We start from the raw sequence: 57,671 nt of genomic DNA on the forward strand, positions 1-57,671 counted from the left end.
ATCAGGAGGACGGTTGTGACGTTGTCCAGGAAGGCCGAGCAGAATGCCGTCAGCACCGACAGGAAAACCAGCAGCAGAATGGGATTGCCCCGTGCCTTTTTGGCCGACCATACCGCCATGTAGCTGAAAACTCCCGTTTGCATGGTAATCGTCACCAGGATCATCATTCCGATCAAGAGACCTAACGTATTGAAATCAATATAGGAGATGGCCTGCTCCTGTGTGAGAATCCCCGTCAGAATCATGAGGACGGCGCCGAAAAGAGCGACGATGGTCCGGTGGATTTTCTCGGAGACGATCAGTGTGTAAGAGGCGACAAAGATAAAGGCGGCGAGGCAGGCGGCTACACTCATAAACAAATTTCTTGGGAAATAGTAATGTACGGATGATCGCGCAGACTGGATTTACGTGATTCGCGGAATTGTGCGTCTGCCTATTTCGAAAGGCAAGACAAAGGTCAGTACTCTCGTCTCGAAAAAAAACGGCAGGACGGAGGCATAATACCTCCATCCTGCCGTTCGGGATAAACGAATAACTAATTTTTTCCTTTTATTTGCCGGCGGGTACGAGCCGGGCGATACCGCCGCCCTTGACGCGCATGGTGAAGTCAAGTTTGTCCTGGCTGGAGACATCTTTGGTTTCCACGTTCCATCCGTCGTTCTTGTCGGAGAGATCGCGGAGGATGGTGGCCTTGTAGGGAATGTCCTTCTTGAGGAAGTCAAGGGGGATAGAAACGGTGCGTTCTCCGGCATCGCCATTCATGAGAGCAATGTACCACTGGTCGCCGCTTCGGCGAGCAAAGGCGGCGCATTCTCCGATTTTGGAGGGAGAAAGGACGATAGTCTCATCCCATGTGGAAGGAATATTGCGGATGAGATCGCGTTCCGGCGAGCCTTTCGGAAATGCGGCTTCCATATCCTTGGGATTGGAAATCCAGTGCAGCAGCGGGGACGTGTAGATGATGTTGGTGGCCATTTGCAGGGGCCAGGAGGAGCCGCGCAGCTTGACTCCGTGGCCGAAGTAGCCGCCGGTGAAATCCGCGTGTCCGGAGACGAGGCGTGTGAAGGGGAGGGCGCAGTAGTGCTGGCCGCTGATGGTACCCCAGATGTTTTGCTCGCCTCCGTAGATGCCTTCACGGGTCATTTCATGAGGCCAGGCGCGTTCTTCACCCGTAGGGGTATTGGCACCGTGGAAGTTGACCATGATCTTGTTTTTAGCCAGGTTTTTGGCAACGGCATCGTAGAAAGCAAGTCGTTCCTTGGAGGCGGAGTCCATGAAATCGATCTTGATTCCTTTAATCCCCGTTTTTGCGATTTTCTCGAAGAAGGTACGCATGCTTTCCCAGTCATTGGCCGGGTTGTTGACGTCCGACCAGCGCAGCCAGATCCAGATGCCTACGTTTTTATCGGCGGCGTATTGGACGAGCTTGGCAACTTTGTCGATGCTTTCATCAAGGGATTTGCCCCATTTTTTCCAGCCTTCGTCGACGAGATGGTATTCCCAGCCGAAGTCGGAAGCCATGTCTACGAAGGAGTACTGGTCGTCTTCCCTGACATTGCCGCGGTCCCACCAGGTCCATGTGGAACGGCCGGGCTTGATCCAGGATGAACGGGAACCATCCGGAAGGATCGTTTTATCGGGTTCCGGAGCCAACGATGTGACGATATCGTTGTGGAGCAGGGCATTCAAATTGTCGGCGACGAGGATGACTCTCCAGGGCATGGAAATCGAAGACGGAACTGAGAATCCCTGAGGGTCCTGGAAATGAAGAGCCTTGCAGGACCCTTCGTCGAGGGCGAATTTGATGCCGCCCCATTGTTTATCGAAATTGCTTGCCTCCTGGATGAACGCGAAGCCTCCATCCGGGAGTTCCACCGTAATGGGCATGCTTCTGACATAGCTGCGGGGATTCTTCTTGTCCTTCTTGAAGTCGGCTATTTTGGAAGGGCTCCAGACACCTTCGCAGGGACCGAGAGCAGAATTGGCATCCTGAGTCCAGAGTGTGGCGTCGCCGGGGAATGTGAAGGACGTGTTTTCGCTGCCGATAGCCAAGGTCGGAGCCGATTTCATCTCATCCGTCCATTCGTAACGGAAAGCGACGCCGTCATTGAAGACGCGTGCACGAATGCAGATGTCCGCGTTGTCTCCCGAGGCCAGATATTCGTTGAATTCGACGGATCCGGAAGGATATTTCCCCCGGGTTTCAAAAGTTTCCTTCGTGTTTTCGGCTACTTTTTGCAAGTTCCATCCTTTGATTCCGTCGGCAATGTCCTTGTCATTGATTTTGATGCCGAGTTGGGATGGTTCCAGAATGGTTTTGTCTTTTTTCTGCAGAGATTGCGTGGCTTTGCCGTCGTGGGAGTCGAGTTTCCAGACGAGTTGACCGTCCGGAGAGGTCATGGTGACGGACTGATCGGCGGCCAGAATAGTCCCGGCAAGAGTCAAACCGGCAATACTGCTGAGGATGATAGGATATTTCATAAAATCGGTCTTATCCCATATACGTTCCCTTTCTGGCGATTATTACACGGAAAATAGAATAACCGTGAAAAAATACCCCTCCGAATGCTGAAAGGCATCCGGAGGGATGAGGAAAAGGCAGAAATGGTGTAAGCCGATATCCGTCAGGCGTTATGGTATTCTTGCAATGATTTTGGAATACTGGTTTTCGTCTGAGCGGCACGGATTGCGGCTACAGTCGCCTTGGCTGCAGCGATGGTTGTCATGTACGGGATCTTGTGACGGATGGCAAGCATGCGGATGTAGGAATCATCAATTTTGCTGTCACGCCCGGCCGGAGTGTTGATGATCAGATTGATTTGCTTGTTTTTGATCATGTCCGCAAGATTCGGGCGGCCTTCGTGCAGCTTAAGGGCGGCTTCCGTGGAGATGCCTTCCCGGCTGAGACAGTCTGCCGTACCTTCCGTTGCAACGAGGGTGAAACCGAGATCTGCCAGATCGCGGGCAAGCGGAGCGATATCTTTCTTGGCCCGGTCGGAAACGGTCAGTAAAACCTTGCCGGAGGTCGGCAGGGTACAGCCCGCGGCTTCCTGGGATTTGTAGTAGGCCATGCCGAAGTCTTCGGCTACGCCCAGTACTTCGCCGGTAGCACGCATTTCGGGGCCGAGAACGGGGTCCACTTCCGGGAACATGTTGAAGGGGAATACTGCCTCCTTGACTCCGATGAAACGAGTGGGCCGAGGCTTGACACCGAGGCTCTTGAGCGTCTCTCCCAGCATGATTTGAGTGGCATAGCGGGCCATTTGTACGCCTGTTACCTTCGAGACGATGGGAACGGTACGGGAGGCGCGCGGATTGGCTTCGATGATGTATACCTCATCGTCGCAGATGGCGAACTGGACGTTCAAGATGCCATGGACTTTGAAGTCGCGGGCAATTTTGGCGGCGTGGTCTTCGATCGTGCGAATATGCTTTTCCGGGATACTCGTCGGAGGGATGGAACAGGCAGAGTCTCCGGAGTGAATACCCGCAAGCTCGATGTGCTCCATGACGGTGGCGACGAAGGTATCTTCGCCGTCGGCCAAGGCATCGACTTCGGCTTCCGTGGCGTTGTCGAGGAAGCGGTCGATGAGCATCGGATATTCCGGGCTGACCTGGATCGCTTCGACGGCATACCTCTTGAGAGTTTCTTCGTCGTAGATGACTTCCATGCCGCGGCCGCCGAGCACGAAGGACGGCCGGACCATGACGGGATAGCCGATCTTGCGTCCGAGTTCGATGGCTTCTTCCAGGGAACGGGCTGTGCCGCTCTCCGGCTGGAGTATATCCAGAGCGATCATACGTTCGCGGAAGTATTCGCGGTCTTCGGCAAGGCGGATACCTTCCGGCTGGGTACCGAGGATTTTGACGCCGGCATCCTTGAGCGCCTGGGCAATGTTCAGCGGGGTTTGGCCTCCGAATTGGACGATGACTCCTTCGGGTTTTTCCTTGTCGTAGATGGTCAGGACGTCTTCTACCGTGATAGGTTCGAAGTAGAGTTTGTTGGCTGTATCGAAGTCCGTGGAGACGGTTTCCGGGTTACAGTTGATCATGATGGACTCGTAACCTGCGTCGCGCAGGGCAAAAGCGGCATGGACACAGGTGTAGTCGAATTCGATCCCCTGGCCGATGCGGTTGGGACCGCCGCCGATGATAAGGATTTTCTTGTGGTCGGATGTCGGTACTTCGTCGGCAGAGCCATTGTAGGAGGAATAGTAGTATTCCGCATTTTCCACGCCGCTGACGGGCACCGTGTGGTAGGTAGCGATGATGCCGGCTTCGATGCGGCGCTGGCGCACCAGTTTTTCTTCGATACCGAAAGCGTGGGCAAGATATTTGTCGGAGAACCCTTCCTTCTTGGCTTGCTTGAGTACTTCGATGGGCAGAGTGTCCCAGGTGTACTGGTTGAGGGCGACATCGAAGTCGGCCAGTTCCTTCATTTGTTCGATGAAGAAGGGAGTGATGCTGGTGAGTTTGACAATTTCGCTGACGGGCGTACCGCGGTAGAGGAGTTCGTACACCTGGAAGAAGCGCTGGCTGTTGCCGTAGGTGATGCGTGATTTCAGTTCCGTGTCGCTGAGTGCGGCGATTTTTTTGACGCGACCCAGGCCGCTGCGGCCGATTTCGAGGGAACGGATCGCCTTCTGGAAGGCTTCCTTGAAGTTTTTGCCGATACTCATGACTTCACCGACAGCCTTCATCTGGGTACCGAGCTTGTCGGCGGCTTTCGGGAATTTTTCAAAGGCCCAGCGGGCAAATTTGACGACGACGTAATCGCCGTACGGTTCGTATTTTTCGAGAGATCCCTTTCTCCAATAGGGGAGCTCGTCCAGCGTGATGCCGGTGGCGAGCTGGGTGGAAACCGACGCAATAGGGAATCCGGTGGCTTTGGATGCCAGGGCGGATGAACGGGACGTACGAGGATTGATTTCGATGACGATGATGCGCCCGTCTTCTCGGTTGTGGGCAAACTGGACATTGGTACCGCCGGTGACACCGATGGCGTCGAGGATGCGGTAGGAGTAGTCCTGGAGTTTGTTCTGGACTTCCTGGGGAACGGTCAGCATGGGGGCGACACAGAAGCTGTCTCCCGTGTGGACACCCATGGGGTCGACGTTTTCGATGAAGCAGACGGTGATTTTCTGTCCCTTTTGGTCACGGACGACTTCAAGTTCCAGTTCTTCCCAGCCGAGGGCGCATTCTTCAACGAGCACCTGGTTGATGAGAGAGGCGGCGAGGCCGCGGGCAACGACATCCCGTAATTCCTCGACATTGTAGACGATGCCGCCACCGGTACCGCCCATGGTGTAGGCAGGGCGGAGGACGACGGGATAACCGAGCTTTTCGGCAACTTTCTCGGCTTCTTCGACGGTATAGATTGGTTCGGACGCAGCTACGGGTACGCCGATTTTACCCATGGTTTCCTTGAAAATGATCCGGTCTTCTCCACGGGCGATGGCTTCCAGGTCCACGCCGATGACCTCCACATTGAACTTGGAGAGGATGCCTTCTTCATGGAGTTTGGATGCAAGGTTGAGGGCCGTTTGACCACCGAGGTTGGGAAGCAGGGCATCCGGACGTTCCTTATCGATGACGGCGGTGATGCGGTCAATGGTCAGGGGCTCAATGTAGGTATGGTCGGCCATGGCCGGATCCGTCATGATCGTGGCCGGATTGGAATTCACCAGAACGACTTCGTAGCCTGCATTGCGAAGAGCCTTGCAAGCCTGCGTGCCCGAATAGTCGAATTCACAGGCCTGGCCGATGATGATGGGGCCGGAGCCGATGATGAGGATTTTGTGGATATCAGTACGTTGAGCCATGTTTGTTCCTTTTTGTTGTCCTGTTGTGAAGAGGAGCGGGAGAAAACGACCGGATTTGTCATGCAAACCGTAGGTTTTCGGGAGAGTATTTCCACCTCTTGGTCAAGTCAAGCTAGCTGTCGGGGTGAATGGATTTTTCGAGTGAATTTAAGGCGATTAATTTTGGATTCTCCTGCGGAATAATCCGAAGACGTATGAAATATTTACAATAGGGAATAGTTGTTGTTTGACAACAAAATGAAGATGAGTTACTAACGCGATGTGGATATACCCCCTCCTCCAGGTAACCAGATATTCTTCCGGATACACCGTGTTCTGGATAAATTGCACGAAAATTTTTTATCGACGCGTAGTAAAGAGGATGTCGATTGGCTCTTGAATTTGACGGCCCGTCAAAAGCATGCCTTGGTTGCCGTCAGCCATATGACGTTGCGTACGCCGGAGGGTATTCCTCTGAAGGAACTGGCGGAGGTTTTGGGGATGGCTCTGCCGTCGGCTTCCGTTTTTGTAGAAGGCATGGTAAGGAAAGGGTTGTTTGTACGGACTCAGAATCCCCACGACAGGAGGTCAATTTGCATTACGTTGTCTGAAAAAGGGAAGATGAATTTCAAAATGCTCTGTTCCTACATGGATGAAGAAACCCGTAAGTTGATGGATTCGGTGCCTCCGGAAGAGCGGGCTATTTTTGTCAAGATTGTGGATCAGTTCTACAATCAGTTGACAAATCAGCCTTCCGATTGATTCGGAAAAGGTTGGTGGGAGAAAGCCGGAATGGATAAATTGCATTGAAATCGGGAAAAAGAGAAAGTTCCCGAGGGTGTTTTGCGTATTAGTATGATGTACGAATGACGGTGCCGGAGTGTATGCCGGTTCCGTAATCTTCTTTTTCCTTTTCTATGAAACCGTATTCCATTGCTCTATTGTTAAGTTGTTTTCCTGTAGCGCTGCCGCTTTGCGCACGGGCTGCGGGAGAAGAGCCTCCGCAGCCGCCTCAAGAGGCTGGGGCTCCTCGTCCAGGGAATGTTCAAGCCGTATTGAACGGCGATTTGCAGGCCTGCCTGGATTTTGCCAAATCGCCGGATTCGTCCAAAATCATTTACCGCTGGCTGATAGAATCAACCATTCCGAAAGAGACATTGGAACAACTCGGGAAGAATGGCTTCTTGTCCCGCTTTGCCGGTGATCAGGAATGGATGGAAGGATTTTTCAATTCCGGTCCGGTTCCAAATATCGGATTGGCGTTGGAGAAATTAGCTGCCTTGTATCGGCGAGATCCCAAAATAGCATCCCATCCTCTTTATCGTAAATTGGCGACGGCTACTGCTCTGGAATACGCGCGCCAGTCCGACAAGGAAATGAATAATCCGAAAAAGAAGAAGGATTTTCATCCATCATGGACGGATGAGCGCATGTTCCAAACCTACGATTATTACAGGACAAGCCATGCCAAAGGATTGTTGAATCCCGTATTCGATACCCTGGATTACTGGGATATGCGTATTCTGACCGGGCGCGGCCCGGGAGATTGGACCTCTCCCGAGTCCTTGACATGGCTCCGGGATAATGTCCGCCTGCCCGCCCAGCAGTATGTGGGGGCCTGCTGGCAGGCTCCCTACCGTTTGCACAACGAATTTGGTGAGAGTATCCATAGCGGAGCCAGCTATTATGCTCCGTTTGACGGCATGTTCAAAGGGGGGCGGGCCGAGATGACTCGCGAGGTCGGTGCCGTGTGCGGCGGCCTTTCCACCTATGGGGCGACGGCGGCTATAGCCAATGGAGTGCCTGCGCTGACAATGGGGGAACCGGGGCACTGCGCTTATACGGTGAGACCGGACAAGGAGTGGGTTCCGGCTTATTCCCTCTCATGGAAACGCGGATGTCACTGGAATTTCTATGGAGAGAAATGGTCCCTCTTGATTGCGACTCAGAATACGTTTAGCGATAAAGCCGCCCGCGACTTGTCCGGCAAGCTTGTCGTGCTCGGAGATGCTGCCCGCAAGGCTGGTCATAAAGATCGTGCCGGAGAACTTTACCGGGCGGCTCTGGAAGTGCAACCGATCAATTTTGCCCATTGGCAGCAGTATCTGGACTGGTGCAGTCGGGAAGGCGGTTTGGGACGGAACCAATGGCAGGAGGTTTCCCGTCAAATCGTGAATGCTTATGGAAAGGATTATCCCGAGATTGCCTGGATGCTTCTGTCCGGGAAGGTTTACCCTGTGCTGATCCCCCTGCTGGAGACGCCGCAAGAAAAGGAAGCTGAAATCCGGAACTTCCATCAGAGCCTCGACCGCATGAAACCCGCCAACTGGGATTTTCCCGGAGCTCTTGCCAAACAGATGGACTACCTCGGCGGCGATGAGGCTGCGGCCGGTACGATGATGAAAGTCTTGATGGATGAACACATGAAATCCCAGGATTACGTAGCTCCTTCCCTGGTCTGGTGTTCGGAGTTAACGGCGGCTTATCCGTCCCTCAAGGATCAGTTTTACAAGTCGGTGGCCTCCGCAGGCAGTGATATCGGAGACAAGGTTCTGGAACAACTGGCTTCTTCCATCATCATGCAGGCCGAAAAAACGGGCGACATTCAATCCTTCCAGGCGGCAGGTTCGTTGCTCAAGGATCGTTTCCACCCCAAGTTGCCGCGGTTTGATCCCTTCCCGGGGGAATTGCTTTCATCCGGCGGCATGCTCATTCCCAATTCCGTTCATGAACGTTACGGTCCACCCTGGCAGCACTGGGGCGTTCTGGAAGCCTGCGGCGGTTTTTTCCATACAAATAACAAAGAAGATGCGACCGAGGTCAAAGTCATTCTTCCCCGCATGGGTGAACTTTCCGGGATTGTAGTTGTTTCCCGCAAGTCGCATGTGGAACGCGGAGATGGCACGGTTGTTGAAGTTTCCGAAGACGGTTCCGATTGGAAAGAAGTCGGAACCATCGAAAAAATGCAGCAGGTTCAGAGGATTGATCTGGGCGGCAAGAATGTCCGCGCCAAGTATGTTCGCCTGAAGTGCAACAGGAAGGATTATTTCCACCTGGATGGCATTCTCGTTTACGGAAGGAGGCTCGCATGAAAAAACTAATTGCTACATGTTGTTTATTTGCTGCAGGAGCTTTGCTCCTTCAGGCATCTGTCCGAATGGATGATTCTCCCGTTGAAGCCCGTCAGAAGGCTACTCGGGACCATGTTGATTGCCTGGTGCTGGTTTACGGCAAGGACTGGGACAGGATAGGTGCCGTATTTCGTCAAAAGGTCTGGAACCAGGACTCTGTCCAGCAAGCGATGGGGAACAAGACTGTCAGCTCCGTACTGGAAGTACCCCAGAATCTTTCGAAGGAAGAGAACGACATTTTTGAAAAGGACGTGAGGAAGAAGGTAGGGGCGAATGTTCGTTCCATGCCCGGCATTGCTTTTTTTGATGCCAAGGGGTTTTGCTATGCTTCGCTTTCAGGCAGCGATTTGCCCAGGGAGTCGATGCGGCTTGCGGAGAAGATCCGTCAGACGATGGAACTCCGGGCCAAACGGGATGCCTTGCTGGCGGAAGCCTCCCGCAAGGAAGGCCAGGAGAAAGCCCGGCTCCTCTGCATGGCTGGAGAAATCCGCGGGATTAACCGCGATCCGGAGATCCTCAAAGAGTTGAAGAAATGCGATCCCGAGGACAAGTCCGGCTATGTGGGGCGTTACACTTTCAATGTGTTCGACCTGCAACCCAAGCTGAAGGGCGTTTCCAAGGAAGAAGGGTTGAAGATTCTCGATGAAGCATTGAGAATTCCCCGTTTGACAGCGGAGCAGAAACAGAAGATCTATGGTCTCCGCGGGTCGTTCCTGCGTTGGCAGAAGGCGTCTGCTGCCGAGCAGAAGGAAAATTACAAGAGGATGCGCGACCTGGATCCGAATTCCTTCTACGGCAAGGCTGCTGTCAATGCCTCGAAGGCTTTTGCCCAGTAAAAAACTGAGCGGGCATTTCCGGTCCGCAGGAAAAATAAAACGTCCTCCGGCACGCAACACAAGTGCCGAAGGACGTTGCCATTGGTAGAGGTTATTTGAACGAGACTTCGGATTCGGGCGTTTGCTGCAGGTCGCAATCGCCGATGTTCCAGGAACGGGTCGGTGTCACTTGATTGCCGATGATGCGGATGTCCGCGCAGCGGCGGAAGATGAAGGGCTTTTTGCCCCAGCCTTTGAAGTCGTTGTTGTAGGTGATTTTGTTGTTCTTGAAGAGCAGGTTTTGCGTGGAAATGGCGAACAGGAGAGGTACATCGAAAGTATGGAATACATTGTTTTCGATACGTACGTTCCGATGGTAGTATTCTTTTTGGTTCTGGAGTTGCCGTACCTCGGGATAGATAGCGATGACAGCTTCCGTAAACTGGTAGCGGGATGTGAGATTATTGGTGAATGTGTTGTTGCGGATGAGGACGTCTTCGCAGGCTCCGCTTTCGTACCAACCCTGGGCATCTCCGGCCAGAAGGATGGCGGAGCCGGATGAATGGTCGAAGTTGTTGTTTTCGACGATGACCCTTTTCGGCGTCGTGAACAGGGAACCCCGGGCACGGTTGTTGCGGACGGTGTTGTTGCGGAAGGTGACGGCCGGGTAGTAGTCTCCGTTTTCGACGGCATCGCCTACCCGGACGTTGGACGGAATAGGGGTGGTCAGGGTAATCAACACTTCCTCCGTACTAAGTTTGCGGACATGCGCAACTTTGGCTTTCTCTCCGGGCTCCAGCGTCGGTCCGGCGATAAAGCGAAGCGTTTCTCCGGGCAGGAATACTTCAAAGCCGACGGATTGTCCGTGCATGTATTTGCAGCGGAGCGTTTTGTCGTTGATAATTTCCTGAATGCCGAGGCAGGTTGAATGGACGTTGATCGCATCGTCCATCATGCCTTCATAGAGGCCGTTTTCAGACAAAATCAAGCCTTTGCAGTTGGAATAATGGGTTGCGTCCGCACCGGAGGTGGAGACATTGTCGGTTCCCTTGCGGATGAAGACGCCACCTCCGTTGAGGTGGATGTTTTCCGAACGTTGGGCCAACAGAGCCATACCGAAACTGTGATGGATGGCGACGTTATTGAGAGTCGTGTTTTTAGCGCGGTAGATGACACTGGCCGGATGGGGACGTCCCCAGGTACGGAGTGTCAGAGTATCTCCGGGAAGGAGGCCTTTGCTTTTCAGATCCCAGCCCTTGAAGAGGATATTGCCTTTTCCAAGATCTTCCACCGAACCTGAATAACCGATGTCGGAGGTACCTTCGACAATATGGTTGGTGCCTTTCCGAAAGGCTATGGCGCTGGTAATGCCTCCAGTCCAGCCTTCTCCGATGAATTGGATTTTCCCGTCGGAAACTTGGTAAGGAAAAGCTTTTGGATCAATGGTGGCTTTGAAACCATCGTTCGTGAAGTCATTGATTTTGGCTTCGGAATAGATGGGACGTTCAAAGTCGATGGCGAGATTATTGACCGTTACGTTGGAACTGTCCATGACCAGCAAGGGCAGCATGGAGCCGTGGAAGACGAAGAGGGAGCCGTTGCCTTCAATCGTGACGTTACCCAAATCGGCAAGTGGAACGCCTACCGGGTGGATGACCGGTTGGTCGTGGTTGGAAATATGGAAACTCATGCGTAATGCCTTGTCGGCATAGAAATGGTATTCTCCTTTCGGGATGACGAGGGTACGTTTTATCCAGGGTCCTTCCCGCATGGCGGACAAGGCGGCTCTCAATTGTTCTGTCTGATCTTCGCGAATGCCGGGTTTGAGGCCGAATGCCGATGCATCCACCCTTTCAGGGATAGCGCGGCGTTCTGCCTTGATCCGGCTGAGTTTCCATCGGAGGTTGACCCAGTCGGCATGGTCGTTATCGTTGCCGTCCACATCATCGGCCATCAGATAGAGTTTTTTTGCATCAACAGGAACGGTGACTTCAAATGGGGCTGCCGGCATTCCCTTCTTCATCAAGGGGGATTCCCAAAGGACATTTGTACCGGACATGATGCGGAATCGGACACTGCCGCCTGCTGCTTCATCATCAATGCCGCAGGAGCCGCACAGAATATCCTTGTATCCCCCCGGGGTGTTAATGGGGATCATGGAGGCGGCGTGGGTTCCGATACCTTCCTTGTAAGTTTGCCCGGCAATAGTCAGCGGTTTACCTTCAATGGATAGGTTGCGCCGGGTTTCTCCGTAGGCCTGGCGCGTCATGACCAGGTCGGTATCGGATACGACGGGAGGGGTGGCGGCCGTTGCCATGCCCATGCAAGTGAGAAGCAATATGGTGGATGCGAATTTCATAAAAGAAGCGAGGGAAAAATGTGAAGTTATTGCAGTGTTGCGGCGGGAATGGCATTGATCACTCTCCTGTCTCCCGTTTGCTCCAATTCTTTTTTGATTTTTTCGGCAGTTTGCCCTTCTTCGGAAGCCGGGTCGACAGCAATGATGGCATCGAGGTCTTTTTTATAAAGTTCGGTGGCTTCCTTCTGGCGTGCCCGGAAGGAACCAATGGCCATGGGGATCATGATTTGTTGACGGATGCAGGGCTCCAGATCTTCCCGCTTCAGCATGGTTTTCAGAGCTTCTTCGATTTTGACGAGATCCGTTTTATTGTCTTTGTAGATGGTCATGATTTCCTTGCGCTGGGAGATAATACGTTCCTTGCGGGCGGTATCGGCTTTGAACTGACAGGTATCTTCAGGATCGGACTTTTCGATTTCAGCGATGACTTCGCCGTAGAATGGAGCCCAGAGGCTGGAGTCCATCGTTTTTAATCCATCATAAAGAGCGGCGGCTTTTTCTTTTCCGGAAAGGGATCGGGCACGGGCGAATGCTTCGTCGCGTTTGATTTTACCTTGATCCCAGGATTCTGCCGCCTTGATGAACTCGGCCGGTTTCAGGGGGGCTCCTACGCTCTTGGCGTAGGGCAGTCCGTCCTTGTCGGTCATGACGATGGAAGGGTATCCGGTGATACCCATTTTTTGAGCTAGCTCCCTGTTGACCTCTTGCTGGTTTTCAGGAAGAGGTTTCTTGCGGGGGAAGTCCAGCTCGAGGAAGATATACTTGTCTGCCAGGGCTTGTTCGAATTCCGGCGAGCTGAGGACATCCTTGTGGAGGATTTTGCAGAAACCGCACCAATCGGAACCTGTAAATTCAATCATGACGGGTTTGCCCGTCTCTGCAGCTTTTGCATAGGCTTCATCCGGGGTGGTGAGCCAGGTAATTTCAGCGGCGGCAGGCAGGACGGCTGCTGCAACGGCTAGAATGGCGCTTCTGATGGCGATGGATTTCATGATAGAAATATGGGAAGGACTTTGAAGTGATTGGGCGGCCGGTGGAAAATTAGTCTTTGGACGGGCAACCGTAGATCATGCCTTTTTTGAGAGCTGCGACTTCTTCGGTTTTGCCGAAGTATTCCCCCAGGGCGTAGCCGAATGCCATGGCGGAACCAGGACCGTTGGCCGTGAGAATTTTGCCGTCGATGGTGACGCGGTCCGGCATGATCGTGGCACCGGCAGCCCGGATTTCGTCATGAACGGCTTGATCGGGATAGGCGGAAACTTTTTTTCCGGACAGAATACCGGCTTTAGCCAAGGCGATTGGGGCGGCACAGATAGCGGCAACCGTTTTGCCGGAGGAGTATGCCTGGCTGATCAGGGCAGTAACGGCGAGCATGTCGCGCATGAACCAGGAACCGGGGCCCCCCGGCAGGATGAGAGCTTCCATGTCATCCAAAGAGATTTTGGAAAGAGTGGTATCGGTCAGTACCGTTATGTTGTGGGCGCCCTTGACTTCCCGGCTTTCGATGCCGGTTGTGACAACGTCAAATCCAAGGCGGCGCAGAATATCGACGGGTGCGGAAAATTCGATTTCTTCAAATCCGGGAGCAACAAGAACGACGAGTTTTTTCATATACCGTAGACTAGGGTAGAATCCTCTCTATTCCAAGAGAGAATCAAGCGAAGGTTAGACATGCAGGCCGAATGATGTTTCCGGCATGAAAAGAGAATCCCCTCTTCCTTTGCTGTCAAGGAAGAGGGGATCTGCGAATGGATATGTGAATGCTCCTTACGGACGGATGCCTTCTTTGGCGCAGGCAATCATATACTCGCGGTTGAGGCGGGCAATGTTATCGACGCTGATGCCCTTCGGGCAGGCGGCTTCACATTCGTAGAGGTTGGTGCAGTTGCCGAAGCCTTCGGCTTCAAACTGCTTCATCATGTTCAGCACGCGGCGCGTACGTTCCGGATGACCTTGCGGAAGCAGGGCAAGCTGGGACACTTTTGCCGAGGTGAAGAGCATGGCGGAGGAGTTCTTGCAGGAGGCAACGCAAGCGCCGCAACCAATGCAGGCGGCGGAGTCGAATGCTTCGTCGGAGAGGTGTTTCTCGATCGGAATGTTGTTGGCATTCGGAGCGGAGCCCGTACGGACGTCGATGTAACCGCCGGCGGCAATAATACGGTCCAGGGCGCTACGGTCGACGACGAGGTCGCGGAGGATCGGGAATGCCTTCGCGCGGAAGGGTTCAATCCAGATGGTATCGCCGTCCTTGAATTTGCGCATGTGGAGCTGGCAGGTCGTAACCTTGCGTTCGGGGCCGTGAGGCACACCGTTGATTGTCAGGGAGCACATGCCGCAGATACCTTCCCGACAGTCATGGTCGAAATGGATCGGCTCTCCGCCATCGTTGACGATACCTTCGTTAACGATGTCGAGCATTTCCAGGAAGGAGCAATCTTCGGGAATGTCCTTGGCTGCGTAGGTCTCAATGCGGCCTTTTGCCTGGGCGTTTTCCTGGCGCCAGACTTTGAGCGTGAGATTAAGGGTTTTAGCCATGGTAAATCTTTTCTCTGTAAATGGTTCTCGTGTTGCTTACTTGTAGCTGCGGACGGCCAGGTGGACGTTATCGAACGTGAGCATTTCCTTGTGCAGGATAGGCAGTTGATCGACTCCGTTGAATTCCCAGGCGGCGACGTAGGCGTAGTCCTTGTCGTTACGAAGGGCTTCACCGTCTTCAGTCTGGTATTCGGAACGGAAGTGACCGCCGCAGGACTCGTTGCGGTGCAGGGCATCATAGCACATCAGCTGGGCGAATTCGAGGAAGTCGGCCAAGCGGTCGGCTTTTTCGAGTTCGGCGTTGATGCCGGTAGCGCTGCCGGGGATACGGACATTCTTCCAGAAGGCTTCGCGGATCTTGGGGATCTCTTCGATAGCCTTCATGAGGGATTCCTTGGTACGGGCCATACCGCAGTTTTCCCAAAGGATGAGGCCGAGTTCGCGGTGGAAGGAATCCACGGTGCGGTTGCCCTTGACGGACATGAGTTTTTCGATGCGATCCTTGACTTCTTTTTCCACAACGGCGAATTCCGGGGAGGCCGTGGTAACGGCTCCGGGCTTGGTATTGGCCAGATAGGCGGGAAGTGTGGTCGGGATTACGAAGTAACCGTCGGCCAGACCCTGCATGAGGGCGGAAGCACCGAGGCGGTTGGCCCCGTGATCGGAGAAGTTGGCTTCACCGAGGACATGCAGGCCGGGGATGTTGGACATCAGGTTGTAGTCAACCCAGAGACCGCCCATCGTGTAGTGCACGGCGGGATAGATCATCATCGGGGTTTCGTACGGGTTTTCGTCCGTGATCTCGTGGTACATGTCAAACAGGTTGCCGTACTGGTCGGCGATCTTCTCCTTGCCGACGCGGTTGATGGCATCCTTGAAGTCGAGGTACACGCCGAGACCGGTTACGGCAACGCCGCGACCGTCGTCGCATTGTTCCTTGGCGGCACGGGAGGATATGTCACGCGGGGCCAGGTTGCCGAAGGAGGGATATTTGCGTTCCAGATAATAGTCGCGTTCGCTGTCCGGCACATCGATAGGCTTGATTTCCTTGCGGCGCAGCTTTTCGGCGGTTTCGCGGGATTTGGGTACCCAAACGCGACCGTCGTTGCGGAGCGATTCCGACATGAGGGTCAGTTTGGACTGGTAGTCGCCCTTGACCGGGATGCAGGTCGGGTGGATCTGAGTGTAACAGGGGTTGGCAAAGAAGGCTCCGCGTCGGTAGGCCTTGTAAGCGGCGGTGACGTTGCAGCCCATAGCGTTGGTGGACAGGAAGAAAACGTTTCCATAGCCGCCGGTGGCGAGCAGAACGCAGTCGCCGGCGTAGGATTCGATTTCGCCCGTGACGAGGTTGCGGCAGACGATGCCTTTGGCTTCGCCGTCAACGAGGACGAGATCCTGCATTTCGCGACGGGGGTACATCGTGACGGATCCCTTGGCTACTTCTTTTTCCAGGGCCTGGTAGGCGCCGAGAAGGAGCTGCTGACCGGTCTGACCGCGGGAGTAGAAGGTTCTCTTCAACTGAGCGCCGCCGAAAGAACGGTTGTCCAGAAGACCGCCGTATTCACGACCGAAGGGAACGCCTTGGGCGACGCATTGGTCAATGATGTTGGAGGAAACTTCGGCGAGGCGATACACGTTGGCTTCACGGGCGCGGAAGTCGCCTCCCTTGACGGTATCGTAGAACAGACGATATACGGAGTCGCCGTCGTTCTGGTAATTCTTGGCTGCGTTGATCCCGCCCTGGGCCGCAATGGAGTGGGCTCGGCGGGGGCTGTCCTGATAGCAGAAACACTTGACGTTGTACCCGAGTTCTCCAAGCGTCGCTGCGGCGGAGCCGCCGGCAAGTCCGGATCCGACGATCAGGATGGTGTATTTACGCTTGTTGTTGGGGTTGATGAGCTTGGTTTCAAGCTTGCATTTGGTCCACTTGTCCTGAATCGGGCCGGCGGGAATTTTTGCATCCGGCATCCAGTCGCTTGTAGGAAAATCAATCATGGCTGTGTCGTGAGTTGAAAATTACTTGATAAGGCCGAGGAGGATGGCAACCGGGATGGAGGCAAACCCTGCGCAGATGACGAATGCGTAACAGATGGCGATGAAGTTGTAGAAAGGACGGATCTTTCTGGAGTTCAGCCCCAGTGTCTGGAAGATGGACTGCACGCCGTGGCGCAGGTGGGAGAAGAGCATGACGACGGCCAGAATATAGAATCCGGAGATCCATACGTTGCTGAAGCCTTCCACGATCATCTTATGGACATCCCAGGTTTCCGTTCCTGCCAGTGAACCTGTCTGGAACACATATTGGAAGTCGGCGGGATTCAGATTGACGCGCACCGTGTACTGCAACAGGTGGTATACGACGAATACGAGGATCGTTAAACCTGTATACACCATGTAGCGGGAGGAAATCGTTGCCGCGATCGTGTTCTTGAACTGGTAGGGATCGTTGCCGCGCGCCGCCCTGTTTTCCAATTTCAACTGGAGTGTCAGGCAGATGTGGATCAGGAAGATTACCAACAGTCCGAGACGAATGCCCCACAGTGCCGCTTCCGGCATGGAGTGCAAGCCATAGGCATACATGTTGATGGCGTCTGGTGCCCCGTAGATTAATAAGTTTCCGACCAGGTGTCCGGCAAGGAATAGTACTAACGACAATCCCGTCAAAGCCACAATAATTTTGCGGCCGATAGAGGATGTCACAAATGTGCAGGCTGTCTTTACTAGTGCATTCATAGGCGCTTTAGCAAGTGCGTATCGAAGGACATACCCTCATGGAGGACGCATGGCAAGCGCCGAGTTGCCTGGAGGAAACTTTTATGCTCTAGATAAAAATGATTCTAAATTATTTGCTCGAAATGACCGAATTGGTGCGGTGAATTTCTGAAAAACTCTTTAGAAACGGCTGCGGAAATGAGAACGGCGGTGCGGGGTGACCCTCTTGATGAGTACGGGAACGAGTGCCAGGGAGACGCACCAGCCGATGACCATGGAGATGCCGTGCGGAAAACCGAGGCAGATTTTATCCGTCAGAAGATATGTGATGCAGACTGCCGTCAGGAATACTCCGGGAATCGTGGCGTACCAGTGGACTCTGCCGCTTCGTCGGAGGAATACGGCAATACTCCACAGGGTGAAGCATGCAATACATTGGTTGAACCAGCCGAAGTAGCGCCAGATGGTGTCGAAACTGAGCTGGGTCATGACGAGGCAGATGGCCAGCAGCGGGATGGCGATGGCCAGGCGGGGAGCTATGCTCTTCTGGGAGACATGCAGGGCATCCGCAATCATGAGCCGGGCGCTGCGCAGGGCTGTGTCGCCCGAGGTTATGGGAAGAACGACGACGCCTAGAATGGCGAGGATGCTGCCCGTATGACCGAGCATGGAATTGGAAGAATCAAAGACGACTTTGCTGGCACTTCCCGCTTTGATCGCCTCATTCATGGCCTCTGGCGATTGGTAGAAGGTAAGCCCCACGGCGCACCAGATCAGGGCGATGATGCCTTCGGTAATCATGGGGCCGTAGAAAACGGCACGGCCCTGGCGTTCCGATTTGATGCAGCGCGCCATCATCGGGGACTGGGTGGCGTGGAATCCGCTGATGGCTCCACAGGCAATGGTGATGAAAAGCATGGGCCAGACGGGAAGGCCGGCCGGGTGCGTTCCGAAGGAGATGGTGCACTCCGGGATGATCTCGGAGCCGCAGAAGAAAAGAGCTCCGAACATGGATCCCGCCATCAGGATCAGGCAGATGGCGAAAAGCGGGTAGATGCGCCCGATGAGGGCATCGATCGGCAGGATGGTGGCGGCAAAGTAGTAAAAGAAGATAAGTCCGGCCCATACGGGCATGCTCATGCCGGTCATGTTGGACAGGAGCTGGGCCGGGCCGGTGGCAAAGACGACGCCGACCAGGATGATGAGGATGATGCAGAGGTAGCGGATGATTTGCCTGGAGGAGTTGCCCAGGTACTTGCCGATCAGTTCCGGAAGGCTCATGCCTCCGTGCCGCAGGGACATCATACCGGAAAAATAGTCGTGGACGGCTCCGCCCAGGATACAACCGAAGGTGATCCAGAGCATGGCGACAGGACCGTACAGGGCGCCCAGGATGGCTCCGTACACAGGGCCGAGCCCCGCAATGTTCAGAAGCTGGATCAAGAAAATCTTCCACGCGGGCAACACCATGAAGTCGACCCCGTCGGGCGAGGCCACGGCAGGCGTCAGTCTTTTGTCGCTGGGGCGGAAGACCCGCTCCATCAACTTTCCGTATGTGAAATACCCGGTGATGAGCAGGGCAAAGCAGAGTAGAAAATAGAAGGTGCCGTTGATGTGCATGGAGTGAGCCGGGTTGCTGGGAACCGGAGAATCCGGGGCAGGTTAGTAGCCGTATTTCCGCATTGCAAGCAAAAATGTCCGGACAATGTTATCCTAACATGCTGAAATAAAACGGGCATTGATTCCGGCCCGCCATGGGGGACTATGGAATGGCTGTCGGAAGACTAGGTTCCGGATGTGACAAGGTTGGCGAGAGGCTTTCCTTGAATAAAATCACTGATATTCTGGAGAGTAATGTCGGCGATGTTGTGAAGGGCTTCCTGCGTCAGGAAACCCTGGTGGGAGGTTACGATGACATTGTTGAAGGAAAGCAAGCGGGCAAGAGTGTCGTCGTCAATGATTTTATCGGACTTGTCTTCGTAGAAATAGTCTCCTTCTTCTTCGTAGACGTCGAGACCGGCAGAACCGATTTTTCCGGATTTCAATCCGTCGATCAAGATATCGGTATGGATGAGTTTTCCTCGTCCGGTATTGATGATCATCACTCCGTCTTTCATGTTGGAAATGGCGCTGCTATCGATCAGGTAACGTGTCTGGTCGGTCAGCGGACAGTGCAGGGAGATGATGTCTGCTCCGGCATATAATTCATCCAGGCTCGTGTAACGGAAACCTTCCGCCCGGGCGTAGGATTCGTCGGGAAAGGGGTCGTAGGCGAGGATGTTCATGCCAAATCCTTTCAGGATACGGATGACGATGCGGGCGATCTTGCCGGTACCGATGATTCCTGCCGTTTTAGCGTTCATGTCGAACCCCATGAGGCCATGAAGCGAAAAGTTTCCGTCGCGAGTCCGCCAATAGGCCCGATGTATTTTGCGGTTGAGGGATAACATGAGCGCTACGGCATGTTCGGCAACGGCATAAGGAGAATATTGAGGTACTCGCACAACGGGTAATCCGTTGTCGGCGGCGGCGTGGAGATCCACGTTATTGAAGCCGGCGCAACGCAGAGCCAGCAACCGGACTCCGTTGTTTCGCAGGGCGGCGATGATTTCTGCATCGGCAATATCGTTGACAAAGATGCAGACGGCATCCATGCCCTGGGTCAGGGCAATGGTGTTCATGTTCAAAGTTCCTTTGAAATAACGGAGATCGAAGCCGAACTGTTTGTTGGATATATCGAAAAACCGTATATCGTAAGGCTTGGCGCTGAAGAAAGCTGTTTTGACCGGATTCATGGTGCGTGCGGCAGGGGGGGCTCAGGTACGTTGTTTGGCCTGATTGGCGACGGCTTCCATGAGTTGGCGGATTTCTTCCGGGTCTCCCAGGAAGTAATCGTTGACCGGGTTCAGATTATAGTCGAATTCGAAGACGTAGGGGATGCCTGTGGGGAGGTTGAGGTGGACGATTTCCTCATCGGAGATGTGTTTCAGGTGTTTGATGATGCCCCGGAGGCTGTTGCCGTGGGCGACGACGAGGATTTGATTGTGATTTTTCAGCGAGGGGAGAATGGTCGCGCTCCAATAGGGAAGAATGCGGGCAATGGTATCTTTTAGGGATTCCGTGGCGGGGAGTTGCATCGGCGCTACTCCGCTATAGCGGATGTCATGCATCGGATGGCGAGGATCGGCCTCTGTCAGAGCCGGGGGGGCGATGTCGTAACTTCGACGCCAGATGAGGACTTGTTCGTCTCCGTACTGTTGTGCGGTTTCGCTTTTGTTGAGTCCCTGGAGGGATCCGTAGTGTTTTTCGTTGAGGCGCCAGTCTTTTTCGACGGGTATCCAGTCCTGGTCGAGTTTGTCCAATACGCCGTTAAGGGTTTTGACGGCTCTCTTCAAATAAGAGGTGAAAGCTTTGCCGAACAGGAACCCCTCTTTCTTCAGGAGTTCCCCCGCTCTCAAGGCTTCCCGGACTCCCTTTTCCGTGAGATCGACATCCGTCCACCCCGTAAAACGGTTTTCCCGGTTCCATACGCTTTCTCCGTGGCGCAGCAAAACGACTTTTTTCATGACAATATAGCTTTTTAAGTAAGAGCTCTTTTAGGAGAAAATCGTTCAAGTAAAAGGGTATCACAGAGGCGAAAAAGCAAACTGTGCCGGATTCATCGATACAAATCGGGAAAAGCCTCAAGTGAAATGCTTGAGTATCTGGCCCGATTGATTGACGGAAGGCGTTTTAATGGATTCCGTGCAGTTGCCGGAGCAGGGATATGGGCTTTAGATATCCCATTCGTGCATGGGTTGAGGACCGGAGAGGGCACAAATACGGTCAATAAGTTGATCCCAGGCTTCTTTACCTTCGAGGATATCTACTTCAATGCGGAGGAAGAAGATGGGAACGTCCAGAGGGGTATCGGGCTTCTTCAGGCGGACGGCGTCTTTTTCCGTGGTGATGATCATCTGCATGTCGCGATCGGCGCAACGTTCGTAGAATTTATCCAGATCATCCTGGTCGAACCAGTGATGGTCGGGGAATTGTTGCGTGAATTCTACTTTGGCACCCAAGGCATGAATTAAACTTTCGAAGCTTTCCGGACGAGCGATACCGCTGAAACAGGCAACCCATGTGTCGCGGAGGGCAGAGAGGGGGAGGCGTTCTCCGGTGAAGACGTTTTCGATGTATTTGGGGGCGTGGTTACTGATGATGATGTCGGCGTCCTTGTTGTATTTCCGGATTTCACGGACGAGGTCATCCTGGGGTTTGCCGTTGCTTTTGGTAAGGATGATATAGTCGGCGCGTTTCAAACTGCTTTTGGGTTCCCTCATGGTTCCTCGTGGCAGCATGGCTCCGGTGCCGAACGGTGCTCCGCAGTCGACAAGGACGATATCGATCTCGTGACCGAGATTCAGATACTGCATACCGTCGTCGAGAATGAGGGTGTCGCTGCCAAGATGTTCGATGGCGAACAGGCCGGATTTGACGCGGTTGCGGTCGACGAGGACAGCAACGTCGTCCAGGTTTTTGGCGAGCATAAAGGGTTCGTCCCCGGAGTAGAGAGGGGAGAGGTAGCGCGTTGTGCCGTCGCTGCAGATTTTGGGGATGTTTTCGACTTGCTTTCCTTGTTCGTCGAGCCATTTTTGCTTTTCGGTGAGGTCGGCGCTTTTATAGCCTCGGGTGAGGATGGCAATGCGTCGGCCACGGTCGCGCAGGGTACGGGCGAGTAATTCGACGACGGGAGTTTTGCCGGTTCCTCCTACGGTGATATTGCCGACGCTGATGACAAGTGTGCCGAGTATGCTTTGTTTGACGATGCGTGAAGCAAAGAGTTTCAATCGCAAAATAATGACTGCACGGAATACCCAGGAGGCGATGCGGAGAATGACCCTCATAGCCCCTGCACGGAAGCCTTTTGCCCGGCCGAAAATGACTTCGGTTCCCCATTGTTCGAATTCTTCCGAGCGAGTTTGCATGGTCGTTGGCGTTACGTTGGCGGGCGATGTCCGTTAAGGGACATACTACCATGATAGAGCTTGTTTTGCAAGCTGAGGTACAACTTATACCACCTCCTTCCGGGGGGGGAGCTGGCAGAAGGTGGTTTTTGGGGAGGATGGAATCAGTAAAGGATGCGTCCGCAGTTTTCGCAGTGGGCGACTTCTTTGCCGGACTGGACTTTGAGATGGGTGCCCCGGGTGAGTTCCATGTGGCATCCGCTGCAACGTCCCCGGTCGTCCATGGAGACGATGACGGGCAGGCCTTTGCTTAAACTCATGCGTTCGTAGGTTGAGACGATGTCGGGATTGATGGAGGAGGCGATTTTGTTGCGTTCGTCAATGAGTTCCTGAAGGGCGGTCTGGGTTTTCTCTGCGGTGCGTTCGAGACGGGCGAGCTCTTCTTCGACGCTGGTGCGGACTTCTTTGTAGCGGGCGATGGTCTGGGTGGCTTTTTGCCTGGCGTTTTCGAGGGAGTCCATTAATTCGAGAGCACGGGTTTCCAGTGTATCGATGATGGATTCCGCTTTGGCAATTTCGGTGTTGAAACGTCGGTATTCGTCGTTTTTCCGGGTTTCGCCCTGCTGGATTTTCATCTTGCCGATGAGCTGGCGCTTGGTTTCGATCTCGTGTTCTGTATCGTGAATGGCCTGTTCGGTGTCGAGGACGAGTTGCTTGGCTTCTTTGGCCTTGCGTTTGAATTGTTCCAGCCGGTGGGTAATCAACTCTCTTTGTTCCGGGAGAGAAATGAGTTCCCTTTTCATACGGGTGATTTGGGTATCTTTTTCCTGAACAATGAGAAGGATTTGAAGTTCATCAGGTGTCATGGTGTGTGAGTTGGGACTTGAGTTTTTATGGGCGGGCTGGAGGAAGAATGCTGTCCCGAAGCCGGTGATGGGTTATTTTTTCCCGGTTTTCCCATAGACTTTCATGGGAAGGCCTTTTTCGACGACTTCTCCATTCTGGTCGAGAAGGAATCCGGTGGGGATGGCAGGCGGAGAGATTTTCTGCAGAGCCGGGATTTTGTTCCAGTCTTTTTTCGCGATAATGGGGAAGGGCATGTTTTCTTGTCCGCTCCATTTCTTGGCGGCTTCTTCATCATTGTCGCAACTGACCAGGATGAGTTCCACCTTGGGATCCTTGGCGATTTTTTCGTTATAGAGCTGGACGACTTTAGGAGCTTCGGCCCGGCAGGGAGGACACCAGCTGGCAGAAAAGAGGATGATGAAGGATTGAGCGGTTGGCTTGATTTTGCCCTGAAGGAGGGTGGATGCAGTGAGTTCCTTGCCGAGAGGTGTTGTGTTGGTCGCCTGAAGTTTGGCGATTTCCGAGGGGAATTTGCCGATGAAGTCGGCATTTTCTTCCAGCCATGTACGGTCTTCTTCACTCAATTTGTCGACGGGGAGGACGATGGCGGTTTTGCCTTTGGGTGTAATGGTGGCTGTTTTGCCGTCATAGCGGGAGACTTTTCCGGAGAAGGATTTGGAAGGATCTTCCGAGCTGGTCCAGTTGCGAACGGGATTGAAACCGGGTGCCTGGTCTTTTCCTTGGTCTTCGGCCGAGACATGGAAGGCAAAGAGGCAGGCGAGGGCGGAGATAAAGATCTTTTTCATAAGGGCACTCTGGGTTCGTAATTTACTTATAAGGGATTAAGTGGCTCTTGTCAGTGAATTTCAATGTCCGGTGACGAGTTTTTCTATTTCGGAGGCGTTCATGTGGATCAAGAGTTTCTCAAGTCCTTCGCCGAAGAGGGAGTCTGCCATGCCTTGCTTGGCACGCAGGAGGTCGTCGATGCGTTCTTCGATGGTACCCCGGCAAATCAGTTTGTGGACAAGGACATTGCGATGCTGGCCGATGCGGTAGGCTCGGTCGGTGGCCTGGTTTTCGACGGCGGGGTTCCACCAGCGGTCGAAGTGGATGACGTGGGAAGCCTGGGTGAGGGTGAGGCCGGTGCCTGCGGCTTTAAGAGAGAGGACGAGGAAGGGCGGGCCTGCGTCTTGCTGGAATTGCCGGACGATTCCCTGCCGGGCGGGGATGGGAGTGCCGCCGTGGAGCAGGAGACCGTCGCGATGGAAAATGCCGGACAGAAAATCGTGCAGCGGGTCGATCATGCTGCGGAACTGGGTAAAGAGGATGAGTTTTTCCTGCCGGGTGGCAATTTGTTCGGCTAGCTGGCGCAGGCGTGTGAATTTGCCGGATTCCTCTCCGGAGAATGTTCCTGTGCCGAGGTATTGGTCGGGATGGTTGCAGATTTGTTTGAACCGGGAGAGGAAGGGAAGGATGAGTGCAAGGCGCTGGGCGGGATCGGGTTCCTCAAGGACGGCATGGAGGGCCTGGACTTCCGCATGGTAGAGGGCGGCCTGGCGGGGGGTGAGGGTGCAGTAGGCGTTGAGCTCTGTTTTGTCCGGGAGGTCGGGAACGAGGTTTTTGTCCGTTTTCATGCGGCGGAGGATGAAAGGGCGGACGAGCTTTTTGAGCGGAGTGTAATCGCCGTTGAGGCGTTGCGTAAAGGTGTCGAAGTGTTTCCTGCCGCCGAGGAGGCCGGGATTGAGGAATTCCATGAGGCTGTGGAGCTCTGCCAGGTTGTTTTCGACGGGTGTGCCGGAGAGGGCGACCCGCATGGGACTGTGGAGTTCACGGATGGCGCGGGTACGCTGCGAGTCGCCGTTTTTGATGGCTTGGGCTTCATCAAGGACGATGGCGGGGAAGTCCAGATCGCGGAGCCATCCTGTGCGTGTGGCCATGCCGTAGCTGGTAATGGCAAGATCGGTACCGGAGAAGAAACGGGCAGGGTTGGCCGGGGCTTGCTCCGGGAGGGATGTGGAGGAGGGGTGGAGGAGGGTCGCACGGATACCGGGCGCAAAACGGGAGATTTCGTCCTGCCAGTTTCCGAGGAGGGATGCCGGAGCGATGATCAGTGGCGGGATACCGGATGTGTTCTCATGGACGATGTGAAGAAGCCATGCGATGGCTTGGAGGGTTTTTCCGAGGCCCATGTCGTCGGCAAGGCAGGCGCCGAACCCTCGTGAGGTGATTTGGCGCAGGAAGCGGACTCCTTCTCGCTGGTAGGGGCGCAGGATAGCTCTCAGATGGCCGGGAATATCGTCGCAGTCGTCATTCTGGCCGGAGGCCGGGGACGTGAGGGCGCGGAGGGCCTCCCGGAGCCCGTGGCCGGGTTGCAAGGCACAGTCGTCGTCGGGTGGGGGAAGAGGGGGGAGGGTGTCGTTGGGGCCGTTGATGAGCAGGCGGAGTCCCCGGATGAGGGGGATGCCGAGGTTATTCATGAGACGGGTGGCCTGGCTCCATCGGTCGAGCAGGAGACGGATTTTTTCGGGGTCGGCGGCAACCCATTCTCCATGGAAACGGACGAGGCCTTCGCCCTGGGCGAGGAGTTCTTCAAGTTCTTCCTTGGAGATGGCGCGGCCACCCAGCGTGGCGGCCACGGAGAAACGGAGAAGGGAATGGACGGAAAAGGTGCGGACGGGGGATTCTTCTTCACTGCCGGCGGTGTCGGCCGTAACGGCGATTTGCAGGCGAGGAGGGGCTTTTTTCCATAGGTTGACGATGCGGACGATGATGCCGGCATTCTCCATGGAAGCGGTGTCCTGGAGAAAGGCATAGGTGCGGGCAGGCGTCCAGGCCATGGGGGAGTAGATTTCCCGGGATTCGAGGAGCTGCCGGATGAGAGGACTGGTCTCTGCCGCTTTGCGGAGGGGCTGGAGCAGGGCCAGCATGGCGCGGTGGTCTTCGGCATACAAGGTGAGGGCTGAGGCCAGCGGGAGGTGGCTGATGGCTCCTCCGGAGGAGGCCTTGTGGGCGAAGGTGGCCATGAAGGCGAAGGGATGTTCGGCATCGTCCCGGTTTTCTGCCAGATGGAAGAATACTTTGCCAATGCGGTTCCAGGGCTCTCCCAGCCCTTGCAGCCAGTCTCCGAGGCTGGAATGGCGCATGCCGGTGGCGGAGGAGATGTGGGCGGCCAGTTCCCGGTGCCAGCTTTGGAGGATGGCTACGGTGAGGTATTCGCTGCCGGGTACGGCGGGGAAGGAGTCCAGAATGCGGACGGCTTGCGGGGATGGAGGAACGAGGGCTTGCAGGGCGGCGGGATCATCGTCGGGGTTCTCCGCCAGGGCGTGAGCCAGGCGCGTCAGGGCATCCCGTACCATGGTGCGCAGGAAGAAGGCGGCCTTTCCGGCCTCCGGCGGCCAGGCGCTGGTGCCGACGGCGAGCAGGCCGGAACCTGTGCCGTGGGCGAATGCCCCGGCAAAAGGCTGGGTCCTGTAGACGATGTTCCCGGTGGGCGTGATGGTGAAGTCGTCCGTATGCTCCATCATCTCCGTATCGTGCGCAGCGGCGCCATCCGGTCGGGGGCGACTGGCTGGAAAAACCGGATCAGGCGAAGGATCGGAGGCTGGAACTTGGTGCGGCACTCATTTCAGTTTGCCTGAGGCGGACGCAGGGACAAGGATTTTTCCCGCATGCCGGCCGGAAAAAATTCCGGGGAGAAAAAGAGGGATGGATAGGAAACAAATGTGCAGACCGAGTCAAACTCTCCCTGTCTGGATGAGGGTGCGGAGGGACAAGCAAGCGGGGGAGGACTCCCTCATCGGTACGCCTGTTCTTCAAGCTGTGTGAGGGAATCCTCCCCCGGTCAAGGGGGGGCGGAGCAGTAGGATGATATCCGTCTTGCCCGTAATTGTGAAATACCCCGGTTTAGAATGTGTAGGAAGCGCTGACGCCCAGATTGACCGTGAAATTGCGGTAAACCGTTTCTTCAGCGCGCTTGCCGGCGGCGATTGCTCCGTTGCCGGCCCAGATCGTGCTGACGAACGGCGTTACCGTGACATGCTGGGACACCTTGCAGGGAAGATCCAGATTCAGGCTGAACCCCTGGGTCCCATTGGAATTCAGAGACGTGCTGTCGAAATAGCCGGACGAGGCGGTCCACTTGGCGGAAACGACGGCTGCGGCATGCGGGCAGAGGTCGAATTTGTAGCCGAGAGCGGCTTCATACCACCACCCGGACATCCATTGGGCCGTGTACTGCAACCGGACATCGGCGAAAAGCCCCTTGAGGGATTTGTTGCCGAATTGCCCGAAATCATAATGGACATCGAATACCAGCGAGTGTTCTTCCGGTTGATTGCTGTCGAAAATCACCGAATTGCGCTTCCCTTTCCTGTGGGTATTCAGCGCACCGGGAAGGCCGCCGTGAACGAATTGGTAACCGAGCGTCGTCGTCAGAGCGGGGTTCCAGCCTTTGCGGAGCCCGAGGAGGAACGTGCCTTCATCGCACAGGGCGCTACTGTCACGATGATGTTCAAAACTATTGGCCGTCATCCAGTCATAGCGGAGTCCGCCCACGATGGCGAAGTTGTCCTGCAGGTTGTACTGGCCGGTTATTTCGATCGGAATCACGTTATCCGTGCTGGAATCGGCGAGAACCAGCCCGCGGCTGATATACTTCGCCTCGTATCCGGCGGAAACCGTAGCCTTGAAAGCTCCGGGCTTCGCCGTGCAATAAGCCGGTACCACGACATCAGCAGATGCGATGGAACCCATGACCGCAAGAGCGGCCGCCAAGGAAGTCAATGCAGATCGCTTCATAATAGTTTCACTAATACTTGCTTTTTTTAGGAAATACAGAAAAATCTAGTGCATCCGCCGCATTTTTCCTTGGAAACCGTACGCTCCGGAAGCATGGGAGAAACATTTTCCTGAATCAAGGGAGGTTTCTCTTGGACAGGAGGAAGTTGCCGGAGCCCTTCGTTTTGTGGGGATGTTCCCCGGGCCCGGTATCCGAGCAGGCTGTATACGGCATTGCCTATCCACTCATTCAGAAGCTCCTGCCACTTGAAAGCGATTTCCCAGGAGGGATAGAACGAGCGGTGGTTGAGCTGATTCGGGAAGGGTGTAATACCGACGGCATACCAGTCGGGATGCCATCCTTCGGCGGCAAAGCATCCCAGGCTCCGTTTCATGTGCGAGGCGGATGTGATGAGCAGACAATCGCGGTCGCCGATGCCCAGGGGCTTCAGCATCGCGATGGAATAAACGGCATTTTCGCGTGTATTGAGCGCTTGCGGTTCCAGCAAAAAGACATCGCGGGGAACTCCTGCTTCTTCCATGTACTTCAGGAACAACTCCTCCTTGATGTGCCCTTCGTCCTCGGACGTGATGCTGTCGCCGGAAATCAGGATTTTTCCCACCTTGCCCATGTGATACAGCCGGACGGCTCCCCAAAGTCGGTCCGCACATGAATTCGGGTAGAGGACTGCCCCGGTATCCGGGTTCACCATGCTGAAGCCGCCCATGACGAGGGCAGCCTTGTAGTGTTTTCCCTCTATCTCGCGCGGGTGGGCCCAGACTGCCGTCTCGCGCGCCTTGACGTAATCGAACAAAGGACGGTCCGTGAACACGAGAAACACGAACAGGCTGCCATACAGGCAAACCCGGCTCCATCGCCTCCGCACCTTGCTTTCCTTCCGGTTCCTGAGTACCGCGAAAGCTGCCAGCAGGAGGAACATCCACGTCGTGGGGGCCAGAAAGAAATTCAGGAGTTTGGAAAGCTCGAAAAACATATCGTCACTTCTTGTCCGGCTTTAGGGGAGAGCCCGGACTAAGCTTCGTAGCCCTCGGGGCATTCCTGTTCGTGTTCGTGCATGATTTGGCGGACGCAGGCCTGCATTTCCTCCATGCGGGCATCCATGTCGGCCACCAGCTTCAGCTGGGTTCTGGCGCGGGCGAGATTGTGCCCTTCGCGTTCCGTCTTGAAATAAACGTCCCCTTCGAGGTAATCCGTCAGGAAGCGGATGCCCGTTTCCAGTGTGATCAACAGACCGGAAAACGCCAGCAGATCCGCCTCCTTCGGCGTGATGAATCCGCGGGCGGAGCGGAGGTAGCCGCGGGTCACCGCTTCAAACATCGGCATGCGCAGGAACGTTTTCGACAAATCTTCTTCATCCTCGGCAGCCGGGGACGTCATCGTGCGCACCATGTCGCCGAAGTCGTAAAGCGCGCTTCCCGGCATCACCGTGTCGAGGTCGATCACGCAGACGGCCAGATCCGTATCCTCGTCCAGCATCACATTATTGATCTTCGTATCGTTGTGGACGATTCGCGTCGGGATTTCACCCTGGGCGAGGAGATCGAGGATGACGTCCACGCAGGATTCGTGAGCCCGGACAAATTCCAATTCGCGGGCGCAGGATTCCAGACGGCCTTTGGGATTTTGGCGCGCCACCTCCATCAGCCGGTCGAAACGCCGCCGTGTGTGGTGGAAGTACGGAATCGTCTCGTGAATATCCGCCGGATTCATGTCGCAGAGTAGTTCCTGGAAGGCTCCGAAAGCCTGGGCCGCTTCATAAGCTTGCTGCGGTGTTTCCGCGACATCATACGTGTGCGTATGCTCAATACAATTGTAACACCGCCAGTATCCGGCTCCGGGAAGCTCCAGGTAATTTCTTCCGCCGCGGGCCGCATACAGATTCAGCGTCTGGAATTCATGGGGGCGGATCACCCTCCTCATCTTCCAGAGGATATGCCGCGTCACCTTCTCCACATTGTGCATCACATCGCGCGGCCGCGTAAACACCGCATCATTGATCCTCTGGAAAATATACCGGCTCACCTTGCCGTTGTGGGAGGCGTACTCCGCCCTGAAGGTCATATTGATGTGTCCGCTGTTGATCACATCGTGCCGCAGGAAATTCCCCTCAATGGCGAATTCATCGCCCAGGGCTGCAATCTGGTCTCGCAAAGACGCGGTATGGAAAACGGAAGAAAGGGGCATCTGGAATCAATTATTAACAAAATAAAGCGAAAATCAAAACAATTTGCGGCAATAAGGTTCCACCGCCTTAATGCGCGAAGAACAAAGTCGGACGGCTGCGTCGCGCTCTTCATTTGTTTTGAAGATATAAAGCGCATATCCTCCGAAACCTCCGCCAAGATATTTTTGTGCAATGGATCCGGAAATTCCCGGGAGTTCCTTCATTCCGTCATAAATCCTCAACCTCCTCTCCGCCTCCTCCATCTGCCCAGGGGATAGCTTAGGAAAGATGTATAGTTAGTTGCCCCAGAAATATTCGATGTGAAGTGCAGTTAAAATTTGTTGGCAAACCCGCTCAGAATATATCTGTCCGCCCATTTGGCATCCGACAAATCCGTATAATCCAGAACGAACATACCGACCAAAAGCGTCAATGAGGCCATACTGTCCATCGGCTTCACTCGTAACACGCAGCATACTGCTCGGCAATGTGGGTCCAGGTGTATTCTTTGTTTGCGAGTTCGAGCATGGCCTCCGCATTGAGCTGCAGTGAGTCAGCATCCGTGAATTCCAGAAGTTGTTGCAGTTCTTCTGCGGAAGCGAAATAGTGTGCCCGGTTGGCCGTTGTTGCCCGGTTGTAGACGACGTTAAAGGCGAAGACGGGAATGCCGAAATGCATGGCTTCCACCAGAGAGGGGTTGGTACCGCCGGCACTGTGACCGTGAACGTAGAGGGAACAGTGTCGGCGCAGAGCGTACAACACGTCCAGGTCGTAAATGGGATCGCAACAAATCAGATTCGGGCGGTCGGCATAATGTACTTTTAATTCCCGTCCGTACGCGCTGCGTTCCCAGTTGCCCACAAATACAAACGTGCGGTTGCTTCGGGCAAAAGCTTCCAAGGTTACATGGCAATTGTTTTCCGGCTCGATGCGGCAGACGGAAAGCGCATACTTTCCGGATATCAACCCCATGTCGGTCAAGATCCGGTGTTGTTGTTTCCTGTCAACTTTACGGACGACGTGATCTCCGCCGTAGGCAATCACACGAGGTTGCAGCCCGTAGGTTTCTTTCACGTAATCAGCGATGCCTTGGTTGTCTGCCACAACGATGTCTGCCGCACGTACGGCCGCCGCTTCGGAGGCTCGCAGAAACCACCGGGCAAATCCACCCCATTTGTCGCGCCGGTGTTCCAGCCCGTCTATGTTCACGATAATACGTCCCCGGTAAAAGGCGCGGAAAAGAGGCAACATCGTGCATCCGGAAACCCCCAGTACCAGCACGGCGTCATACTCCTTTCCCAGTACCTTGGTCAGCGACCACATATCGTAGGGGATACTCTGCGTGCCGTTGGCTCGCAACGGTACATACTTCAAGTGTGCCTCTTTGTACTCGGATCGTATTTCCTTGTAATCCCTGCTGCTGCAGAAAACCGTGTATTCCACGTCTTCCGGGCAATTCTTTCCCAAGAGGTTCTCTACCAGTGTTTCAAACCCTCCGTATTGCGCAGGAACTCCCTGCGTGCCGATGATAGCGACTTTTTTCATGCTTGTTTCTTGGTTGAATATTCTCCGTCAATAATCTTTTCCACGGCATCGACCATCCGTCCGGCATCGTAGCGTGCCGCCGTGGCCAAGGCTCCTCTGGCTAGCCGCAGATAGAGATCTCTGTCTTCCAGCACCTGCCGTACCCGTGCCGTCAGCAATTCTGCCTCGCGCGAATCCGCGTGGTATCCGTTGACACCGTCTTCCACCATTTCCGCAATGCCTCCGACGGGGGGCACGATGACGGGCACCCCCGCCGTCATAGCTTCCAGCGCCGTTAGCCCGAATGTTTCGATGAAAAGTTCCGGACGGGACAGGTTCAATACTAGAGAGGCCCAGTTATAAAAAGGGGCCATGTCCTCCTGCCTGGGGAACATGGTGAGGTTTGTGGGCACGCTGATGCCCTGTTCGGTCAGGAACTCGTCGATGTGTTCCTGGGTGTCGTTCACGACCAGTTCAAAGTGGAACTGGGGTAAGCTCTCGGCCAACGCAAAGAACTCCCGCATACCCTTGTATATCTTCAGGGATCCTGGCATTAGAATACATGGGCGTTCAAAGGATGATTCGGGATCCGGGTGCAGACGTTCCGCCAGAGCCGGGGCAAGAGCATTCGGGATAACACTCACCCGCTCCTGCCGTTTCAGAAAAGAACGCTGATAGGCGGAAACACAGACGATATCCGTAGCCAGTACCTGCATGCAGCGGGCGAGCAGACCGTAAAAAGCTCCCTTCACAAACGCATTCTCGTGGTAATGGTACACGACCCGCTTGCCCATCAGCCTCCCCACTAAAGCTGGTCCCAGGGGTAGAATCGTATTGATGTAAAACACCACATCCCGCCGGAAAAGATAGCGCAGAGCAAACAACGCTGTGTAACACTGCACCGCCGCATAACACAACAGAGTAAGTACGGGGCGGACGGAAAAACGGTAGGGATACGTGATGCGGCACAATCTTTCCCCTTGCGGCAATTCGTCCAGTATCCCGCCACGGGAGGTGAATAAATCCACCTCTCTGCCTTGGGCCAACAGTCCCTCCAGCACCACGCGCAACACCGAAGGACTGCCGCTGTAGTCATTGTACAAATGGAAACAGGCAATGCGTTTGTTCATCGTGATAATTCCCGGATCAATTTCAACCAGATGCCGAAGGAGTGGGCCATGTCTCCTTCGACTCTCCCCTGTTCCCGCATGGCAAAACGAAATATCACATCCAGCAGGTAGGTAAGGTATTCTTCACGTAGCATCTGAGGGGTGGATGAAAATTCCGCCAACATGATTTCCAATCCCAGGCGGCGTTCAAAAATGGCGCTCTGGGTATAAAAATGGTACCGATCCAATCCGGGCGGATACGTCCTCCGGGCATACTCCCAGTCAAAAACAAAAAGCTGCCCCCCCTCCTCAAACATATTCCACGGTGTGAAGTCCGCATGATAAACGGAAAATTCAACGTGGCGACCGGCGTAACGAGACCGGATCCGCTCGACAATACCCGTCAGACATTCTTTCCCCGGCAAATTCGGGACCCAATCGAGGTGCTTTTCTCCTTCCGACAAAGTGAAGGCATAGTCTGTCTTTTCAAAGGGCAGGCATTGCTTCGTACACTCGTGCAGACGCTTCAGGTAATCCTCATGAATCGCCCCCCATGTGTGAATCATGCGGGAATGTTCGCTCTTGACGGTGCTCTGTACAAACAAGGTAGGCCCCTCTTCCTCTGTCCTTTCGCACAACAAAGCTTGGGGAAGGCTCGATTCCGGCATGCCTCGCTTGGCCAGTTCCTGCAACAGGTCGGCTTCTTTCCGGAAAAGCCCAGCCACTTCATCGCTCCCGGTCAGCTTGCAGTAACCAAGGATCTTCTTGCCGCAGCTGAGTTGCAGGGTGTACTTGCGGTGTACGGAGGGTGTCCCGCAAAAGACGGCCCATTCCAGGCATCCTCCCGGAAAAACTCCGTTCAGTAGTTGAGCAGGGCGTGCTTGCAACGCGAGACGCAGACGCTTCGCGTGCAACACTCTTCTTACAGGCGGCAGATGATGCAGAATGGGGAATAACTGTTTCAACAGCTTGCCCTTGATCCCTCCCGGCTGGTACAGTTGCATCGCCATCCGCATGTGGCGCGCTGGCATCAGCCAGCGCTTGCCATCCGCATTGGAAAAGCTATAGAAGGCTTCCCCCTCTTCGCTCTGGCTAAAAATACCGGAAAACAGCAGCTCGTCAGGCATCGGCAGTGCCTCCTTTCCGGACTGCTCCCATGCCTTCATGAGCACCGTATGAATTTCCTCTCCACGCTGCTTCCATCCAAATTCCTGCCCCGCCTGCCGGGCAAGGCGACCGCGTTTTGCCCGCAGGTCGGCATCCGTCAGCCGCAATATGGCCGCCGCCAGGTCCGCAATCGTTTCCTCTCGTCCACGGCGCTGGATCAATTCCGCATAATCGGAAGAAAAATAACGCGTGTATCCTGTGGTATCAATGCAAATGAGAGGCTTGCCCAGTGCCATGGAGTCAAAGGAAACCGTTACCGCACCCTCTTTCAGAGAGGCGTTCACCACTACATCCGTTGCCCGCATTCGGTTTTGGTACTCCTCCATGCTTACCGCTCCGGGAAAGTCCACCTGTCCGGCAATACCCAGATTGTCCGTCAGCCGTTCCAGTCGTTGGCGGTCGTCGCCCTTGCCCAGAATCGTCAGCTGCAACTTGCCATGCCGGCGTTGAGCCTTGGCAAAAGCTTCAAGCACGAGGTCAAAGCCACGCCATGCATCCAGACGCCCCACGGTGATGAACTTAACCGCGTTTTCTCCGTTTTCGGCAATAGTGTCTGTTTCCTCTTTCTCGTTCATGGACAATGAGAAAAGTTGCTCATCTACCGCCACATCCGTAAAGAGCACGGCATGTTGCCGGGCTATGGTCGGCAACTGCTGCCTCAGCAGATCCGTTTTGCACAGAATGAGGTCGGCATGGCGGCAGCGGAGGCGGAATCCGAGGTTCAGAGGCAGGGTTGCCACTACGGTGCGGCGCAGGAGTTCCAGCCAGCGGGCATGGCGGGAGTAATAGCGACTGTACTCCGCAGGGATTGTTTCCACGCCTCCCACGGGACCCCAAATAAAAAATTGTCGCTGACCGTAGCGGCTCACTTTCCAGAGCACATTGCCGTAGGTCAGATGGTGGAAAATAGTGATACCATTCCGCCGCATTGTGCGCTTGACGATGCCGTTGGTCAGAGCCTGCCAGATGTTGTAATAGGTACGCACGCCGCGCAGGCCACGCTTCCAGCAACGCGCCCATTTGGGTAAATCAAAATAGAGGAAGTGGATGTTTCCATATTCGGGGTGTTCCGCTATCCACGGCTCAATGCTTGCGCGGTTGCTTTCCCGCGTCAGCACCCATAGCTCAAAGTGGCGGGACATCTCCAGCACCCAGTGCCAGCCCACGCCAATCTCACTGCCCAGTCCCGGTTCACAGGCATAGGCGGATACGAAGATTTTCAGTTTGGAAGCCATTTTGAATCAGGTTTTTTAATGAAATCCTTCTGGGTCACAAACCAGGGGATTATTCTTTTACACACATACATGAGCCATTAAGGTTGAAAGAGTCTTTGCCAGATTAATAAAATCAATCCGTTTGGGTGCTGTCGTTATTGTGCCCGCATTCATTTATCCAAGCCTTTTAATGTTTTTCCGATGCTGTTCTGCGAACACATGTTCCAGAATGGTTCTCACGGCGTCCTCGGGCGTGCTTTCGTTGAGTACCTTGAGGTAGCCCGGCTTGTAGGAGAGGTAGTCGATGCGGTCATTGATGGAGAGAATGCCATCCTCATCCAGCTCGCGCTTGCGGGCCAAGATGACGTCAGAGTTGGCCGTGAGCAGGATGTTGTAATCCAAGGATGGAATGAAGAGTTTTCCGAACCAGTAGAGGTACTTCGGAGGCAGGTAAATGCGGCTGCGCCGACTGTCGCAGATAATATCCGTAAAATAACGGTCAAAAATCACCAGGCGCGTGATACGGGTGACGCTCTTAACCTTCACAAAGTAACCCAGCACATAATCCAGAGAATAGTACAGCAGGCGCGCCAAAGAACTCAAAGCTCCCGTACGTCCACCGCGGTGAGGCTTGTTGTAGTCGCGGTCCACCTCTTTTTTGATGCCGGCGGAATGGGCCACTTCCCCCAGATTCCCGAAAAGGGCAGGACGGAAATGATAATAAACATGCGCCGTGCGAAATACATTCCCCAGTTTCTTCAGCAGCAGATCAATGACCGTCGTTTTTCCTGAGCCGTCCGGACCCGTAAAGCCGATGCTGAATCCCGTGTTTGAGCGGATGTAGTTAAGCAAGCGGTAATACTCAAATCGGAAGAATCGCAACGGGGTAGAAAATGGGTGGCGGACCATGTTGCTTATCAGGGCGCGCAGCAACAGCGTTCTGCCGTTGCATTTGTCACAGGCTTTCGCATCGGCTACGCCGAAGAGTTCGCTGAGCGTGGCTTTTACGCGGTCAGAAGATTCCGCCGCTGCGCGGATGGCGGCATACTTCTCCGGATAGGAGGCGCCTACCGCGCGATCATAAACATATTTGTCCAGGAATTCGCTTTCTTTATCCACATGGTGGATTGCTCCGTTGAATACCCTGCCTTTAAGTAGCTTTGCCGCGCTCAAGAGACGGATGCCGAACACGGATGTATCAAAGAAGAAGTCAAGCTGAACCAATTCTGCACGGCATGCTGAATCCACCCCGCCACAGACCCAGGTAATCAGACGATCACTTTTAAGGTAGGTAACGATCTTCCATCCGGAGGACTCGACCAATTCCAGCATGGCGCGTTTCAGCTGTTTATAGGTGGCAGGTTCCAGAATGATGTCCACATCCCTGCTCGGATTACGGGCCGGCAATCCTTCAAAATTGCGCAGTACGGCATACTCCGCCCGATCATTCAGAAGAACGAATAAGGAAGTTAATAGTTCAGAGGAAGTCTTCATTTATGTTTCAAAAAGTTATGTTTTATTTTATCCGCAATGTAGCCGGGATTGGAGCAGATGGAAGTCAGGAAGCTCTTTACTCCCGTAGCCCAGTGACGGGAACGCAGTAAATAATAGGCGCGGCGCAGGGAATCCGCCGCACGGGCCTCTTTTTCCAGCTTGCGGTACTCTCCCTTCGCCATTTGGGAGCGGAAGTCAATGAAACTTAACTCCGGCTCCCCCCTGCGGCGGCGCTTGAGATTCGTTTTGATGTGACGCATGCGCAACAGCATCCCCAAAGAATTGGAGGACATGGCTGATTCATGCTTCCGGTAGCGGCAGAGTTGTTCTGGAACCACGACAATGGCCTTCCCCTCAACATAGAGATCGCTCATGCGCGTCCACAGATCGAGATCTTCACACAAGTCCTGGTAGCGAGGCTTCCCTTCCGGAAAGCCCGTTACGTTGTGTCCGCCCACTCGCAAGGCCAGTTCACGGTCATAAATAGCAGTGGGCTGCATAAAGATCAGTTTTTCTTTTGCCGCTTTCTCATAAAAACCTTCTTTGGTTGTTTCCCCCAGGTAAATACCTCCTTGCATCTTTTGACCTTCATTATCCATGTACTCCAGATGGCAGCCCACAGCCATCAGTTCGGTATCCGAAGTTATTTTACCGTACAGCTTTTCCACCAGTGTCGGATGGGGGCAGTCATCTGCATCTACAAAGAGAATGTAACGGGTAGAAACATGTTCTTCCACATACCGCCGTCCTGCGCTAAGTCCCCGGTTTACCTCGAAGTTGACTAATTCATATTGACGGGGATATTCCAGGAAGAAGCGTTTTACCACTTCTACGCTTTTATCCGTACTACAATCGTTGACGATGAGCAGATCAAAATCCTGCATTGTCTGTACCATGATACTACGAAGGGTTTCTTCAATGTAACGCTCTGCATTATACATGCAGACGGCTAGGGTTAAATTACTCATTTTAGCTTACATATTTTTTTCTATTGATGAATTATATATAATGGTAATAATTTTATGAATTTATTATGAACTAGTGATAGAATACTTTATGATTTTGTTTTCTTTTTTGTTTAATAAACTACGTGCGTTTATAAAATGATATTTTGGTAAATATTTTATATAATTGGTTTATTATTAAAATAGTAAGATGAAATTAATATCACTAATATATTTTTATTAATATAATCTTAAAAGTAAAAAATACTTAATTCGATAATACATGAATTTTATTATCCCCCCCCCCCCCGTATTATATATTTTCCACATATAATATCCGCGGATGTTTCGTTTATACGAATCCGATAGATACAAAATCTTCTTAAACAAACTGCTTTTATCAACGCCGCACGTATTATTCCCGTGTAGTCTATAGTACATCGTCGGTTCCATAATGGAGGAAATGATACCACCAGCATTAGCTACTGCTATAGCGCAAAAAGAATCGTGTATGCGAACGTGAATGTAGGGAAATACCAGTTTTTTTACCTGATGATTTAGCATCATAGTGCAACCGCCTCCTACAATGGTATAGATAGCAAGAATTGTGGGATGCTTCAGCGCATTGATTTTTTTCTTCACGACTTCATCGGATCGCCGATTTGGGTTAAATTCAGACTCAAGTGTGACGTTCAGATCCGCATCCGTGAAGGTACGGCTGGTATGCACAATAATCGGGGTATTGGAAGAATGTTGCTGTTCTTCCTCCTTCATTCGAGAATAGCTTTTTTCGATCTTATCTTTAAACCATACGTCATCCTGGTCGCAGAACATATAGTAATCGGATTCCACCATATTCAGTAGAGTCATGAAATTCATCCCTGAACCCTGTCGGGTCAGCCCCACATCCACACAGATAATGCGCGGATCTGAATAACTTCGAATAATTTCCAGCGTATCATCCTTTGACCCGTCATCTTGAATATAAAGCATCCAGTCCGTAAAAGTCTGGTTGATGAGACTGTCTATCTGTTCTCTCAAATATTTCCCTCCATTGTATGTTGCCATCAGAATGGCAATTTCTTTGTTATTTTTTATCTTCATTTTCTTTATTTTAATTCAGATATTAAGCTGGCGTTTTTGCGCAGAGATTGGAAATAACTCACGGTTGCAAAAACCATCATGGCGCCCCATGTGTAAGGGATGTTTCCGAAGGACATACCAAACAAACTGAACCATATTACTGTTTCCAGAGAAACGAAGCGCCTGATCACGCATTTGAATATAATAAGTTGCATGATTAAAAAGCTTAGTAAGCCGTACTCATTGATTCCCCCGATAGTAGAAACTTTTAAACGTTCAAAATAGTCACTCTGAGAAACCGTAAAATCACAACCATGACCCAGCCATGTTTCCCATTGAGTTAAATCCAGACGCATGAAAGTATTGATGAGGGGCTGAACCCGTACTGCAGCGCTCGTATCTTTCTGAACAGCCTGTTCATCTCCCGTCAGGAAGCCGCCTAGGACGTTGTAAGCTCTCTGCAAAGGTTCAAAGTCAATGTAGGGAATGATCATGACGAACATAACCAGCAGAGGCACTACCGTCAGGAGGTAACGTTTCTGAATGAAGTAGAGACTGAGAATGCCCAAGGCCACAAAGGCTGTACCGCTCCCCATGGTCAGCATGGACCATAGGAAGGCTAGCGTCGGCCATTTGTAATCCCGCCACATGTCCGCAATACGAATTTTGCGACGAAGGCGGATCTCCTGCATTTTCATCAGAGCCAGATATAGCACGGCCATGATGCGCGCCGCAGAAGAAGGCTCATAGGACAGTGAATTAGATCCTATGTTGCGGTTAAGTATTTGTACCAAGTTGATTGGGGGGAATGTCCGAATGCCGACAGAGAGGCAGGCCTGCTGCATCAGCAAGGTAATAAAATAGGCTAAAAGCAATCCGGTAATGAGACGTGTGAAAAACTCAAATGAAAAAGCTTTCTCTTCATAAATCAGATTATAGAAGGTGGAAAACATCACCAGAAAGGAAGCTAGATACAGGATTGTGCTCCATCTTAAAGTATTCGGGTGGCAGAGAGCGGCGAAGATCACACAGAACATATACCCCGCGGACAGCATCATCACCCTGCTTGTTTTTTGGGAATAAGCAAGCCATACCAGTGGGCAAGAACAGGCAGCGGCGAATTTTACATAGCTTACCCCGGCCCTGCTTTCAACAGGGATGTACTGAATGCAGAACAGCACGAGAAGGAATGCGGCAATATTCCGTATGTAGCGCTGTTTTGTCGTTAAAACTTCATTCATGATTTGCCAAGGGTAAAGAGTGCGTATTTGTTGACAAATAAAACCAAAAAATATTGGGCTGGAATAGAACAGAAGAAACAAATGAGTGTTATACTGCCACTAAAGGGAATCAGCAGACCCTTCTGAACGATAATGTCACAAATGACCAGTGTGATGGAATAATGGGTAAGCATCAGGTTGAGAGAGTGGCGCCCCCAACAATCAAAAAAAGACAGGGGACTCCACGATTGGAGAGCTTTTGCCATCAACAGGAGCCCCAAAGGCCCCAGCAGGGGGGCTGCATACAGCCAAAGGAAGCCAATAGCAGATGGCCATGAGGTTGCGCAGAACCAAGCTACTGTACAGAGAAAAAGACCACTCAACAAGAGGCTGGTCGGATGCGCGTGCTCTATCCTCCTTCCTAGAATTGTGTAAGCATAATAACCGAATGCGATGCCGGTCCACGCCATCAGAATATTGCTGAGCGTTCTAAAGGGCGCGTCGATGATTTTATAAATTGTCTCTGTCAGGCCTCCAAAAACGAGACTATAAACGTGCATGTAGAGCACTGTACCCAGAAAAGCCAGCGTTACTCCCCACCATCGACAGCGACGTAGCTTATGCCATATCAGTTCCCCTCCGAAAAGCGCCGGTAGGAACCACAAGGTACCAATCCCACGCAGCATGATGGCTTTATATGCCTCTCTCTCCAAAAAATACGGGGAGTAATACCCAAAGACATAAAGCAGAAGATCAAAAGCCAGGATAATCCCCGTCCACCAAAGGTAGGGGATCCCCAGCTGGCGCCAGCGTTTAGCCGCCAATTCTTTGAGAGAGCGCTGAGATGGGCGCATAGCGGACACCCACCCGGAACTCACGAAAAAGGCTGTGATCATGAAGGAGCCGATGAAAACATTCAAGGAATTGGGGAAAACGCCATTTTCATAGTGCAGCAGAACGATGCACCAAATGGACAATCCCTTAACGATGTCGATGTAAGGTTGCCGTTTCATGTCTTCCTTGAAGTTTTATGAGATAGTTCCATGCCGATTGTTTTGTGCTCCATATACTCAATCTTCTATGTAAAGCCCCATTTTTAAAACTTCTCGGATAGCTTCTAAATACGCATAGCAATTTTTCACATCTGGTTCCAAATATCCGCCTTCTGCCCATTCATTCCAGGCAAAGACGAAAATCATGTCGGTGTCGTAATGTTTCCGGGTGTTCTCCACCAACCGGGAAAAATAATGTTTGAATTTTTCAACGGTCACTCCGGAATACAAAAAACCTTTCATGCGATGACGCGGCGTGTTATCCCAGTCGGTAAAGGCACAAGGAATCATTCTGCAATCTGTCCGGGAACGCAATTGAAGAATCTTTTGCCATGTTTCGTCATAATCGATTTGTACTACTTCTTTCACCTTTTTCTGAAAGTACAGACTACGACGAATACCAAGAAGACGCTTCAACTCATGAGAATATTTCATGAGTTTAGGGAGGATTCCTGCCTGTTTCTTCCGGAAATACACGTTGGCATATCCCGGATTCATTTCGACCCCGTAGTCAAAAAGAGACTTGTCCCATGAATCGTCGAAACTTGACAAAGCACTCTGGTAAATGTAGGTCAACCCCTCCAAGCCGGCTTCTCGGGCCATCATCGTCCAGAGTGCAAGCATTTTTGGCAATTTGCGGATCAGGTTCGGAATGTAGATGACCATGATTGGCTTGTTGTTTTCCCTCATGTAGCGGGGATCCTTGAAGAAGGGGAGCATGTACTGGAAGTGGTTCACCCAGTCCTGTTCGTCGTCAAAATCATGAGCAATTAAGACACGCGGAGCACGATCCTTGGCCTTCCATGCGTCTGTCCAGTCGTGATTTGCCCATGAAATACAGTATTTGATGTCAATCTCCGGGTGAGCCAGGAGCATTTCCATTGGTTTCTCCAGCAAGAGATGACCGTTAAACCAGTAATGGTACATGCAAAATCCGTAGATGCCATGTTTCTTTGCCAACTCACACTGCCATTTAAGGGTTTCCACATCGCTCAAATCATAATAGTTGCTGTTAAGTGGTACCCTGGGTTGGTTGTGCCCGGGAAACAAGGCTTTGGCCTCCCGCACATTGGACCACTCGGTAAACCCTTTTCCCCACCATTCATCGTTTTCGGGGATGGTGTGAAACTGGGGAAGATAAACGGGAATAACTTTAATGTCTTTATTGTTCATGTTGAATGTATTTGACTACTTTGGCCGGGCAACCTGCAACGATGGAAAATGGAGGCACGTTTTTGGTTACCACCGCATTGGCGGCAAGAATGGCGCTTTCCCCGACACGGACGTTGGGAAGGATGGTCACCTTATCCCCTATCCAGACATGGCGTTCGATAATGACTGGACCGGGAGAATGTACGGGACGCTGCAACGGAGGGAGATCGCATTCCTCCGGGATTGATGAACCATGTCCGTTGTCCGTAATCAGAACAAAACGCCCGGTAAGAACACCTTCTCCGATTTCGATGTGGCGGGCACATGTCACATGGGAGTATTCTCCCAAAGAAACACCGTCAGCAATGACAAGGAGGGGGCTCAAACCGTTCGACGGACAGGTTTCCAACACACAGTGCCGCATGACAGACACGTCTCGTCCGATAGAAATGTAACGAGGGGTCAGCAGAGACACTCCCTGTGCCAGCAACGAACGTTTGCCAAAACATTGGAAGCGATGTTTGTGCCGGGCAGTGATTCGGTGACGACTAAACAGGTAACCGAGGTATTGGAGACGAGCTGGCCAGAAACGGCCCACTCGACCACACAGGTTTCCGATCAGAGCAATGCTGGCAACAATCCATTTACGCATGGCGCACCACCTTTTTGTAAACGGAAAGCAGGGTCTGACCGATGCTTTCCGGATTGTGCCGGGCAAGAGCTTGTTCACGGGCGGCATGCCCCAGTGATCGGGCGCGCCCGGGGTCTGCCTGCAAAGCGACAATGTGAGAAGCCAGTATGTAGGGATCATTTGCTGGAACAAGGATTCCCGTTTCACCATCCTTTACCAGAGAGGATACCCCTCCTACATTGGTGGCCAGCACAGGCAAGCCCAACAGTTGGGCTTCGCACACGCTGTTGGGACTATTGTCTATATAACTCGGGGCAACGAAACAATGAGCATGGCATAGAGCCTCCACGAGAACATCCTGAGAAACGGATCCCATGGGATATACTCCCACTTCTGAGGCTCGAATCCCGTATTTTCTTTCAAAGAAAGGAACGATATCATTCACCCCGTAGACATTCCACTCTACGCGAAATGGTGCAAAACGGCGCAATAGTTCGGCTGTTTTCAAAATGAGATCCAGCCCCTTGTACCACGGGTTAGAAATGACACTGACAATGCGTACCTTTTCACTCTTGAGATCAAACATCCCCCACAATTTGTCACTCTGGAAAAAGGATGGACGCAAAGCTTCCTCGCTGTGGAAGTAACAGGCCTGGGGATTAAAGAGTTTGACCAAGGCTTTGTCCCACTCTGTTCTTCCGAGAAAATAACGGCATGACTGAATCGTTGTGATTTCCCGTTCCGCTTGTTTGCGAAACGTTGATTCCGAACGCAATCCCATCCAGCGACGACATAAACTCAAACCTCCGCAAAACAGGAAATCCTTGGAATTCATCCCTACAGGAAACAGCGCATTGTGACAAGGCGGCAGACATCCCTGCATGTGAATGATGACGGGAATGTCGGTCAGAGAACAAATGATTCCGAAATCGTTCTCGCTACCGAAAATCTGAATCAGATCCGGCTTGAAATCGTCAATTACTCGGAGGTATTGCTCCTTTCTTTCCTCGATGTTGCATTTCCCGAACAAACGTGCTACCCGAGATGGTCTCAGACAAGACAGGGGATAATAGCAAACTCCGGTTTGCTCATATTTGAAATTACATCCACCTAGTTCGAATGCAATGCCGAGTTCAACATCGGGCAATGTTCGCACAATGCCTTCCAAAGACGCCACCCACCCCCCGCCGTTGTGAGAAACGGTGGAGGGTGCAAACATGGACGGGGTTACCGAAAACCATAATATGCGTTTTTTGTTTATTTGCATGGTTCGATATTTTATTATTTCGGATTCAATATAAGTTGCAAATATATTTGATGTTTGAGGTCATTGTTATTAAAATATTTTTAATAATGAATCGAAAATTTTATTTTGGAGAGATAGTGAGTGCTGATTTCTAAATTTTCTAGCAAAAAGAGCAGTGCTTTCTTTTATATTTTCATAGTCACTTTCATCAAGGATAGCCGGTATATTGCCATTCCTGAAACCATTCCAATCTATATACCGATGATTATCTATAATCGAATTTCTAAAGGGCGAATTAGCAACGATACTCGCAAAAATTTCTTCATCAGCAGCAAAAGTATACTTAAATCTAGAGATAAATTTGGGATGACTATGTATGTATTTAATAACATAATCCATGCAATCACGGTTTAGTGAAAAAGTTGATTCTCCCTTGTATAAGTCAAAAGAAGCTTTCTTCCTACGTATGTTTATGGCATATTGTATTTTTAATATATAGTGATATATTGTTTTTTGGTATCGTTTTTTCAAATTAAAAATATCGCAAAAATGATAATAGTTCATCCTTCGGTGCATTTCCCAATTATTTGATGATTGATATATATCGATCATTTGATTGTTTTTATGTTTGCCAACGTAATAAATGAAATGTTCTATATTTTTTATGGGAAAACTAGATTCATCAATCACATGCGAATAAAAAACATCCTCATCTTTTAAGCATTCGATCATCATTTGTAAAATAGCCTTTGATAAATTTAACCCGCCCCAATTTGTTTTCCATCTATTGTCCAACAATATTACATTGCTAAATGAAGAAAGTTTTTGTTTTATTTCTGCTGGAACAAATGACTTTTTGTCAATATGTATATATATAACAAATTGAGGATGCTGGAAAATTTTACATATTTCCACAACTCTTACAAATTCTTGATATGCTGTTATAAGTATGGCCTGTTTATTATTCATTGCTCGATTTTAATAATTTACACTTCCAATATTATTGATGGGGGTGTATATGTAAAATAATTCCATCAGTAAATACTAAGAAAAACCATGGATTATTTTTTTCTGCGGAAACGTTTTTTAAATTTTTGATAAATATTCATAAATTCAATCCGCTTGTTTAATTCATGTGCGGAAAGTAAAATTGAAATAATAAGCAATAAGAGGCAGACAGTATATCCATAGAAATTTGGTAGAAATTTTACAGAGAGAAAGGCAAGTATGCATAGCAACTGCATTCCTGTGAATAAAAGGAAAAGTTGTTTGGAAATAGAAAATGACTGGGTTTTTATATAAAAAATAACCATATATGTGACATATAGAACATATGATATCACAAAAGCAACGCCCACGCCTTCCAGTCCCCATATAGTATACCCTCCCATAATCGAGAGTGTTTGAATCACTGTTCCCACTAATTCGAGCCTAAAATACAAAGCCGATTTGCCTTGAGCTAGTGCAATAAATCCCAGACTCCAGCCAATTACCTTCAACAGCATGCCGATCACCACCCATTGAGTAAAGGGAATGACTCCGAGGAATTCACTCGTGTAGAGTAATGGAATCAGGATGGGCAAGCTCAGAAGGTAGAGTAACATGATGGGACCAACAATTAAGATTCCAATTTCTGCCTGCTGATTGACCATGTCGGATACTTTCGTCCTATCGCCACTGACAGATGACAATCGAGGATAATAATCCGCTGCCATAGCTGCAAATACCATGCCGACATATCGTTCTGTAATACTCCATCCGGAATTGTACAAACCAACTTCAGAAACACCTCCCATATGGGAGATAAATGCACTCAGTCCGTATGCCACGGCACTACCCATAAGTCCGCTCAAAGTCATCATAAAGCCCATTTTGGCAAAAGAGAGGCCTTCACGAAAAGACTCGCTATAGCTCACGTCTACAGCCTTAACTGGGACTCGTCTGGCAAAATACCAGGATAGCAACAAAGATGTACATGATGCTGCAATAATTGCGGGTACAATCCCCTTAAGTCCGTAGAAGTAATACAATGGAATGGAAGTTAACGCACCCAAAACACCGCCTATCATGACGGAGCGAGCCGTATCCTTGATTCTTCTTGTTCCATAGAGCACAGCCGATTGCCCGCTACTGACGGCACCCAATAGAAAGGTAATTGATAATGCAACAAATGCCCATGTGTAATCCTCATTTCCAAAACTGGATCGACTGAGACTTGAGGCAAGGCAAATTGTAACCAGCATTCCCAGCAATCCAGTTACCCAGACCCAACGCCGTAATGTTTTGACCGTTCTAGCAAACTGTTCCTGATCTCCTTCCGCATGTGTCGTTGCAATATTGCGAATTGCGCTAAACCCAATTCCCAATCCCGTCAAGCTACCGATTAAACCAAGAGGAGCAGATAGCAGACTATTGATGCCATATCCTGCTGTCCCAATCAAGGAAGCTGCCAATTTGGAACGCACCAGTCCTATGGCAATATTGAAGACCTGCGTCCCCCCGAAAATAGAGGTCGCCTTAAATACCTGACGGTATGATTCTTGAGAAGAATCGTTCATTCTCTTACTTCATCAATATGCGATAGAAATAAAAAGGAAGCAACATGACTAATTTTCTTCGCCATGATGCAGTGGAAGCAATAATATGATTTATTGACAATAAATTGTAATGCGATCGGAGTGTGTTATATGTTAATTCAGTAGGTTTTTCTATCGAATTGTAATATTTTGTGAGAGAAGCAATTGATGAGATATAGTGAGTAATGGCAATTTTATATTCACGAGATGCTTTTCCAAATTTTTCTTTGAACAGTTGAATCAATGCCCTATCTGTAATAAGCATTTCGAATACCCGGCAAGAGTTGGCTGTTATAGAATCTTCATGCTTTCGATAATAATAGACTGCATCAGAAAAGGCGACACGACTTGAGTTCACAAGAATCTCACGAGTAGCAAATTCATCAGCATTCATATGTGTGAATTTTTGATTAAGAAATTTGTATTGATTTACCCAAATTTTCTTGCTAACTAAAGCGCCAGCTGCACCAATTTTCCACCCATTTATCGTAAGCATAACAGCCTCTCTACCTGATAATATTTGATCAAAATCGAATTCATCTGCCGGTATGGTTAGGAGTTTTGGATTACTATCATTGAAAAATAACATTTTGGATAATATTACCTGTGCATGAGTAACATCCTGTCTTATTATTAGCTTTTCCAAATAATCCTTGGGAATATAATCATCTGCATCTACGGCACAAATCCATGGAGCATACGATTGCTGAACTGCATAATCTCTTGGGTATTTTGCTGAACCACTATTTATAGGTAGTTGAAAAATTCTAATGCGATCATCTTTTTTCTTATATTTCTGAAGAATTGACAATGACGAATCAGTCGATCTATCATCAACGCAAATAACCTCAAAATCAGTATAAGTTTGCGCAAGAATAGAATCTAAACATTTACGAATATGCAGTTCTACATTGTAGCAGGGAATAACAACTGATATTTTCATCATTCAAAAGAAATGGTTCAACACGTCTACAATTTTTCCTGCTTCCTCCAAATTCATAACCGGGCTAATTGGTAAACTGAGCTCTTCTTGATGAATTTGCTCAGTGATTGGGAAAGTAAGATGATTCCAGTCCTTGTAGCACTCCTGCTTGTGGGGAGGAATCGGATAATGAATCAGGGTCTGAATGCCGGCTTCTATCAAAAAGGCCTGCAACTCGTCCCGCTGCTTACAACGGATGGGGAATAGATGGAAAACGTGTGCCGTCCAATCATTGACATTGGGCAATATAATAGCTGGATTGGTGATATGATCTATGTAGTAACGGGCAATTTTTTGACGTTGAATTATTTCTTCATTCAAATGCGCAAGTTTTACCCTCAACACAGCCGCTTGAATTTCGTCTAACCTGCTGTTCCTTCCCTGATATTTGAATACGTACTTTTGGGTAGATCCATAATTCCCCAGGGAACGAACGACGGAGGAGAGTTCTGCATCATTTGTCGTTATTGCCCCGGCATCTCCTAATGCTCCCAGGTTTTTCCCGGGGTAAAAGCTATGTCCTGCCGCATCCCCCAGAGAGCCGGTTTTCTTGCCGAGATAAAGGCATCCATGGGCTTGTGCGTTGTCTTCTACAAGTTTGAGCCCATGCTTGCGGCATATGTCTCCTATTTTCTTTGTATAGGAGCATTGACCATAGAGATGGACAATCAAGATTGCCTTCGTCCGTTTTGTAATGGCTGCTTCAATCAAAGAGTCATTGATTTGGTATGTTTCCAGACTTGGTTCAATTAATACAGGCTTTAATCCATTTTCCGTCAAAGCAAGAATGGAGGCAATGTAGGTGTTTGCGGGGACAATTACCTCGTCCCCCGGACTCATGATCCCCATTTCAATATATGCACGGAAGATCCAGATAAGTGCGTCAAGCCCATTCGCGCAACCAACGCAGTGTTGGGTTCCGATATATTCGGCGTAGGCTTTCTCAAGCCTGGCGTTTTCCTCACCTTGCAGATACCAGCCGGAATCAATCACTCTTTGAATGGCCGCATGAATTTCCTTCGCATGAGATTGCGTTATTTTTTGTAAATCTAAAAACTTAATCATTGTTGTTTAAATTGTGTAAATTCCCTTGTTTATCTTTTTTGTTAAGATCCAGTAGAATTCCTTCATTTGTCACGTATCCCCGCATGGAAGCAGGGTTGCCGTACCATACTGTGTTGGGAGGAATATCTTTCGTCACGACGCTACCTGCTCCAATGAGAGCATATGAACCAATAGTATGCCCTGCAAGGATGGTCGCATTAGCTCCAATGGATGCTCCTTTTTTAACATGGGTTTGAGCAAATGAATCTGGATAATGTTTGGAACGAGGAACCAAATCGTTGGTAAATGTCACATTGGGACCAATAAAGACATCGTCCTCAATCGTAATACCATCCCATAACTGAACGCCAGATTTGATTGTTACTCGATCGCCAATAAGGACATCGTTTTCTATTAAAACGTGTGCACAGATGTTGCAATAACTCCCGATGCGAGCATGAGACAACACGACACAAAATTGCCAAATACTCGTATTTTCACCTATGGATGATGTTTGAACGTCAGATAATGGATGAATCCTAGCCATTTTTCACCTCCCTGAATTCTTGATAATCGTAAATATAATCCTCCGGATCATAACGATGGGAAGCCAGTACGAGACAGACGGATCCGGATGAAAAATCATCCAGCGTTCTCCAGATACCGGGTACAATGAGTAAACCTTGATAAGGGCGATTCAGTAGAAACGTCCTCCTGACGCGTCCATCGTCCAGGGTAACAGTAAAACTGCCGCTAGCAGCAATCAAAAGTTGGTGTAAGGCTTTATGCGCATGTCCGCCCCGGCTTTCGCCTCCTGGAACATCATAAAGATAATAGATACGTTTGACGGCAAAAGGCACAGTTTCATTATTCTCCACCACAGTAATGTTGCCTGACTCGTGGTGGTGCTTGTCGAGTTCAATCATGGAACAATCGTACACGCTAGTTCTTTTCATTGAATGCTCCTTTTGAAATCATCATAGTGAATACATAATCCTTAGGATCATAAGGGATAGAAGCCAGAACAAGAGCCAAGGAATTAGTAGAAAAATTTTCCAATTCACGCCAATAACCACGAGGGATATAAAGGCCGTAATAGGAACGATTCAGGGAATATATTCTCCGATTTGTACCGTTATCCAATGCGACATCGAAACTTCCAGAAAGAGCTACTATAAATTCTTCATTCTCCTTGTATGCGTGCCCGCCACGTTTTCCTCCTCCTGGAACATCGTAGATCCAATAACTGCGAGCAATCTGAAAAGGAATGTGATTCTCCTCTTCAATAAAGGAGAGATTACCTCTTCGATCCACAAATTTGGGGAGATCAATGACTCGTGGCTCTGTAACAGGATTTATCATGCCGAGATTATCTATTTATATACATTTCTTCGTAATACTTCACGTATTCTCCGGAGGTGATGTGATCCATCCAGTCCTGGTGGTCGAGGTACCAGAGGACGGTTTTTTCGATGCCTTCTTCGAACTGGAGGGAGGGTTCCCAGCCGAGTTCAGCCTGAAGTTTGCGGCTGTCGATGGCATAGCGGAGATCATGCCCGGCACGGTCTGTTATGTAAGTAATGAGAGGCAGGGAATGTCCTTCCGGGTTGCCGAGGAGTCGGTCCACCGTGGCGATAATGACCTTGATGATGTCGATGTTCTTCCATTCGTTGAAGCCGCCGATGTTGTAAGTCTCTGCGACCTTTCCTTGGTGGAAGATGAGATCGATGGCCCGGGCGTGATCCTCGACATAGAGCCAGTCGCGCACGTTTTCTCCCTTCCCGTACACGGGGAGAGGCTTGCCTTGGCGGATATTGTTGATGAAGAGCGGAATGAGTTTTTCCGGGAATTGGTACGGGCCGTAGTTGTTCGAGCAATTCGTGACAATGGTCGGCATGCCGTAGGTGTCGTGGTAAGCGCGCACAAAGTGATCGCTGGAAGCCTTGGACGCGCTGTACGGACTGTGCGGATCGTATTTGGTGCTTTCCAGAAAGAAATCTTCCCCGTAGGCATGATGATGTTCCGCTGAGGATGCCGTAGTAGTAAAGGGGGAATCCATGCCTTCCGGGCACGTGAGTTCCAGGGCGCCGTACACTTCATCCGTCGAAATGTGGTAAAAACGCTTGCCTTCATATCCTTCCGGACGGACTTCCCAGCAGAGCCTGGCGGCCTGCAGCAGACTCAGGGTTCCCATAACGTTGGTGCGGGCAAAAGTGAAGGGATCGCGAATGGAGCGGTCCACATGGCTTTCCGCGGCGAGGTGAATGATGCCGTCGACATCGTATTCCTCCATGAGGGCCTTCATGCGATCATAGTCGCAGATGTCGGCTTTCACGAACACGTGGTTGGGAGCATCTTTCAGATCCTCAAGGTTGGCCAGGTTCCCGGCATAGGTGAGTTTATCCACATTGATGATGCGGTATTCCGGATATTTGTTGACGAAAAGTCGAACGACGTGGGAGCCAATAAATCCAGCTCCGCCAGTAATGAGTATGGTACGTTTGGCGTTCATTGTACGGTAGCGATGTTGTTGAGTTGAGATATGCAGGAGGAGAGGCTGTGGCGCCAATAGGGGATGGTTAAAGAAAAGTTGTTGCGAATTTTAGCTTTGTCTAAAACCGAGAAAGAGGGGCGTTCAACCTTACAGGGGAATTCATTGCTGTGGCAGGGATGAATGGAACAGGAGAGTCCGGATAATTCTGCAATGGCCACAGCAAAGTCGTACCATGAACATACACCCTCGTTCGTATAGTGATAAATGCCTTCGTGTGCAGATGAAACGGGGGAGGACAGGATGTGGGCAATGGCATCAGCAAGATCGCCCGCATAAGTAGGCGTCCCCACCTGATCGAACACAACATTGAGATGGTCTCGTTCAGCCATTAATCGCCGCATGGTTTTAACAAAGTTGTTCCCGTGAATGGAGTAAAGCCATGCTGTTCGGATGATGATATGGCGACACCCGGATTGCTGGATCGCTTGTTCGCCTGCCAGTTTTGTCCGGCCATAAACGCCCAGGGGATTTGTCGGGGCATCTTCACCAAACGGGGTGTTGGAATGACCTCCGAAAACGTAGTCCGTAGAAATATGAATGAGCAGGGCATTCTGTTCACGTGCAGCGAGGGCAAGGTTCTCAACCGCCTGTCTGTTGATCAGGTCTGCAAGGGCTTCATCGTCTTCTGCCCGGTCAACATTTGTGTAGGCAGCACAATTGACAATGGCCTCAATATGATGTTGGGTTATAAAGTGGCGAATTTGATTGAGTTGCGTGATATCAAGTTCGTTAATATCTGTGAGAACATACTCATTTCCATTGGGGTTTTCACGGGAGATCCGCTTCATTTCGTTTCCCAATTGTCCATTGGCTCCAGTAACAAGAATTTTCATCGTTTCTTAATAAAGCGAATTGTTGATATTGAAATCGGCAGGGCTCTTTGCAAGAGAAAGACGATCGCGATCTTTATCGGAGACGAGAACATGTTCGTCCGGAAGCCCCCAGTTGATACCCAGTGCAGGATCATTCCAGGCAATACCGCCTTCGCTTTCCGGAGCATAGTAATTGTCACACTTGTATTGGAAAATGGCTTCGTCACTCAAAACGGCAAAGCCATGGGCAAACCCGCGGGGAATAAAAAGCTGAAGATGATTATCTTCTGTTAATTCCACCGCAACATGTTTCCCGAACGTTGAAGAACCCCGACGAATATCCACAGCAACATCCAAAACCCGGCCTTTGACAACACGCACCAATTTGCTTTGTGCATAAGGAGTCTTTTGGTAATGTAATCCGCGTACAACGCCATAAGTCGATTTGGATTCGTTATCCTGAATAAACTCTGTCTTGCAAACCTGCTCTATAAAGATCTTCCTGGAAAATGATTCCATGAAATATCCACGAGAGTCGCCAAAGACACGAGGCTCAAGAATAACGACACCAGGAATGGCCGTTTCAATAATATTCATCGTACAGCCTCCTTTTGAGTCAAATGGAGCAGGTATTGTCCGTAGCTGTTTTTCAGCATGGGAGAAGCAAGTTCACGAAGTTGGTCTTCGTTAATCCAGCCATTTTGATAGGCGATGCCTTCCAAACAGGCAATTTTAAGCCCCTGTCGCTTTTCAATCACTTCAACAAAGGTGGAGGCTTCGCTCAAGGAATCATGGGTACCGGTATCCAGCCAGGCAAATCCCCGGCCCAGTGTTTGAACTTTCAATTCTCCGCGATCAAGGAATTCCTGATTGACAGTTGTAATTTCCAATTCCCCTCGATCAGATGGTTTGATCGTAGACGCGATTTCAACAACTTGATTGGGATAAAAATAAAGACCAACAACGGCATGATTTGATTTTGGATGTTGAGGCTTCTCTTCAATGGAAATGCAATTGCCATCCGAGTCAAATTCAGCAACTCCATAGCGCTCCGGGTCAGCAACCCAGTATCCAAAAACTGTTGCCTTTCCTTGATTTTCGGCTGTATGGACAGCTTCTTTAAGAAGATCTCCCAAGCCATTGCCGTAAAAAATATTATCACCTAATACCAAACAGGCGGAATCATCGCCAATAAAGTCTTTTCCTATGATAAAAGCTTGTGCCAAGCCATCTGGAGAGGGCTGTTCAGCATAGGAAAAGCGAACACCATAATTTGTGCCATTACCTAGTAGGCGCTTAAATCCCGGAAGGTCATCCGGTGTGGAAATAATAAGTATATCGCGAATCCCTGCCAGCATGAGAACGGAAACAGGATAATAAACCATTGGTTTATCAAAAATGGGCAAAAGCTGTTTACTGACTCCTTTGGTGATAGGATAAAGCCTGGTACCTGATCCGCCTGCTAATACAATGCCTTTCATAATGTTTATTTATTTGAATTTAAATTGATCTCTCCTCGTGTGAGGAATGATGTAATCGATTGCCTTTAAGGCCTCGTGTTTCGGTGTCTTTGGGAAGAATGCAACGTTGAGCGGAGACAAGCGCGTTCTGGCACTGTTCGATGCCTTCGCGTTTGAACACTTTGTAGAAGGTTCGAAAGAGGATGCAGACATCTGAGAACAGGGAGGCGTGAAGGATGTAATCCAAGTCGAAACAGACGCGTTGGCGAAATGTGAGGTTATTGCGTCCCTGAATTTGGGCGAGGCCGGTGATACCGGGGCGCATCATCATTCTTCTCTCTTGTGTGGAGGGGGCAAAATTGGACATTTGCTCCGGGATCCACGGTCTGGGGCCGACGAAGCTCATGTCGCCTTTGAGGACGTTGATGAGTTCGGGGAATTCGTCGAGCGAAGTTGATCGAAGAAATGCTCCCAGCTTGGTGGTGCGTTGTTCGTCGGGGAGAAGATTTCCATCGGAGTCACGTTCATCGGTCATCGTTTTGAACTTGATGATCTGGAAGGGTTTTCTGTGTTGTCCGATACGCGTTTGGCGGAAGAAGGGAGAGGCTCCTGTTTTAATTCTCAGGATGATGTAGATGGGGAGGATGAGGAAGGGGATGATGAAAATGAGGCTTGTACCCGCGACGATGAAGTCGAGGGGCCGTTTAATATATCTGGCGTAAAAGGTGATATGTTTCCGTTTGTGTTGATGAGGCAGGTGTTGGGGAGTAGTGCTTCCTGAAGGAATGGAGAGGTCGGAAGCGTGTCTGGTGGGCATGGCTTTTGTTATGAGGAAGTTTGTACGGAAAGGTTCCTGTCATTGGAGTGGAATCATGCTCTGCTCCGTACGTGTTCGGGGCGGTGGGCATCGGTTCCGATCCAGTTGCAGAGACCTTTTTTCCGCAGTGTTTGGGCCAATTTCTGGATATGCCGTCCTCGCATTCCGATGAGGGATGAGAGGTTGATCTGGAACTCGACTTCGTTTTGGTGAAGGAGTTCCAGGGTTTCCAGGTCGAGTATGGAGCCGTATCGTTCCGGGTGTGCCAGGACGGGGATGTAGCCCTGAGCCTGAACGAGGAAGATCATTTCTTCCCAGTTGCCGGGGAGTGAGATACGAGAAAATTCAATCAGCAGACGCTTGCCATCGTAGGTGAGTAGTTTTTCCGAGTTATCCTTGAGCCGGGGCAGGAAGCTTTCGTCGAGCATGTATTCGGCTGCCAGCCGGAGGTCGAAGTCGTTGAGGTCGAGTGTTGCCAAGGCCTCGTTGTACCTCTTGCGGAGATTGCTGGCAGTGTTGTCGGGCAGCTCAGCCATGACGTGCGGAGTACACCAGGCTCCCCGGAGACCGATTCGGCGCATGGCGTTGATGATGGCCTGGCTGTCTTCCGGGCTTTGTGCTCCATCGTCTATTCCCCAAAGGATGTGACTGTGCCTGTCCATGCCGTCGGGAAACAGCACGGACAGGTCAGCCGGATTCCTATGAAAGAAGGGTAATCGCATCGATGGACGGAGGATGGGAGGGAGCAGTAATGAAAAGGACTTATTTGTCTTTTGTGGAATAGCCGTATCCGTAGCCGTAGTAGTGGTAGCGAGCGCGTTTGAAATCGACGTCGTTTAAGACGAAGGCTGCGCCGGGGAGTTTCCCTTCATCGGCCAGTTTCTGGATGGAGGGGACGAAGCGTTTGTCGATTTTATTGCTTCGGATCACATACAGGGTGACGTCGGCAAATCGGGCGATGATAGAGGAATCTGCCAGAATACCGAAGGGGGCTCCGTCGATCACGATGCGGTCATAGATGGATTGCCAGTGATGGATCAGATTAGCCAAGTGGGCTTGGTCGAGCAGAGGGACGGGATTGGGGGGCAGGGGACCGATAGGAAGAACGTCCACGCGGGCGGATTCCTCTTCCAGAGTGACAAATGGAGATTTGCCGTCTTCAAGCTCTAACGAGGTGTTGAGCAAGAGATTGGATAACCCCGGCTTCCTTCGCAGATTGAGCCTTTTGGTGAGTGTACCCTTGCGGAGGTCGCCGTCGATGAGAAGCACTCTTTTACCTGTTTTGCCAAAGGAAACCGCCAGATTGGACGAGGTGAATGTTTTGCCCTCCCCGCTCATTGTCGATGTGATCAGGATGAGCATGGAGGAGTTTTTCTTGTTGGGTACCATGAGCTCCAGATTGTTTCGTAGAATATGGAAGCTCTCGACTATGAAGGAGCGGTCATTGCGCAGAATGAGGGTGTCCTCTTTTTTCTCTCGCTTGGTGAGAGGGGGGAATTCGGAGACGACTGGGATGGTAGTGAGCCCCAGGAGGTCCTGTTTCGTCGTCACCTTGGTGTCTAAAGCGGCGGCTCCTAAAAGGGCGAAGATGCATAGTGCGGCACCACCGCATGCTCCGGCCGCAACAAAGAGTTTGGTTTTCGGTGCGACGGGGATGTCTTTACCGAAAGCTGCTTCGAGGATGCGGGCGTTGGGTTCCGTGGTAGCGAGGGAAAGCGCGTTTTCTTCACTCTTGCCCAGAAGCATGATGTAGAGCTCTTCTTTCACCTTTTGTTCCCGGAGCATGGGAACGAGTGCTTTTTCGTGGGAGGCGGTTGCAACGAGTTTCTTACTGAGTTCGTTTTTCTTGTTGTTTACTTCTTCAAGTTGCAGGGTAAGGGCTCTATGATGGTTATTGATGGAACGGTTCAGTGCGTTGATCATGGAATCCATATCTTTGACCAGGGATGAGACAAGAGGGTTTTTAGAGCCTGCGCTGGCAACGAGTCTCTGATATTTCAGGAAGGCTTCATTGTATTGCTCGATCTGGTGTGTGATGGCGGGGTCATTGATGCCATGACTGGCGGAGAACATTTGCCTCTTGGAATTTTTGGCGGATGCCAGGATGTTTTGAAGGGATTCGACTTGTTTGATTTGCGTATCGATATCGAAAGTATTTTTATCCAGATCCTGGACTTTAAGATAATTGGTTCCGAGTTCTGTCGTCATATCGAGAACCAGTTCATTATTCTTTTTGAAATCGAGAATGCGCTTATCGACTGTGCCAAGCTCTCCCCCGAGTTTTTTGAGGCGTTCGAGGATAAATGCTTCCGCTTTGCGGGAAGCAAGGAGCTTTTCTTCAATTGACTGATCGTTATATTCCTTGATCAATGAATTAAGAATATCGGCTGACTTCTTTGCATTTGAAGTGGTGATTTGAAGTTCAATGAGGCTCGTCTCTTTGGCATCGGGACGGGTGATGTTGAGCTTTCCGAGAATTTGATCTGTAGTTTCCCGGTGGGATGAACGACGGACGATGATGGGGGTTTGATAGTAATCGGCGTTGAAATAGGATGTCGGGCGTACGACGAGTTGTCCAAAGGGCAGGCTTCCAACAGTGTTGAATGTCCCTTCGAAAGAGACTGGGACATCATTGGTGTCGTTGTAGGTCAAGGTGTAAGTGGTTTCGTCCCTGGGCGTAATCGTGAGTGTGAGTTGGCGTTGTTCGTCAATTTGAGGGAAGTCGACTGCTATCGGGGACTTATCGTAGAGGTCGATTTGCCTGATATCGTGGGTGCGCCAGTAGCTGACATTGAGTTTGAGGGACTCGACGACATTATTCATGAGTTCCGTCGATTTCACGACGTAGCTTTCGTTGGCAATGTTGACGTTACCCGACCCAATCCCCAATTCCGTTAGAACCATGTCTGATGCCGAAGCATTTTTTTGATTGTCGTCCCGCAACATGATGCGGGCTGTTTTCTGGAAGGAGTACCCCTGTTTGGCTGCCACATAGAAAGCGGCAGATGCTCCAACGAGAGAGGAGAGGAGGATCCAGAACCAATATCGGCGTATGATTCCAATGATTGTCTCAATCGAAAAAGCGTCGGATTCATCTTGTTGGGGAAGAATGTCGGGGGGCATGGAGAACGAGCGAGTAGAAATGAATAACGGCGATACTTGGGCGGTCCTGGAGGCGCGGTTAGACGCTAAGCGCAATGACGGCAATCACGATGCCAAGACCTGAGAGCCCCCATCCGTACCACTGGGCAGCGTCACTTCGCGTGTTGACCTTTCGTTCCGAGGGAGAAACGTAGATGGTGTCGTTCTGCTGGATATAATAGTAGGGAGAGTTGAAAAGGTCCTTGCTGCGAAGGTCGATGTTGGCGATCTGGCGCTGACCGTTCGTTTCTCGGATGAGCGTGACGTCACGGTTGCCGTCGATATTTAAGTCTCCGGCACGGGAAATGGCTTCAAGGATCGTGACCCGCTGGCCTTCGATGG

General features: G+C 51.2%; 48 protein-coding genes (2 of these 48 cut by a window edge). 3 read left to right on the forward strand and 45 right to left on the reverse strand.

The genetic code is table 11. From position 1 onward, the window contains the following. The 3 genes from QET40_RS10380 to carB all read right to left on the reverse strand — a co-directional run. Positions 1 to 353, reverse strand: the 5' end (the start) of a protein-coding gene (locus QET40_RS10380; protein WP_280127098.1) for an ArsB/NhaD family transporter. 934 nt of this gene lie to the left of the window's left edge; the window shows 353 of its 1,287 coding nt (coding positions 1-353); its start codon is at positions 351 to 353; its stop codon lies off the left edge, out of view. A 196-nt stretch (positions 354 to 549) separates the two neighbouring features. Then, positions 550 to 2,481 (reverse strand): glycoside hydrolase family 97 protein, encoded by a 1,932-nt coding sequence (locus QET40_RS10385; RefSeq protein ID WP_280127099.1) that lies wholly within the window; start codon positions 2,479 to 2,481, stop codon positions 550 to 552. 143 nt (positions 2,482 to 2,624) lie between these two features. Next, a complete protein-coding gene (gene carB / locus QET40_RS10390; protein ID WP_280127100.1) occupies positions 2,625 to 5,822 on the reverse strand; it encodes a carbamoyl-phosphate synthase large subunit in 3,198 nt (1,065 codons plus the stop codon). 375 nt (positions 5,823 to 6,197) lie between these two features. On the opposite strand from carB, the gene QET40_RS10395 reads away from it, so the two are divergent. From QET40_RS10395 to QET40_RS10405, 3 genes are all read left to right on the forward strand, one after another. Further along, entirely contained in the window at positions 6,198 to 6,563 is a 366-nt protein-coding gene (locus QET40_RS10395; protein WP_280127101.1) for a MarR family transcriptional regulator, read from the forward strand. Positions 6,564 to 6,718: 155 nt separating this feature from the next. Continuing rightward, positions 6,719 to 8,893, forward strand: coding sequence for a discoidin domain-containing protein (locus QET40_RS10400; protein ID WP_280127102.1), 2,175 nt, complete (start codon positions 6,719 to 6,721; stop codon positions 8,891 to 8,893). Beyond that, positions 8,890 to 9,768: a hypothetical protein gene (locus QET40_RS10405; RefSeq protein ID WP_280127103.1), complete on the forward strand. Its 879-nt coding sequence runs from the start codon at positions 8,890 to 8,892 to the stop codon at positions 9,766 to 9,768. Before QET40_RS10400 ends, QET40_RS10405 begins: the two co-directional genes overlap by 4 nt. 91 nt (positions 9,769 to 9,859) lie before the next feature. On the opposite strand, the gene QET40_RS10410 is transcribed toward QET40_RS10405, so the two are convergent. The 42 genes from QET40_RS10410 to QET40_RS10615 form a co-directional block, all read right to left on the reverse strand. After that, entirely contained in the window at positions 9,860 to 12,106 is a 2,247-nt protein-coding gene (locus QET40_RS10410) for an NPCBM/NEW2 domain-containing protein (RefSeq protein ID WP_280127104.1), read from the reverse strand. 26 nt (positions 12,107 to 12,132) lie between these two features. Further along, positions 12,133 to 13,098 carry a thioredoxin family protein gene (locus tag QET40_RS10415; protein ID WP_280127105.1) on the reverse strand — a complete coding sequence of 322 codons (966 nt, stop codon included), beginning with the start codon at positions 13,096 to 13,098 and terminating at the stop codon, positions 12,133 to 12,135. A gap of 49 nt (positions 13,099 to 13,147) precedes the next feature. Continuing rightward, positions 13,148 to 13,717, reverse strand: coding sequence for a DJ-1 family glyoxalase III (locus QET40_RS10420; RefSeq protein ID WP_280127106.1), 570 nt, complete (start codon positions 13,715 to 13,717; stop codon positions 13,148 to 13,150). A gap of 156 nt (positions 13,718 to 13,873) precedes the next feature. Next, entirely contained in the window at positions 13,874 to 14,641 is a 768-nt protein-coding gene (locus tag QET40_RS10425; protein ID WP_280127107.1) for a succinate dehydrogenase/fumarate reductase iron-sulfur subunit, read from the reverse strand. Positions 14,642 to 14,677: 36 nt separating this feature from the next. Next, positions 14,678 to 16,636: a fumarate reductase/succinate dehydrogenase flavoprotein subunit gene (locus tag QET40_RS10430; protein WP_280127108.1), complete on the reverse strand. Its 1,959-nt coding sequence runs from the start codon at positions 16,634 to 16,636 to the stop codon at positions 14,678 to 14,680. 21 nt (positions 16,637 to 16,657) lie between these two features. Beyond that, complete coding sequence (locus QET40_RS10435) at positions 16,658 to 17,374, reverse strand: succinate dehydrogenase cytochrome b subunit (RefSeq protein ID WP_280127109.1); 717 nt, start codon at positions 17,372 to 17,374, stop codon at positions 16,658 to 16,660. A gap of 159 nt (positions 17,375 to 17,533) precedes the next feature. Next, a complete protein-coding gene (locus QET40_RS10440) occupies positions 17,534 to 18,973 on the reverse strand; it encodes a carbon starvation protein A (RefSeq protein WP_280127110.1) in 1,440 nt (479 codons plus the stop codon). A gap of 164 nt (positions 18,974 to 19,137) precedes the next feature. Beyond that, the gene (locus QET40_RS10445; RefSeq protein ID WP_280127111.1) at positions 19,138 to 20,148 is read right to left on the reverse strand and encodes a 2-hydroxyacid dehydrogenase; all 1,011 of its coding nucleotides are present in this window, start codon (positions 20,146 to 20,148) and stop codon (positions 19,138 to 19,140) included. Positions 20,149 to 20,169: 21 nt separating this feature from the next. After that, positions 20,170 to 20,919, reverse strand: a complete 750-nt coding sequence (gene gpmA, locus QET40_RS10450; protein WP_345783070.1) for a 2,3-diphosphoglycerate-dependent phosphoglycerate mutase — start codon at positions 20,917 to 20,919, stop codon at positions 20,170 to 20,172. Between the two features lie 207 nt (positions 20,920 to 21,126). Beyond that, a complete protein-coding gene (lpxK, locus tag QET40_RS10455; RefSeq protein WP_280127112.1) occupies positions 21,127 to 22,320 on the reverse strand; it encodes a tetraacyldisaccharide 4'-kinase in 1,194 nt (397 codons plus the stop codon). A gap of 143 nt (positions 22,321 to 22,463) precedes the next feature. After that, entirely contained in the window at positions 22,464 to 23,165 is a 702-nt protein-coding gene (locus QET40_RS10460; RefSeq protein ID WP_280127113.1) for a C4-type zinc ribbon domain-containing protein, read from the reverse strand. 72 nt (positions 23,166 to 23,237) lie between these two features. Next, complete coding sequence (locus tag QET40_RS10465; RefSeq protein ID WP_280127114.1) at positions 23,238 to 23,951, reverse strand: thioredoxin family protein; 714 nt, start codon at positions 23,949 to 23,951, stop codon at positions 23,238 to 23,240. 60 nt (positions 23,952 to 24,011) lie between these two features. After that, complete coding sequence (locus QET40_RS10470) at positions 24,012 to 26,765, reverse strand: DEAD/DEAH box helicase (protein ID WP_280127115.1); 2,754 nt, start codon at positions 26,763 to 26,765, stop codon at positions 24,012 to 24,014. A 283-nt stretch (positions 26,766 to 27,048) separates the two neighbouring features. Next, entirely contained in the window at positions 27,049 to 27,942 is an 894-nt protein-coding gene (locus QET40_RS10475) for a hypothetical protein (protein WP_280127116.1), read from the reverse strand. Positions 27,943 to 27,968: 26 nt separating this feature from the next. Then, positions 27,969 to 28,916 (reverse strand): YdcF family protein, encoded by a 948-nt coding sequence (locus QET40_RS10480; protein WP_280127117.1) that lies wholly within the window; start codon positions 28,914 to 28,916, stop codon positions 27,969 to 27,971. A 38-nt stretch (positions 28,917 to 28,954) separates the two neighbouring features. Beyond that, the gene (locus QET40_RS10485) at positions 28,955 to 30,127 is read right to left on the reverse strand and encodes an aminoglycoside phosphotransferase family protein (RefSeq protein ID WP_280127118.1); all 1,173 of its coding nucleotides are present in this window, start codon (positions 30,125 to 30,127) and stop codon (positions 28,955 to 28,957) included. Positions 30,128 to 30,563: 436 nt separating this feature from the next. Further along, positions 30,564 to 31,652 (reverse strand): DUF1972 domain-containing protein, encoded by a 1,089-nt coding sequence (locus QET40_RS10490; protein ID WP_280127119.1) that lies wholly within the window; start codon positions 31,650 to 31,652, stop codon positions 30,564 to 30,566. Continuing rightward, complete coding sequence (locus tag QET40_RS10495; protein WP_280127120.1) at positions 31,649 to 32,761, reverse strand: glycosyltransferase family 4 protein; 1,113 nt, start codon at positions 32,759 to 32,761, stop codon at positions 31,649 to 31,651. The genes QET40_RS10490 and QET40_RS10495 overlap by 4 nt, the downstream gene beginning before the upstream one ends. Next, complete coding sequence (locus QET40_RS10500; protein WP_280127121.1) at positions 32,758 to 35,142, reverse strand: glycosyltransferase; 2,385 nt, start codon at positions 35,140 to 35,142, stop codon at positions 32,758 to 32,760. The genes QET40_RS10495 and QET40_RS10500 overlap by 4 nt, the downstream gene beginning before the upstream one ends. Positions 35,143 to 35,295: 153 nt before the next feature. Beyond that, on the reverse strand, positions 35,296 to 36,615 hold the full coding sequence (locus tag QET40_RS10505; RefSeq protein ID WP_280127122.1) for a hypothetical protein: 1,320 nt from the start codon (positions 36,613 to 36,615) through the stop codon (positions 35,296 to 35,298). Next, positions 36,612 to 37,583, reverse strand: a complete 972-nt coding sequence (locus tag QET40_RS10510) for a glycosyltransferase family 2 protein (RefSeq protein WP_280127123.1) — start codon at positions 37,581 to 37,583, stop codon at positions 36,612 to 36,614. Before QET40_RS10510 ends, QET40_RS10505 begins: the two co-directional genes overlap by 4 nt. A gap of 216 nt (positions 37,584 to 37,799) precedes the next feature. Continuing rightward, positions 37,800 to 38,663: a glycosyltransferase gene (locus QET40_RS10515; protein ID WP_280127124.1), complete on the reverse strand. Its 864-nt coding sequence runs from the start codon at positions 38,661 to 38,663 to the stop codon at positions 37,800 to 37,802. Between the two features lie 5 nt (positions 38,664 to 38,668). Beyond that, positions 38,669 to 39,883 (reverse strand): hypothetical protein, encoded by a 1,215-nt coding sequence (locus QET40_RS10520; RefSeq protein WP_280127125.1) that lies wholly within the window; start codon positions 39,881 to 39,883, stop codon positions 38,669 to 38,671. Then, the gene (locus tag QET40_RS10525; protein WP_280127126.1) at positions 39,880 to 40,875 is read right to left on the reverse strand and encodes an acyltransferase family protein; all 996 of its coding nucleotides are present in this window, start codon (positions 40,873 to 40,875) and stop codon (positions 39,880 to 39,882) included. Before QET40_RS10525 ends, QET40_RS10520 begins: the two co-directional genes overlap by 4 nt. A 57-nt stretch (positions 40,876 to 40,932) precedes the next feature. Next, complete coding sequence (locus QET40_RS10530) at positions 40,933 to 42,087, reverse strand: glycoside hydrolase family 99-like domain-containing protein (protein WP_280127127.1); 1,155 nt, start codon at positions 42,085 to 42,087, stop codon at positions 40,933 to 40,935. Beyond that, entirely contained in the window at positions 42,077 to 42,718 is a 642-nt protein-coding gene (locus QET40_RS10535) for an acyltransferase (protein WP_280127128.1), read from the reverse strand. Before QET40_RS10535 ends, QET40_RS10530 begins: the two co-directional genes overlap by 11 nt. After that, a complete protein-coding gene (locus QET40_RS10540) occupies positions 42,711 to 43,916 on the reverse strand; it encodes a glycosyltransferase (protein WP_280127129.1) in 1,206 nt (401 codons plus the stop codon). Before QET40_RS10540 ends, QET40_RS10535 begins: the two co-directional genes overlap by 8 nt. 117 nt (positions 43,917 to 44,033) lie before the next feature. Beyond that, positions 44,034 to 44,912, reverse strand: a complete 879-nt coding sequence (locus tag QET40_RS10545; protein WP_280127130.1) for a beta-1,6-N-acetylglucosaminyltransferase — start codon at positions 44,910 to 44,912, stop codon at positions 44,034 to 44,036. A 92-nt stretch (positions 44,913 to 45,004) separates the two neighbouring features. Continuing rightward, positions 45,005 to 46,501: an O-antigen translocase gene (locus tag QET40_RS10550; protein WP_280127131.1), complete on the reverse strand. Its 1,497-nt coding sequence runs from the start codon at positions 46,499 to 46,501 to the stop codon at positions 45,005 to 45,007. Positions 46,502 to 46,505: 4 nt separating this feature from the next. Then, positions 46,506 to 47,465, reverse strand: coding sequence for a glycosyltransferase family 2 protein (locus QET40_RS10555; RefSeq protein WP_280127132.1), 960 nt, complete (start codon positions 47,463 to 47,465; stop codon positions 46,506 to 46,508). Beyond that, positions 47,466 to 48,566 (reverse strand): DegT/DnrJ/EryC1/StrS family aminotransferase, encoded by a 1,101-nt coding sequence (locus QET40_RS10560; RefSeq protein ID WP_280127133.1) that lies wholly within the window; start codon positions 48,564 to 48,566, stop codon positions 47,466 to 47,468. Then, positions 48,559 to 49,092 carry an acyltransferase gene (locus QET40_RS10565; RefSeq protein ID WP_280127134.1) on the reverse strand — a complete coding sequence of 178 codons (534 nt, stop codon included), beginning with the start codon at positions 49,090 to 49,092 and terminating at the stop codon, positions 48,559 to 48,561. Before QET40_RS10565 ends, QET40_RS10560 begins: the two co-directional genes overlap by 8 nt. Next, positions 49,085 to 49,501 carry an FdtA/QdtA family cupin domain-containing protein gene (locus QET40_RS10570; RefSeq protein WP_345783071.1) on the reverse strand — a complete coding sequence of 139 codons (417 nt, stop codon included), beginning with the start codon at positions 49,499 to 49,501 and terminating at the stop codon, positions 49,085 to 49,087. The genes QET40_RS10565 and QET40_RS10570 overlap by 8 nt, the downstream gene beginning before the upstream one ends. Then, a complete protein-coding gene (locus QET40_RS10575) occupies positions 49,488 to 49,907 on the reverse strand; it encodes an FdtA/QdtA family cupin domain-containing protein (protein ID WP_280127136.1) in 420 nt (139 codons plus the stop codon). The genes QET40_RS10570 and QET40_RS10575 overlap by 14 nt, the downstream gene beginning before the upstream one ends. A gap of 7 nt (positions 49,908 to 49,914) precedes the next feature. Next, entirely contained in the window at positions 49,915 to 51,057 is a 1,143-nt protein-coding gene (rfbB, locus tag QET40_RS10580) for a dTDP-glucose 4,6-dehydratase (RefSeq protein ID WP_280127137.1), read from the reverse strand. Further along, positions 51,054 to 51,932 (reverse strand): dTDP-4-dehydrorhamnose reductase, encoded by an 879-nt coding sequence (gene rfbD / locus QET40_RS10585; protein ID WP_280127138.1) that lies wholly within the window; start codon positions 51,930 to 51,932, stop codon positions 51,054 to 51,056. Before rfbD ends, rfbB begins: the two co-directional genes overlap by 4 nt. Before the next feature lie 6 nt (positions 51,933 to 51,938). Further along, positions 51,939 to 52,508, reverse strand: coding sequence for a dTDP-4-dehydrorhamnose 3,5-epimerase (rfbC, locus tag QET40_RS10590; protein WP_280127139.1), 570 nt, complete (start codon positions 52,506 to 52,508; stop codon positions 51,939 to 51,941). After that, complete coding sequence (rfbA, locus tag QET40_RS10595; RefSeq protein WP_280127140.1) at positions 52,505 to 53,392, reverse strand: glucose-1-phosphate thymidylyltransferase RfbA; 888 nt, start codon at positions 53,390 to 53,392, stop codon at positions 52,505 to 52,507. The genes rfbC and rfbA overlap by 4 nt, the downstream gene beginning before the upstream one ends. A 19-nt stretch (positions 53,393 to 53,411) precedes the next feature. Next, positions 53,412 to 54,188, reverse strand: a complete 777-nt coding sequence (locus tag QET40_RS10600; RefSeq protein WP_280127141.1) for a sugar transferase — start codon at positions 54,186 to 54,188, stop codon at positions 53,412 to 53,414. 53 nt (positions 54,189 to 54,241) lie between these two features. Further along, positions 54,242 to 54,850, reverse strand: coding sequence for a CpsB/CapC family capsule biosynthesis tyrosine phosphatase (locus tag QET40_RS10605; protein WP_280127142.1), 609 nt, complete (start codon positions 54,848 to 54,850; stop codon positions 54,242 to 54,244). A 100-nt stretch (positions 54,851 to 54,950) separates the two neighbouring features. Continuing rightward, positions 54,951 to 57,311, reverse strand: a complete 2,361-nt coding sequence (locus tag QET40_RS10610) for a polysaccharide biosynthesis tyrosine autokinase (RefSeq protein WP_280127143.1) — start codon at positions 57,309 to 57,311, stop codon at positions 54,951 to 54,953. Positions 57,312 to 57,369: 58 nt separating this feature from the next. Beyond that, positions 57,370 to 57,671: the 3' end of a polysaccharide biosynthesis/export family protein gene (locus QET40_RS10615; protein ID WP_280127144.1), read on the reverse strand. Its footprint extends 469 nt past the window's final position; the window shows 302 of its 771 coding nt (coding positions 470-771); the start codon falls outside the window, past its right edge; it ends in the stop codon at positions 57,370 to 57,372.

Origin of the sequence: Akkermansia sp. N21169 (assembly GCF_029854675.1) — a bacterium.
Taxonomy (GTDB): Bacteria; Verrucomicrobiota; Verrucomicrobiia; order Verrucomicrobiales; family Akkermansiaceae; genus Akkermansia.

Coding starts and splice junctions, on each gene's coding strand:
- QET40_RS10385 (WP_280127099.1), bottom strand. CDS start 2,481: ATGAAATATCCTATCATCCTCAGCAGTATTGCCGGTTTGACTCTTGCC.
- carB (WP_280127100.1), bottom strand. CDS start 5,822: ATGGCTCAACGTACTGATATCCACAAAATCCTCATCATCGGCTCCGGC.
- QET40_RS10400 (WP_280127102.1), top strand. CDS start 6,719: ATGAAACCGTATTCCATTGCTCTATTGTTAAGTTGTTTTCCTGTAGCG.
- QET40_RS10405 (WP_280127103.1), top strand. CDS start 8,890: ATGAAAAAACTAATTGCTACATGTTGTTTATTTGCTGCAGGAGCTTTG.
- QET40_RS10410 (WP_280127104.1), bottom strand. CDS start 12,106: ATGAAATTCGCATCCACCATATTGCTTCTCACTTGCATGGGCATGGCA.
- QET40_RS10415 (WP_280127105.1), bottom strand. CDS start 13,098: ATGAAATCCATCGCCATCAGAAGCGCCATTCTAGCCGTTGCAGCAGCC.
- QET40_RS10420 (WP_280127106.1), bottom strand. CDS start 13,717: ATGAAAAAACTCGTCGTTCTTGTTGCTCCCGGATTTGAAGAAATCGAA.
- QET40_RS10425 (WP_280127107.1), bottom strand. CDS start 14,641: ATGGCTAAAACCCTTAATCTCACGCTCAAAGTCTGGCGCCAGGAAAAC.
- QET40_RS10430 (WP_280127108.1), bottom strand. CDS start 16,636: ATGATTGATTTTCCTACAAGCGACTGGATGCCGGATGCAAAAATTCCC.
- QET40_RS10435 (WP_280127109.1), bottom strand. CDS start 17,374: ATGAATGCACTAGTAAAGACAGCCTGCACATTTGTGACATCCTCTATC.
- QET40_RS10440 (WP_280127110.1), bottom strand. CDS start 18,973: ATGCACATCAACGGCACCTTCTATTTTCTACTCTGCTTTGCCCTGCTC.
- QET40_RS10445 (WP_280127111.1), bottom strand. CDS start 20,148: ATGAATCCGGTCAAAACAGCTTTCTTCAGCGCCAAGCCTTACGATATA.
- gpmA (WP_345783070.1), bottom strand. CDS start 20,919: ATGAAAAAAGTCGTTTTGCTGCGCCACGGAGAAAGCGTATGGAACCGG.
- lpxK (WP_280127112.1), bottom strand. CDS start 22,320: ATGCAAACTCGCTCGGAAGAATTCGAACAATGGGGAACCGAAGTCATT.
- QET40_RS10460 (WP_280127113.1), bottom strand. CDS start 23,165: ATGACACCTGATGAACTTCAAATCCTTCTCATTGTTCAGGAAAAAGAT.
- QET40_RS10465 (WP_280127114.1), bottom strand. CDS start 23,951: ATGAAAAAGATCTTTATCTCCGCCCTCGCCTGCCTCTTTGCCTTCCAT.
- QET40_RS10475 (WP_280127116.1), bottom strand. CDS start 27,942: ATGAAGCGATCTGCATTGACTTCCTTGGCGGCCGCTCTTGCGGTCATG.
- QET40_RS10480 (WP_280127117.1), bottom strand. CDS start 28,916: ATGTTTTTCGAGCTTTCCAAACTCCTGAATTTCTTTCTGGCCCCCACG.
- QET40_RS10485 (WP_280127118.1), bottom strand. CDS start 30,127: ATGCCCCTTTCTTCCGTTTTCCATACCGCGTCTTTGCGAGACCAGATT.
- QET40_RS10490 (WP_280127119.1), bottom strand. CDS start 31,652: ATGAAAAAAGTCGCTATCATCGGCACGCAGGGAGTTCCTGCGCAATAC.
- QET40_RS10495 (WP_280127120.1), bottom strand. CDS start 32,761: ATGAACAAACGCATTGCCTGTTTCCATTTGTACAATGACTACAGCGGC.
- QET40_RS10500 (WP_280127121.1), bottom strand. CDS start 35,142: ATGGCTTCCAAACTGAAAATCTTCGTATCCGCCTATGCCTGTGAACCG.
- QET40_RS10505 (WP_280127122.1), bottom strand. CDS start 36,615: ATGAAGACTTCCTCTGAACTATTAACTTCCTTATTCGTTCTTCTGAAT.
- QET40_RS10510 (WP_280127123.1), bottom strand. CDS start 37,583: ATGAGTAATTTAACCCTAGCCGTCTGCATGTATAATGCAGAGCGTTAC.
- QET40_RS10515 (WP_280127124.1), bottom strand. CDS start 38,663: ATGAAGATAAAAAATAACAAAGAAATTGCCATTCTGATGGCAACATAC.
- QET40_RS10520 (WP_280127125.1), bottom strand. CDS start 39,883: ATGAATGAAGTTTTAACGACAAAACAGCGCTACATACGGAATATTGCC.
- QET40_RS10525 (WP_280127126.1), bottom strand. CDS start 40,875: ATGAAACGGCAACCTTACATCGACATCGTTAAGGGATTGTCCATTTGG.
- QET40_RS10530 (WP_280127127.1), bottom strand. CDS start 42,087: ATGAACAATAAAGACATTAAAGTTATTCCCGTTTATCTTCCCCAGTTT.
- QET40_RS10535 (WP_280127128.1), bottom strand. CDS start 42,718: ATGCGTAAATGGATTGTTGCCAGCATTGCTCTGATCGGAAACCTGTGT.
- QET40_RS10540 (WP_280127129.1), bottom strand. CDS start 43,916: ATGTTTGCACCCTCCACCGTTTCTCACAACGGCGGGGGGTGGGTGGCG.
- QET40_RS10545 (WP_280127130.1), bottom strand. CDS start 44,912: ATGAATAATAAACAGGCCATACTTATAACAGCATATCAAGAATTTGTA.
- QET40_RS10550 (WP_280127131.1), bottom strand. CDS start 46,501: ATGAACGATTCTTCTCAAGAATCATACCGTCAGGTATTTAAGGCGACC.
- QET40_RS10555 (WP_280127132.1), bottom strand. CDS start 47,465: ATGATGAAAATATCAGTTGTTATTCCCTGCTACAATGTAGAACTGCAT.
- QET40_RS10560 (WP_280127133.1), bottom strand. CDS start 48,566: ATGATTAAGTTTTTAGATTTACAAAAAATAACGCAATCTCATGCGAAG.
- QET40_RS10565 (WP_280127134.1), bottom strand. CDS start 49,092: ATGGCTAGGATTCATCCATTATCTGACGTTCAAACATCATCCATAGGT.
- QET40_RS10570 (WP_345783071.1), bottom strand. CDS start 49,501: ATGAAAAGAACTAGCGTGTACGATTGTTCCATGATTGAACTCGACAAG.
- QET40_RS10575 (WP_280127136.1), bottom strand. CDS start 49,907: ATGATAAATCCTGTTACAGAGCCACGAGTCATTGATCTCCCCAAATTT.
- rfbB (WP_280127137.1), bottom strand. CDS start 51,057: ATGAACGCCAAACGTACCATACTCATTACTGGCGGAGCTGGATTTATT.
- rfbD (WP_280127138.1), bottom strand. CDS start 51,932: ATGAAAATTCTTGTTACTGGAGCCAATGGACAATTGGGAAACGAAATG.
- rfbC (WP_280127139.1), bottom strand. CDS start 52,508: ATGAATATTATTGAAACGGCCATTCCTGGTGTCGTTATTCTTGAGCCT.
- rfbA (WP_280127140.1), bottom strand. CDS start 53,392: ATGAAAGGCATTGTATTAGCAGGCGGATCAGGTACCAGGCTTTATCCT.
- QET40_RS10600 (WP_280127141.1), bottom strand. CDS start 54,188: ATGCCCACCAGACACGCTTCCGACCTCTCCATTCCTTCAGGAAGCACT.
- QET40_RS10605 (WP_280127142.1), bottom strand. CDS start 54,850: ATGGACAGGCACAGTCACATCCTTTGGGGAATAGACGATGGAGCACAA.
- QET40_RS10610 (WP_280127143.1), bottom strand. CDS start 57,311: ATGCCCCCCGACATTCTTCCCCAACAAGATGAATCCGACGCTTTTTCG.